Source organism: Niabella pedocola (genome assembly GCF_021044425.1).
Classification (GTDB): domain Bacteria; phylum Bacteroidota; class Bacteroidia; order Chitinophagales; family Chitinophagaceae; genus Niabella; species Niabella pedocola.
The window spans coordinates 115,344-173,014 of the sequence record NZ_JAJNEC010000006.1 but is presented as its reverse complement, the minus strand read 5'-3'; the positions used below and the strand labels follow the sequence as shown (position 1 = coordinate 173,014).

The 57,671-nt window shown below is 48.5% G+C and carries 31 protein-coding genes (1 of these 31 only partly in view); 8 read left to right on the top strand and 23 right to left on the bottom strand.

Going from position 1 to position 57,671, the window contains the following annotated elements; genetic code table 11:
* Positions 1-199 precede the first annotated feature (199 nt).
* On the bottom strand, positions 200-1,372 hold the full coding sequence (locus LQ567_RS20075) for a hypothetical protein (RefSeq protein ID WP_231007511.1): 1,173 nt from the start codon (positions 1,370-1,372) through the stop codon (positions 200-202).
* Between the two features lie 347 nt (positions 1,373-1,719).
* Here LQ567_RS20075 and LQ567_RS20070 point away from each other — a divergent pair, with 347 nt between their 5' ends.
* Positions 1,720-2,631, top strand: coding sequence for an AraC family transcriptional regulator (locus LQ567_RS20070; protein ID WP_231007509.1), 912 nt, complete (start codon positions 1,720-1,722; stop codon positions 2,629-2,631).
* Positions 2,632-3,066: 435 nt separating this feature from the next.
* On the opposite strand, the gene LQ567_RS20065 is transcribed toward LQ567_RS20070, so the two are convergent.
* The 9 genes from LQ567_RS20065 to LQ567_RS20025 form a co-directional block, all read right to left on the bottom strand.
* On the bottom strand, positions 3,067-5,508 hold the full coding sequence (locus LQ567_RS20065) for a glycoside hydrolase family 95 protein (protein WP_231007507.1): 2,442 nt from the start codon (positions 5,506-5,508) through the stop codon (positions 3,067-3,069).
* Between the two features lie 131 nt (positions 5,509-5,639).
* Entirely contained in the window at positions 5,640-7,994 is a 2,355-nt protein-coding gene (locus LQ567_RS20060; RefSeq protein WP_231007506.1) for a galactose-binding domain-containing protein, read from the bottom strand.
* A gap of 34 nt (positions 7,995-8,028) precedes the next feature.
* The gene (locus LQ567_RS20055) at positions 8,029-9,675 is read right to left on the bottom strand and encodes a RagB/SusD family nutrient uptake outer membrane protein (protein WP_231007505.1); all 1,647 of its coding nucleotides are present in this window, start codon (positions 9,673-9,675) and stop codon (positions 8,029-8,031) included.
* 67 nt (positions 9,676-9,742) lie between these two features.
* Complete coding sequence (locus tag LQ567_RS20050) at positions 9,743-12,907, bottom strand: SusC/RagA family TonB-linked outer membrane protein (RefSeq protein ID WP_231007504.1); 3,165 nt, start codon at positions 12,905-12,907, stop codon at positions 9,743-9,745.
* Positions 12,908-13,511: 604 nt separating this feature from the next.
* Complete coding sequence (locus LQ567_RS20045) at positions 13,512-14,237, bottom strand: basic secretory family protein (protein ID WP_231007503.1); 726 nt, start codon at positions 14,235-14,237, stop codon at positions 13,512-13,514.
* A 209-nt stretch (positions 14,238-14,446) separates the two neighbouring features.
* Positions 14,447-15,655, bottom strand: a complete 1,209-nt coding sequence (locus tag LQ567_RS20040) for a DUF4998 domain-containing protein (RefSeq protein WP_231007502.1) — start codon at positions 15,653-15,655, stop codon at positions 14,447-14,449.
* 29 nt (positions 15,656-15,684) lie between these two features.
* Positions 15,685-16,854, bottom strand: coding sequence for a DUF5000 domain-containing lipoprotein (locus LQ567_RS20035; RefSeq protein ID WP_231007501.1), 1,170 nt, complete (start codon positions 16,852-16,854; stop codon positions 15,685-15,687).
* 45 nt (positions 16,855-16,899) lie between these two features.
* Positions 16,900-18,801 carry a RagB/SusD family nutrient uptake outer membrane protein gene (locus tag LQ567_RS20030; protein ID WP_231007500.1) on the bottom strand — a complete coding sequence of 634 codons (1,902 nt, stop codon included), beginning with the start codon at positions 18,799-18,801 and terminating at the stop codon, positions 16,900-16,902.
* A 58-nt stretch (positions 18,802-18,859) separates the two neighbouring features.
* Complete coding sequence (locus LQ567_RS20025; RefSeq protein WP_231007498.1) at positions 18,860-21,973, bottom strand: SusC/RagA family TonB-linked outer membrane protein; 3,114 nt, start codon at positions 21,971-21,973, stop codon at positions 18,860-18,862.
* A gap of 388 nt (positions 21,974-22,361) precedes the next feature.
* Here LQ567_RS20025 and LQ567_RS20020 point away from each other — a divergent pair, with 388 nt between their 5' ends.
* Both LQ567_RS20020 and LQ567_RS20015 read left to right on the top strand, forming a co-directional pair.
* Positions 22,362-26,420 (top strand): hybrid sensor histidine kinase/response regulator transcription factor, encoded by a 4,059-nt coding sequence (locus LQ567_RS20020; protein WP_231007496.1) that lies wholly within the window; start codon positions 22,362-22,364, stop codon positions 26,418-26,420.
* Between the two features lie 176 nt (positions 26,421-26,596).
* Positions 26,597-27,532 carry an ROK family protein gene (locus LQ567_RS20015; RefSeq protein WP_231007495.1) on the top strand — a complete coding sequence of 312 codons (936 nt, stop codon included), beginning with the start codon at positions 26,597-26,599 and terminating at the stop codon, positions 27,530-27,532.
* A gap of 172 nt (positions 27,533-27,704) precedes the next feature.
* Here LQ567_RS20015 and LQ567_RS20010 read toward each other — a convergent pair whose 3' ends face one another.
* From LQ567_RS20010 to LQ567_RS19970, 9 genes are all read right to left on the bottom strand, one after another.
* Positions 27,705-29,048: a sulfatase family protein gene (locus LQ567_RS20010; protein WP_231007494.1), complete on the bottom strand. Its 1,344-nt coding sequence runs from the start codon at positions 29,046-29,048 to the stop codon at positions 27,705-27,707.
* 100 nt (positions 29,049-29,148) lie between these two features.
* Positions 29,149-32,337 carry a chondroitinase family polysaccharide lyase gene (locus LQ567_RS20005; protein ID WP_231007493.1) on the bottom strand — a complete coding sequence of 1,063 codons (3,189 nt, stop codon included), beginning with the start codon at positions 32,335-32,337 and terminating at the stop codon, positions 29,149-29,151.
* Positions 32,338-32,526: 189 nt separating this feature from the next.
* Positions 32,527-34,071, bottom strand: a complete 1,545-nt coding sequence (locus LQ567_RS20000) for a sulfatase family protein (RefSeq protein ID WP_231007492.1) — start codon at positions 34,069-34,071, stop codon at positions 32,527-32,529.
* 339 nt (positions 34,072-34,410) lie between these two features.
* Positions 34,411-35,559, bottom strand: coding sequence for a heparin lyase I family protein (locus LQ567_RS19995; RefSeq protein ID WP_231007491.1), 1,149 nt, complete (start codon positions 35,557-35,559; stop codon positions 34,411-34,413).
* Between the two features lie 123 nt (positions 35,560-35,682).
* Positions 35,683-36,945, bottom strand: coding sequence for an MFS transporter (locus tag LQ567_RS19990; protein ID WP_231007490.1), 1,263 nt, complete (start codon positions 36,943-36,945; stop codon positions 35,683-35,685).
* A gap of 3 nt (positions 36,946-36,948) precedes the next feature.
* Complete coding sequence (locus tag LQ567_RS19985) at positions 36,949-37,917, bottom strand: ROK family protein (protein ID WP_231007489.1); 969 nt, start codon at positions 37,915-37,917, stop codon at positions 36,949-36,951.
* Positions 37,918-38,069: 152 nt separating this feature from the next.
* On the bottom strand, positions 38,070-39,581 hold the full coding sequence (locus tag LQ567_RS19980; RefSeq protein WP_231007488.1) for a sulfatase family protein: 1,512 nt from the start codon (positions 39,579-39,581) through the stop codon (positions 38,070-38,072).
* Positions 39,582-39,620: 39 nt separating this feature from the next.
* A complete protein-coding gene (locus LQ567_RS19975) occupies positions 39,621-41,498 on the bottom strand; it encodes a RagB/SusD family nutrient uptake outer membrane protein (RefSeq protein ID WP_231007487.1) in 1,878 nt (625 codons plus the stop codon).
* A gap of 21 nt (positions 41,499-41,519) precedes the next feature.
* The gene (locus LQ567_RS19970; RefSeq protein WP_231007486.1) at positions 41,520-44,696 is read right to left on the bottom strand and encodes a SusC/RagA family TonB-linked outer membrane protein; all 3,177 of its coding nucleotides are present in this window, start codon (positions 44,694-44,696) and stop codon (positions 41,520-41,522) included.
* A gap of 631 nt (positions 44,697-45,327) precedes the next feature.
* Here LQ567_RS19970 and LQ567_RS19965 point away from each other — a divergent pair.
* From LQ567_RS19965 to hepC, 3 genes are all read left to right on the top strand, one after another.
* Positions 45,328-46,530 (top strand): glycoside hydrolase family 88 protein, encoded by a 1,203-nt coding sequence (locus LQ567_RS19965; RefSeq protein WP_231007485.1) that lies wholly within the window; start codon positions 45,328-45,330, stop codon positions 46,528-46,530.
* Positions 46,531-46,642: 112 nt separating this feature from the next.
* Positions 46,643-48,610 carry a heparin lyase I family protein gene (locus LQ567_RS19960; RefSeq protein ID WP_231007484.1) on the top strand — a complete coding sequence of 656 codons (1,968 nt, stop codon included), beginning with the start codon at positions 46,643-46,645 and terminating at the stop codon, positions 48,608-48,610.
* An 87-nt stretch (positions 48,611-48,697) separates the two neighbouring features.
* Complete coding sequence (hepC, locus tag LQ567_RS19955) at positions 48,698-50,662, top strand: heparin-sulfate lyase HepC (RefSeq protein ID WP_231007483.1); 1,965 nt, start codon at positions 48,698-48,700, stop codon at positions 50,660-50,662.
* Between the two features lie 339 nt (positions 50,663-51,001).
* On the opposite strand, the gene LQ567_RS19950 is transcribed toward hepC, so the two are convergent.
* Positions 51,002-51,715: a pirin family protein gene (locus LQ567_RS19950; RefSeq protein WP_231007482.1), complete on the bottom strand. Its 714-nt coding sequence runs from the start codon at positions 51,713-51,715 to the stop codon at positions 51,002-51,004.
* A 524-nt stretch (positions 51,716-52,239) separates the two neighbouring features.
* On the opposite strand from LQ567_RS19950, the gene LQ567_RS19945 reads away from it, so the two are divergent.
* Together LQ567_RS19945 and LQ567_RS19940 are read left to right on the top strand one after the other, a co-directional pair.
* Positions 52,240-53,169 (top strand): ring-cleaving dioxygenase, encoded by a 930-nt coding sequence (locus tag LQ567_RS19945; RefSeq protein ID WP_231007481.1) that lies wholly within the window; start codon positions 52,240-52,242, stop codon positions 53,167-53,169.
* A 204-nt stretch (positions 53,170-53,373) separates the two neighbouring features.
* Complete coding sequence (locus tag LQ567_RS19940) at positions 53,374-53,994, top strand: alpha/beta hydrolase (protein ID WP_231007479.1); 621 nt, start codon at positions 53,374-53,376, stop codon at positions 53,992-53,994.
* A 126-nt stretch (positions 53,995-54,120) separates the two neighbouring features.
* Here the strand turns inward: LQ567_RS19940 and LQ567_RS19935 are convergent, their stop codons facing one another.
* The 3 genes from LQ567_RS19935 to LQ567_RS19925 form a co-directional block, all read right to left on the bottom strand.
* Entirely contained in the window at positions 54,121-55,932 is a 1,812-nt protein-coding gene (locus LQ567_RS19935; RefSeq protein ID WP_231007477.1) for a glycoside hydrolase family 71/99 protein, read from the bottom strand.
* A 30-nt stretch (positions 55,933-55,962) separates the two neighbouring features.
* Entirely contained in the window at positions 55,963-57,156 is a 1,194-nt protein-coding gene (locus LQ567_RS19930) for a glycosyltransferase WbsX family protein (RefSeq protein WP_231007476.1), read from the bottom strand.
* A 115-nt stretch (positions 57,157-57,271) separates the two neighbouring features.
* Positions 57,272-57,671, bottom strand: the 3' end of a protein-coding gene (locus tag LQ567_RS19925; protein WP_231007475.1) for a RagB/SusD family nutrient uptake outer membrane protein. It continues 1,373 nt past the right edge of the window; the window shows 400 of its 1,773 coding nt (coding positions 1,374-1,773); the start codon falls outside the window, past its right edge; it ends in the stop codon at positions 57,272-57,274.

The window sequence follows — 57,671 nt, the reverse complement described above, 5'->3', positions numbered from 1 at the left end:
ATGAAAAGAAGTGCCCGACACAAATGCGAAGGCACTTATTAGCAGTATGCGGATGCAGACATGCCTTATACGAGATCACCACAGGCGATCGCCTGTGGTGATTGTATTTTTAAAATTTTCCCGGTAACCGGAGAAAACACCTATCCGGACGGAATGGACGTTGAATAAATATATTTTTGCTACGAAGATCCGGAGGCGATTACTCGCCATTTTCCCGGTCTACCATCACCACCTTACTATATGCTTTGGTACCGTCTTTATCAACCTCCGCAATACGTACGTATACTTTTTCCGAAGAGTGGTCGATGGTGCCGGAGCCGGTTTTGGTACAGCCATAGATCACCAGTCCTGAAAGGATCGCGAAAACAATAGCTCCGCCTTTTCTTTTCCTGAACGACATTCCAAAAAACAGCAGCGTACAGCAGCTCAATCCAAGCAGGGCGGCCGCTTTATCCAGGCCGATTGAAATATGATAGTCCAAGGACGCAGGAGCAATACCCGCTGCTGCCTTCGATTGCACGGAAGACACCGTTACAAAATCTTTTCCATCTGCAGAAAGCTGTATTTCAAAATGATCGGTATTGGCTTCCGAAACCGCGCTCCAATCAATATCCATCCGGTCTGCAGCAGCCGTAGCCCGTACTGCTCCAAAAGTTACCGGCAAACTAAGATCGCCGAACGAGATCCGGAAATTATCAATGGCGAATTCTTCGGTTGCGGAGCCATTTGAAAAAGCTTTAAACTGAAGGTCCAGGGTAGTACCGGTGCCTGCAATACCCTTTGCGAATTCTGTCATTACATAAGACGACAGTGGTGTACCATCACCCGTGGAATCCCCGGTGGTTTCCGGCGCCATTTTACCTACATTATTTCCCATCAAACGCACGGCATCTTTCCAGGGGCCGCCATCAATGCGATAAGATACGACCATATAATCGGTAGGGCTCGCTCCCGCTGGCCCGGGTTCCCATATCTGGTCATTATTATTGTTATTACATCCAAAAAGACCTCTGAAGCTCAGCGCCGTTTTCCCTGAAATATTGATCCCGCTCCAGGTAATGGTTTGTGCCGCACTCTGACCAAAGTTGGTGCCTGTTAAGGCGCCATCAATATCTTCAGCTGCCCAGATCTTTGATCCCTGGATATTTGTATAACTCCCGTTCTGCAGGTTCAGATCGGTAACTGCCGCCCTGCAAAAATACCGGGTATAAAGAGGGGATGCCGGCCAGTGATTTTCAACCGAAGGAACACGGGCACCGGAACTCGGAGCACCGGCATCTTCAAAAGTATCACTCCATATTACGGTTTGAGAAAAGACCGCAGTTGTAAGGAACAGGGAAATGAGCGCAAAGCAGGATTTACAAAACGACATAGTTTTGGATTTAGAGGGTTGTAGAATACCTCAAAGATATAACATAGTCCGTTACTGCTGCCTTGAAAATTCGGACAGCATGTGCTCCTGCAATTTTTCAGGTTTATTACTGGGTGGTTCGTTCTTTGAACAAGTACGTAAATTACTAAAAGTCAACCATCTATTGGGCAGCACCCGGAAAAAAATCACATAAAATAAATGTTCAAACATATCCACTCATGTATATACATGTTTTAAAAACTTTATGTATCTTTATAACAGAACGGATCCGGCATTTTGCCGGGCGATGAAATAAGCATCCGATTGCTTTCCGTGCGCTATGAAACTGTTGTCTAAAACGCTTTTGTATGTTAGAAGAGCATGTACAACCAACGAAAAAGAAAGACGGCTTTAATGGTCAAAAATCCATTGTATTGCCCAGGAATGTATTAAATCTTTGCCGCTCGAAACAGCTATTATCAAACCTGTATCTTACTGATATTGGCTTTTATCCTAATGCCCAATACCATTACCGGCGGCGGGAACAGGGCTGCGCCCAACATATTCTGATTTACTGTACAGAGGGCCAGGGATGGGTAAGCTTCGATCATATTACCAAAGTGATCAGAGGGGGCGAATACCTCATCATCCCTGCTAACAAACGGCACCGGTACGGCGCTGATCCCAATATTCCCTGGTCGATCTATTGGGCGCATTTTACCGGCGAAACTTCTTCTGAGTTTGTAAACCTGCTGACTAAAGACAATGAAAACCTGATTGGACCGGCGGCTGATAATGAAAAACGTACAGCCCTTTTTGGCGATATTTACAGCACCCTCGAAACCGGGCACAGCATTCCTCATTTGTGTTATATCAATATGCTCTTTTCGAGTTACCTGGGTACCTTTTGTTTTCCACAATTCCTGAGCGCGCCCTTGCATGAAGAACGGAGCAAAATGGACGAGGTCATCGCTTACATGCAGGAGCATATCCATTCGGTATGCACGTTAACGGAGCTGGCCGCACTGGTTCATATCTCACCCTCCCACTTTTCATCCCTGTTCAAAAAGAAAACCGGCTACCCGCCGCTGGAATACTTTAATCACCTGAAGATACAACGGGCCTGTCAGTACCTGGAGTTTACCGATATCCCGGTAAAAGAGATCTGTTATAAACTGGGCATGACCGATCCTTTTTATTTTTCAAGGGTGTTTAGCAAATACCTGGGAGAAGCACCGGTTGCTTTCAGAAAAAGAAAGCGGTTCAACCAATTGTCCTGAGACCCCGCTTAAAAATTTCCCAAAATGAAGAATGAAAAAGCAGCCATTGCCTGCGTTCACACGAGGAGGCGATACTACTTTTTTTAAGGGTACCGGATAAATCATAAAAGCTGTCTGCAGCGGGCCTGCTGCCAACAACAAAGAAGCCGAAACATCTCATCAACTTAGAGATCCTCCGGCTTCTTCAAGGGCGTTCCCTTTGCTGTTGCGCCTGGAATGACGGTGGGGTGGTTGTCATTGCCCGGATGATTTTGTAGCGTTAACAGGAAAGTCCGGGGAAGACACGGTTCAGAGCATGCTAAGAGTGATTGCCATCGCCACCTTATCCCTATTGTGCAAATGGAAAACTCGATATGCCCAGTGAAACTTTTTATGCCGGTGCTGCATCCACCATTGCGCTGATGCAACCAGCGCTGTTTATCATCAACAGTCAGGTTACCGAATATAAAAACGCTGGTTTTTCACTGTAGCAAGTTTTGCAATCCGGTCTGCTCCTTTTTCATAACGTAATTCTTTTCCCTGCTGATCATATATTTTTTTACCCTCCGGAATCAGCAACTGACAAGGCCCCCCGGTTTTTGAAACAATGGAAGCCTCCTGCACCTGGTGTTGCGTCCATTTAAAATCAACCACAAAATTGCCCCTGGCCACCAATCCTTTCACGGATCCGTTCGCCCAGGCCGCATCGGCCGGTAATGCCGGCAACAAACGGATCACATTACCGCTGCCATGGCTCTGCAGCAGCATTTCAGCAATTCCGGAGGTAGCGCCAAAGTTGCCATCGATCTGAAAGGGAGGATGTGCATCAAACAAATTGGGATACGATCCGCCACCGGTTGTATAGGAAATACCCTTACCGGGCTTTACCGGCAGCAGCAATCCTTTTAATATTTTTAACGCATGATCGCCATCACCCGTGCGTGCCCAAAAATTCAGCTTCCAGGCCTTGGACCATCCCGTGCCGTAATCTCCGCGCATTTCCAGGGTTTTTATAGCTCCCTTTAGTAATTCCGGTGTATCCCAGGGATTGATTTCATCATAAGGGTACAACCCAAACAGGTGCGATACATGCCGGTGATAAGGATCCACTGCCGGCCAGTCGTTCAGCCATTCCTGGATACCGCCATTTGAAGGACTTACCTGTGTGGGTGCCAGCCGGCTTCTTGCTTTTGCAAGTTCCGTGGCAAAAGCATGATCTACGGCCAGCACATCGGCAGCTGTAATGGCCGCCTCAAAAATATTCCGGCAGATCTGCATGTCCATCGTTGGTCCCATGCAGGTAGCTCCTCTGAAACCATCGGGCATCTGGTAATTATTTTCCGGTGAATTGGAGGGAGCCGTTACCAGCCAGCCATGACTTTTTTCTTCAATTAAAATAGATTTTAAAAACTCTGCCGCACCTTTAATCACCGGATAATATTGACGCAAAAAATTTTTATCCTGTGTAAACCGGTAGTGTTCCCATATATGGGTTGCCAGCCAGGCACCGCCCGTAAGTACCGATCCCCAATCGGCGCTTTCCCCGGGAGCTGTAAAAAACCAGGGATTGGTGATCACATGTGCCACCCATCCTTTTGCCTGGTAATACTTCCATGCGGTTTTTGTTCCATTGGGTACCAGGTTCCTTGTAAACTGAAACAGCGGTTGTGTAAGATCCGAAAGATTGGTGAGCTCCGCAGGCCAGTAATTCATCTGCACATTAATATCCAGGTGGTAATCGCCATTCCAGGGCGTTTGATACTCTTCGGCCCACAGGCCCTGCAGGTTCGCCGGCAGCAGCCCCGGCCGCGAGGAGGCGATCAGCAGGTAGCGGCCAAAGTTAAAGCTCAATACCGGCAGTTGTGCATCGGGGTTTCCCTCGGCCATATGTACCAGGCGTTCCTGTGTACTCATGGTGTCAATGGCCTTATTACCGGCAGGCATATAAAGCCGGCAGCGGTTAAAGTACGACTGATAGGTTGCCACAGAGCGTTGCCGGGCCGGTGTATACAGGTTGCCGGCACAACGTTGCAGATTTGCGATCGCTGCTTTCTTTACATCCTTCCCGGATAGTGTTCCGTTCTCATACGCATAGTTTGTCTGCATGGCAATACCGATCACGCAGTTGGTAGCACCCGCTATTTCCAGTGCTCCTTCGCCGGCGGCTATACTGCCGTCACATTTTAAAACCCGGGCCGCCACCGCATATTGCATGCCCTTGTCTTTTCCCGAAGGAAGTTGTCCATACAAAACCAGGTCCCGCCCGGCTGCCGTACGCTGCAATACATTTTCCTTCCGGTCCAGGGAAAGTGCAAACTGTAGTCCGCCCTGCTTCTTACTTTGCAGCCGCACCCAGATGATATCATTGTGGTAATCGGCAAATGCTTCCTCGATGATCTCATTATCACCCCGTTTATAAGAAATGCGCGCCACTCCCGTTTCCAAATCCAGGCTTCGCTGATAGGCGGTAATATTGCCCTCCGCATGCTTCCAGTTGATCCGGAGATCACCGGCTGTTTGATAACACCCGAATTTTACATTCGCCCCATTTCCATGACCGGAGCCGTCACCTTTGGCTACAAAATGTTTCATCAGCAACTCCTGTGCCTTCTTATTTTCGCCATTCAGCAGATAATTCTGGATCGGCTTCAAATATAGATGCGCGTCCTCCAGGTCTGCGTCATCAGCGCCTCCGGACCATAAGGAAATTTCATTCAGCACGATCCGCTCCGTTTCATGTCCGCCAAATAACATGGCCCCAACACGCCCGTTTCCGATGGGCAGGGATTCTGTAAAATCAACCGCCGGTTGTTTGAAAGCGATCTTTACATCATTTTGCTGCGCGCCCACAGGCAGCCGGCAAACCAACAACAGCAAGGGCAGGAATCTAAGTGTCATTTTCATTTTTTCACTTCTATCTTATTCGTTTATGATCGGGCAAACCAACGGTGCCCACCCTGAACGGCCGTTTGCGATAAACAGGCGTTCAATCCATTGCTCTAAAAATAATTAAAAGCATCCTGTTTTAATCATTTACTGTAAATGTACCATTCATGGATACCTACCTGGTGCTCCTTTTGCGTACCGGGATCTATTTCAACCCGCAGGTACCGCGCCCTGCCCCCATTCTCCAGCACGGTGCAATTTTCGCCACGGGAAAACTGTTTCCCTGAAGCGGCCGGAGTCCACCGTACCTTATCTGAAGATACGCTGACGGAACTGTTCAATGCACTGTTTAACCCGGAGAAATAAATCACCGAACGGGAGATATCATACACTTTTCCGAGATCCACCATCAGCCAATGTTTATCGCCATTTTTTTGAGAAAACCAGGGTGTGTAGGAGTTTCCGTCCACCACATAAAAATCATAGGACCCGGAAGAGGATTCTACCGTTTTTAGTTCCGATACCAACCGGCCCGTTAATGGCTGGTAATTTACCTCCAGGTTATCAAACCTGGACCGGTTCCAACCGGATACAAAACCGGCCGCGCCCAGTATATAGCGCTGATCCGAAACCGCGGTTACCATTTTACCATCAATAAAAGCGGTGATCTTACTGCCTTCTGCCTGCAGTTTTAACCGGTGCCATCCTTTTGTATCCGTTGTACCGGAAGCCAATACAGCGTCTTTTGTTTGTAAGCGCCAGTAGCCGTTTTTATAGATATTTAGCCGGTACCCATGAGGGATCACTGCCTGCGATGCTTTATCATAGGCGCCCCGTATCATGACCCCCGCATAGCCCGGACCGTTGAATGCATCTTCTTCTACATTTACATCTGCAGTAATTGCCCCGTCGGACCAATCCTGCCCCTGCGATACAAAAGAAAACGCACAGGAATCGGGGATCCAGTGAACAATATCCCTGTTCACAACCTGCCGGAGACAGGTGCTCTCTCCCGGTGCCTGATATACTTCAAACGCCCCGGAATTATCATAGAAATATTTGGCCGCCATGGGCGCCCGGTTCAAGGCGTAGCTATTAAAGTCATCTTTATACCGTACCGGGAACTGTTTCTCCGGCGCCATCGCATAGTTTCCTTTTACCTGTCCGGTGGTGGTGGTTAATGTATAAATGCTGCGGGGCTCCAGTTCCAGGGAAAGGATACCGTTCTTAACTGCAATACTTTTTTGCTTGATGAACTGCTGCACACTATCCGACTTCCACACATGAATAACCCCGTTGGTAAGCTGATCGAATTTTAAATCGACTTTTTGTTTACTGTTTCCACTCACCATTACTACGGAATAATCCCTGTTCTTTCCGGGTGCTTTATAGGTTGCATACACACCATCATCCGGCAATGTGCCGCAGGCATCATCCAGGTACTTCCAGCCGGGTTTTACAAACTGGTTAAAATGCCCCACCGCCCAGATTGTTGGCCACACTTCGTAATACCCGGACCAGGGGGTATTGGCCTTCATGATCCCTGTATTGGAATAGCAAACATTATCCGGCATGGATGCAATAGGGCACCAAAGATTTACCTTAACGATCTTATGCCCGATATAACACCGGATGATATTCTTTGCGAGATAAAGAACATTGTTCCAGGATTTACCTCCCAATGAAAAATCTTCCCCGGACCAAAGCGGAAGGCCGGAGTTCAACGCGTTGGGCGTGGCCTTTGTAGTACCGGGGCGGTGCATGTAGGAATCCGGGTAATGATAGCTGATCGCTGCCAGGGTATTGCGGAACACCGAGTCCGTCACCAGCTGGTCGGCAATGGCCCATGCATGACCGGCACCTTCCGGCGCATTGATCTTTATGTTTTCATAACCGTTTTTATCAAGCAGCGGGCGCAGCGAATCAACGATCCAGTTGCGGTTATAGTCGCGCTCATTCCAGCAGCCCGAAATATACTTCAGGTTCAGGCCCCATGATTTGGCACCTTCAATAAATTTCAGCAGGTAGTTGGCGTTGTCCATGGACCATACGCCCTTAAACCATCCCGGCATACACCATTCCAGTGCATCCAGTTCAATATGGGCATTGCGGTTTACAGCCTCCCGCATCAGCCAGTATTCGTAGCCGCGCTGGTAATTGGGGTTTTCCATCTCCTCCCGTGTACGTGCAAAGCTGGGCTCCGATCCGCAGGTGGTGTTGCCGTCGCCGCCGATTTCTGTTTTCAGATAAGTAAACCCCGCACCAAAATTGGGTTTGAATAAATAATCCAGGATCGCATTCCGTTGCGGCTCTGCGTAATCAATCAGCAGTTTGGACGAACCGCCTGCGCTTACGGCACCGATACCGTCAAAAATGCGCCCGGTACTTTTTTCATTGATACGGATTTGCGTTTGTGCATGTACGCCGCTGCCGGTGAAGGTCATTGGATACAGGAATAAGCCAGCCAGCAGGAGTTTTACAGATCGATATAGTTTCATTTTACAATTATACATTTAATACGGTGAATCAATTTTACCAGCTGGGGTTTTGCTTGAGGTTTCCTTTGGACAATGCAATTTCCTTGGTAGGCAAGGGCCGCAGGTAATGTTTGGCAGGGTCGAACTTCCTGGCGGTTGCCGCCTGAACAACCAAAAAACCGTTCCCGTCTACACGGCTCTGATAGCTTGCCTGGCTATACGGTGCAATGGTATTCCATTCTGTATTTTTGATCTTGATACCTGTAACTGCTCCGGGCATTTCTGTTTCGGCGGTCTTCCAACGGCGGATATCATCATATCGGAATCCCTCCAATGCCAGTTCCAGTGTACGCTCCCTCCGGATTTCAGTTAACATATTCAGCCCGTTCTGGCTCACGAATGCATTGGTTAGCCGCGGCATATTTACCCGGTCGCGGAGCAGGTTGATCGATTTATCCAAGTCGGCGTCACTGATGCCCCCGTTCTTTTCATATATCGCCTCCGCATAGATCAACAATATTTCCGCATAGCGGATCAGGTGACGGTAAAAACCGAAGTTGACCCCATTGTTACCATTGCCATATGCATTCTCCGAAATGTATTTATAGGTGATGTAACCAGTATTGCCGTTGCGTTGCGGCGAGGTGGGCCAGTTTTGAATCGGCGTTACCGGATGAAAAGGCCGTACGGTATAAGTACCGGGGATAATGAAGGTCATTGTCATCCGGGGATCCCGGTTCTCAAATTCGGAACCAATAGTTGCGTAGCCTTTAAATGATTCCGACTTTGAAATCGGCAGCCCATCCTTACAGAGGTACATATCCGCCAGTTTTTTTGTGGGCAGATATCCCGGGTCTCCTACAGAATACGGATATCCCTGCCCGGAAACGTTTACGGCATAACGCCGGTCCAATATATTTTCTTTGGCACCATTGCCCTCTTCAATAAACAGGTAACGATAACTCTGCGCGGCTTTATCTTTAAACAGCGCGTACTCCTGGCCGGCAATAATGTTACCTGCAGCTTCTATAGCCATTCCCAGGTAATCGGCGGCAGCAGTTTGCTGATGGTATTTTTGCCAGGTGCCTTCAAACAGGGTAACCCGGGCCAGCAATCCGCTTGCTGCGCCCCTGGTAATACGCCCCTGGTCTGCGGCTGAAAGATCATTTTGTTTGGGCAGATCGGCAACAGCTTCTTTCAGATCCTGTATGATCAGGCCTACCGTTTCCTGCCGGCTGGCGCGGGGCCCGTACAGGCGCTCGTCCGTTTCCGTAAGCACATCTGTTACCAGGGGCACACCACCAAAGAGCCGGAAGATATTCCAGTAACTGAGTGCCCGGAAAAATTTTGCTTCGGCTACATAACGTTTTGTTTCCGCATCGGCAAAAGCAGTGCCCTTGGTAATCATTATGTTTGCATTCCGGATATAGTAATAGGCATTCGTCCAGTTTGCATCATTCTCCGGCGGCAGGTAATCTCCGTCACTGACCGCGTTGGCCTGGTTAAATGCGATGTCCGATTCTACATCGGCAAAATCAAAACCTGGCAGCGAATTGTACAACGCATTTGCCGCTAATTTAAAATCGGCCGGTGTTTTGTAAAATGTTTTCTCCGACATATTGTCGCGGGGCTTCAGATCTAATAATTTATTACAGCTACAAAGCAGGAATACCAGCAACAGCTGAAGGCATCTATTTTTCATGTTTATCTTTTTATCATGATGCATGGTCTGGCAAATCAGGTATATACGTTTCATTCTTTAAAGAGGATCAGAACCCGATATTCAGGCCAAACGAAATATTTTTTGTAAACGGATAGGTCTTTTCATCGGACCGGGAATAACCTTCCTCCGGGTCAAAGGAACGCATCCAGGTTCCTTTGGAAACTGTAAAAAGATTTTCACCGCTCAGATATACCCGTGCATTGGAAAGTTTTACTCTTTTACAGAAAGCCACTGGCAGGTTATATCCCAGGGTAATAACCTTCACCCGCAGGTAGGCCAGGTCGTTCACCCGCATTTGCGAATACTGCCAGTTATAGTTCAGCAGGTTGTCGAAACCCACAGCCCCCGGTACGATCCGCGGAAATGCCGCATCCGTATGTTCCGGCGTCCAGGATTTGCCGTACCAGTATTCCAGCGGCTGAAAATATACAGCACTCATGGGTATTGAAAACGATCCGTCCCGGATGTTCATCCGCTTTCCTACGCCCTGCAAAAACACCATCAGGTCGAATCCGCCATATCCCAGCTCCAGGCGGGAGGAATAGGTATACCGGGGCTGCAAGCTACCCAGATATACCAGGTCGCCCTTCGATCCTTTGGCCGGATCGCCGTGTACCGACAAGATCCCGTCACCATCCACATCTTTATACATCACATCGCCCACACCGATATTGGAAGGAATGCCGCTCAGTTTTTTATAGTCCTGTAACTGGGCTTCATTTTGGATAATGCCGTTAAACTGGTATCCAAAATAACTGTTGATGGGGTACCCCTGGTGTGCATAATTTAAACCCGAAGACAATATATCATTCCCTTTCAGCTCTACCAGTTTGTTTTTGCTGTCGCTGAGCATGGCCGTGATCCCATATTTCCATTTCCCGGCCTGATCATGCCATCCGATGGAGAAATCAAAACCCTTTGTGGTTAAATGACCCAGGTTCTGGCTCGGAGGTGTGCCTCCCAGCAATACCGGCACCTGAACATCTACCAGCATATTTTTATTGTCCTTTTTGTACACATCCAGGCTTCCGGACAAGCGGTTATTCAACAATCCGAAATCCAGCCCCAGGTTGGCCGTTTCTATGGTTTCCCATGTGCGCTGATCCGATGCTATACTTAACACGGCACCGGGCGTACCGGCATTGGAACTGCCCAATGGATAGGATCCTGAAACCGAAATAAGCGGAATGTATCCATAGTTTCCAAAAGCACTGATCTCCTGGTTACCCATCCGGCCAAACGAAGCCCTGATCTTCAGGTTATCGATCACCTCCAGTTTTTGTATAAAAGCTTCCCGTGCGATATTGTAGGCCACCAGTACGGAAGGGAAAACCGCACTCCAGCGTTTGTCCGGTGAAAACTTGGAGCTGCCATCCATCCGGATCGTAGCGTCCAGGAACAACTTATTCATAAAGCCGTAACTAAAACGGCCGAAATAAGAATTCAATGCCCAGTCCGTATCAAAACCATCCAGCCGGGAATATTCTGCCTTTGTCTGATCGGCCAGGTTGAGCGTAAAGATGGAGTTTCCCGGGAAATTGGAACCGCTGACATTGGTTCCCAGATCGCGATTTTGTTCCAGCGAAGATCCGGCCATTAAACCGAAGTGATGATTCTCCGCTATGGTACGGTCGTACTCCGCATAGGCCGTATAGGATTTATACACGTTCCGGCTATTGGAGTAATACGCGGAGTTCAACGGGTTGCGGTAACTCTGGGCTACCCCGGCCCAGTTGTATTTAGGAAAGGTGCGGTAAAAACCATTGTCATTGTTGGCATTATTCTTTACACCAAATTGCGCAGTCAGCCGCAGCCCTTTTGCAATTTCCATATTGGCCTTTACATTAAAAGCAAACTCCATGTAGTTGGTGGTACGGTCGCCGCCTTCCTCCAACTGCTGCGCGGGGTTGATATAATCCTGGTAGGTATAATACTGACCTGAAGGATTATACATCGGCACAAAATTGAATAAGCGGGGGGTATTGTGCAATACATCATCCAGCGAAGAGGGTTCGCGGATAATTTCATTCATAAAAGTAGAACGCGTTTGAATATTGAGCTTATCGAATAGCCGGAAGTCATAATTCATACGCAGGTTGTACCGCTTTACATCATTCGTGCCAAATTTAAATACACCATTATCGTTGGCATAGCCGGCAGAAAATACGTATTCACTGGATTCGCCGCCACCGGTAACGCTCAGGTTATGCATTTGCTGAAGGGCCTTCCCGTACACAGCATCCATCCAGTTGTTATCTGTATAAAAGCCCGGATAATCCTGCAGATAGGTAACCCATCCCTTATCCGGATCGGGCGCAGCCTTTTGCCGGATCTTTTGAAGCACCTCATCCGGCACACCAGGCAGTCCCACATTTTTAAACCCTTCATCCGTCATTTCCGCGAACTGCAATGTGGATACCATTTTTTTAAGATAGTCAGGAATTTTCATTCCCAGGTTTGCCGCATAGTTCACCTGCGGCTTTCCTCTTTTGCCTTTTTTTGTGCGAACCAATATCACCCCATCCGCTGCCCGGGCGCCATAGATCGATGCCGCGGCATCCTTCAATACCGTAACGCTTGCAATATCGTTCGGGTTTAAACTGTTGATGTCACCGGCTACATCATCGATCAGCACCAACGGGCTGCCGCCGTTTACAGAAGACAATCCCCGCACCTGGAAATCAAACCCTTCCCGTCCGGGGCGGCCGCTGCTGCGCTGTATTGTGAGTCCCGGCAACGCTCCCTGCAATGCATTGGACACATTCGTTAATGCACGCGATTCAAAAACGGTTTGGTCTACCTGGGCAATAGCACCGGTAACCATTTCTTTTTTCCGGGTTCCATATCCAACCACTACTACCCCGCTCAATGATACGCTGTCTTCCAGCAGTACTACATGCAAAGGGCCCGGACCGGTAATCGCGATTTCGCGGGACTGGTACCCCACCATTGTAAACACAAGGGTGCCCTCCAGGGCGGGTATCTGTATACTAAAGCCCCCGTTCTGATCTGTTGTAGTACCGGTATTGCGGCCTTTATAGGACACGGAGCAACCTGCAAGCGCAAGGCCCTCACTATTTTTAACCTGTCCTTTCACCGTTGCTGCAGCCGATGGAACCGGTTGCACCAGCCCCGGTGTACCGGCAGCCAGCGCGGCGCGTGGAAAACCCGGCAGCAGCAGCCAGAGCAATAGCATACAGCTGCTGTGCATGAAAATTGCTTTTCGAAAGTACGATACAAGTCTCATCGTTATTAATCATTTAATCTTTACTAAATCGTTCTGTTTACCTGCCGGATAACCGGTCGTCAAGTGTATTGATACAGCAATACAATTCCACGCCATTGAACTATTCAAGTGCGCGCCGGCCCGGCTATATCCTGTATAAACGGCCCTGTTTAATGAAACGCCTTATTTAAGAATCTGCTATCAACAACATAATCGTTGCAATCATTAGCTGTATACCCCGGATGAAACGACGGCTGGGAACATAGCTGTATCGCCTTTTTTCACATACGGGTTTCTGCTTTTCATTCTACTGTAAAATTGGCTGAAAATAGCTGCTGATACAATGGATTTTCTTGGGAAAACCATGGATATTATTCGCCCTTCATGTAACAAGCAGGTTATGAAAAACGGTATCAGCCCGTTATGCCCGCAAGGGCAGATCTATTTTTATTGACCAGGACATACCTCCTTGAATGCCGGTAAAATCCCGGCACGGCATACCCGTTCCCCGCAGGAACTTTACGATGGCTTTTTTGCAATGAAGCCATGCTGTTATACTCCGGCTTTTTATTTTTTTCGGACGGTGTATTTACTTAAGCATGGGGTGCTGCAGGTAATCGGCCCAAAGCTGGTCTACATTTTTACCCGTTTCCTTTATCCAGAAATGGTCGGTATAGGCACCGGCATGCATCGTCGCATTTAGTTTTTTTACAAGTCCTTTTTTATAAAACCGCTCTATCCATACAAAGAACCGTGCTGCAGTACCATAGCCGTTTGTATAAGAAGCTGCTGGTTTTGGCGGCTGCAATGCCCAGTTGATGGCGGCATTATCAATGCCATAGGTATGGCGTACATAATCGGCAATACCCTCGGTTACCCAGCCCGGACCGGATGGATAATGTTGTACAATATGCATTACTTCATGCGTTACCACATCCACATCCTGAGGATGCTTTTTCATATACGCGGCACCATATGAAACGTGTCCCGCTGCCGCATCTGCCGCTGCTACGCCTTCGTAATCCGGATCGATGGTAAAGCGAACGATCCGGGTGCCTTTTGGATTAAATGCCTTTATCAGCTTCGGGTAATTGGTGAAGAATGCATCTACCAGGCTTTTTTTCTGCGCGGGATCCATGTCCACTGTTTTATCAGTAAAAATCAAGGTAAATCCTTTCTTCCGGATGGTATCTGTATCTGAAATGGATGTGATTGTATGCTTCGGTTCCGCACTATTGATCCCATGTGCAAAGCCGGTACTTAAAAAGGCAAGCAAAAAAAACGCTGTTGTTTTTCTTAAAGCTGTTTTCATCATTTGTATAAAAAATTTTAAAATGGTGTATCCAAAAAGCGATCTTTTCCATGCCGTTCCGATAACTATCGGAATGCACCCGGCATGTATGTAATATTTATACGACCGCCGGAGCAGGAGTGGCCCCGGAACAAGCCGGATAACATTTTCAGGATGCCATCGGCATGTTCCCGACACTCCATGGACTTTTTTGTTCAAACAGTTGATGCACCCTACCGGTCGTGCGTATAAAATGTTACTTCCCCTATCGTCATATAATTTTTATTTTCCCAGTTGGTTAACAATTTAAACCGGTAGTACCGGAACGCCGGTGTTCCGCCTGGTACTATAAATGCTTCTCCTTCCAATGCAAATGCAATATCCGTTTCTGAAGTCTGGCCCAGTGGAAGCCCGGATGGCTTCACGGATTCATACGCACCGATCTTTGTCCAGCTTGCCCAGCTTCCGTCCCCCGCGGGGTTATTACTTCCATATAGTTCAAAGGTTCTTACGTTTGCATCCTTGTATAACCGGTCGGAGGCCTGCCACATTTTAAACCGGCTGAGTGCCGCTGTGGTTCCGCAGTCGATGGTGAACCAGGACGGCACCACTTCCTGTGTAGCAAAACCGGGTGTACCATAGTTATTATCCCACAGGTAAGGCAGCAGCCAGCCCCAGTTGTCTTTAATATCCGTTGGCAATGCATATATTTTAAAGTTTGCCTTTGGCAGTTGCCGCTCAAAAACCGGCAGCATTGCGGAAGCAGTTGCCTCCGGATAAAAGTATTCAAATGCCGTGGAATCTGGTTTGTAACGGGAGCGGTATGTAAATGTGCTGCCCTCTTTATAGGCTGAAAGGGTGGTTTGTGTTTCCTTATCCATTGCTGTTATGTGTTGTGGCGTGCCATCGACCCCGGTATACGTAATATCAATACCGGCTTCCCCGGAAGCGGCTGTTCCCCAGTTTAACAATACCTGCGTGCCATCTTCAGATGGTACCACAGACCGGAGCCTGCGATTGGTTAATGCACCGATATAATGGGGTCCATACACCATTCCAAATGCATTTACCGGAACAGAGCGGTGCCCTGTTTTATCATAGGTGTACACGGTAAAATTATAGTTCCCCTCGGTTAAACCGGGAATCAGCAATTTAATAGTGTCTTTGCCCGTTAGCTGTGTTACCGGTGCTTCCAGCGAGTCCTGGTCGTTGCTCCAATAAACAACCACGCGGCTTACCGAAGGATCGTTGCCCAGTGCTATGGAAAGTTTCAGCCGGTTTTGTCCGGGCTGCACTATTACGCTATCCGGTCTGCCGGGATATATGATCTCTCCGTCTTTCATATATTTCTTATAGGCGTGGCCATCTGTTTTGGAGCAGGACACCACCACCGAAGCCAGTATGAGCACCAGCGAACATGCAAAAAAATGTAACCGCATCATGTATGAATATTTCCTGTGAAAAGATTTATTTAACGGGTATCGCCCCACATCTTGATTTCATAAAAATTAACGTAGCTGCCTCCGGACCAGTTCTGCAGTGTTTTGAACCGGATATAACGGACCCTGGGTGAGTTCAACGGGAATTTTACCGTAAACCCGGCAAGTGCTGCCTCTGTATCCGCCTGTGATAACTGTCCTTCGGGTAAACCGGAGGGTTTTGTTTGGGTAGCTTTGGCGAGCAGGATCCAGCTAGCATCAAAACTTCCGTTCGGGTTCGGATTGGCCGATCCCCATATTTCAACCACCTTGGGATTATGTAATGTATAATAGTAGCCCGGGCGCATAAACCATACCAGGCGGCTGATCTGTGCCGTTACCCCCATATCATAAGTAAACCATTGAGGCATTCTTGCCGTTTCCGTAGAATGATAGGCCCCGCTGGTAGTGCTTCCGTCGAAGAGCCGTTCAATTTCATTACCCGCATAAAAAGGTTCATCGGTCGGCAGGATCACGCCCTTCATTTTTGTGCGATCCAGCAAGGCCTCAAATAATGGCGTTAGCTGTACGATCATGGTGTCTGAACGGTTATTCCACCGGTCGCGCACATACACCCCAAACCGGGTAGGTATTGCGGGCATGTTCCTGGCGGAAAAATCGCCGGTCTTCAGGTTGGTATAGCTGGTTTCGATGGGAGAAAACTCGCCTAAAGAATCATTTGCCAGCACCACGATGGCAAGATTGGCCTCTCCGGTGTTGGTGTACTTTACATTGATGCCTCCAAAATCCGGTGCCACCTCAATACTGTTACGAACCTGCCAGGCCGGCGGGCTGAGGGGACGTACCTGCACATCGGTTGAAGACGATAAATTCTCACTCTGATCCACTACGGAGAGGGTTACCGTATAGGTACTTGTATCACCGAATCCTTCTACTACCAGGCTGCGGTTATACCGGCTCACCTTGGTTTCCCGTACTTCTCCTTCCGGGGTTGTATAACGGGCCTTTACATACAAAAGATCCTGATCGGCGGGTAAGGTATACCCAATTCTTGCGGCCCCGTGAAGATTTTCAACAGTGATACCACTGAGCGGTCCGGGGGGTGTATTATCCTTCGCTACAGGTCCCGACGTATCTCTTTCACAGGCACACAGTGCCAGCAACATGATACACAGGATATAGTTACGGGTTTGTTGTCTCATTTTAATACATTTAATTCAGAGTAATCGTTCATATCCCAGTTTACACTACCAGCCGGTGTTTTGGACCAGGTTGGGATTTACCTGTATATTGTTTTCCTGTATCGGCCAGAAATAATCCCGGGGCGCTATAAACTGGGGATTGTATAGCAGCACTTTCCGGTTATAGTCTTCATAGGTCGATTGCAGGATATCCCATCCGAAAATCGGTTTGCTCAACTCCTGTGGTGCTGTTTTCCACCGGCGCAGATCCCAGAAGCGGCTGCCCTCAAAGGCCATTTCAACGCTTCGTTCCTGCCGGATGATTTCACGCAGGCCATCCGCCGACAAATACTTTGTGGGATTGTTGGAATACGCCGACCAGGAAGTTTCCACGGATTTCAAACCGGCCCGTTCCCGGATCTGGTTGAGGTACGGTAAGGCCGCGGTTGTATTACCCGATTCATTTAACGCTTCCGCATACAGGAGATACAGATCACTCAGCCGCATCACCGGCCAGGGATATGATTCCACGGTTAATGAAATTTGCGAAACCACCAGGTTCCAGTTAACGAGCTTCTTTGTATAATAGCCGGTAACGGAGTAGATACGGCTTTGCTTCTTGCCGGAGTACTGCCCCGATTTACTTTGAATTTCATACTTCCCGTTCCGCATAAACCATTTGGAGCCGTCAAAACCCAGGTCCGCATAAAAACGGGGTTCCCTTTCAAAATGCAGTCCAACGGTTTTGTACCCTTCCTGGATACCGGTGTCTTTAGCCGTTGCCGTACGTAGTTCAAAACGGTTATCATAGTCCCATGTTTTATCCTCGCTGATGGGTACGCCGTTCTTTGTATAGAACATTTCGGCGATCTTTAACGGGGGCGCCAGCTTTGCCTTCAGATCAATATTAAAATTATTCGGATCAAACTGCGGACAGGCATAGGTTTGCAGCCACCAGGTAGGGGCGCCCTCATGTGTGAGTCCCCAGATCAGTTCGCTGTTCCATTTTTCGCATACCGCATTCCGGATATTCATTTCAATCTGTGTGGCATGATCCACATTGATAATGGCCGGGTTGAAATGATACAACTTTAAACCTGCCGCGTCTGCCTTGTCAATGGCAGCCTTACAGGCCTCCCGCGCCCGTACCCATTTCTGCGGATCATACTGCGCATTGAACAATACCTGCCCGTTATTATTTTTTAAACCGGCAAAATCATTATTCCCGTTAAACAGCGGACTTGCTGCCGTAACCAGTAACCGTGCCTTTATTCCCAGCGCCGCCACTTTGGTAATCCTCCCGGATTCCTTTGTTACACTGTTGATCCGTAAGGGAAGCCCTGCCTGGTCATTTCCCGCGGCGGCTTCATCAATCAGGTTGGAAATATAGTTTACGACAGAGTCTACCGGCTGCCGGTATACTTTTACTTCCTCCGGAGATGCAGATATCGGAAGGTTCTTATCCATGATGGGTATGGGACCGTACATGCGGAATAAGTACCAGTGAAAATAGGCTTTTAAAAATTTGGCTTCTGCAACCCAGCGTTCTTTTTCGTAAGGCTGCAGGTCGGGAACGCGGTCTACATTTTCGAGGAATATATTACAGACCCGGATGCCCTGCCAGAGCGACTTTCCGTCGTATCCGTCCCAATAATTCATATACGGGTTCGCCCTGTTTTGCGCTCCTCTTGCAATCTGGTATGGGTCCAGGAAGAAATAGTCCTGCAACATCGGCCAGTAGGTCCAGGCTTCATCGCCGCCGCTAAACCCCGGATTCCTGTCGGGATGCCCGTCATACGGTATAAACGAATAGCAGGTGTATAAGTATTTTTCCGCTTCAAGACGATTGGAAAATGCATGATCCAGGGTAGGAACATTGTCCGGTACAAGATCCAGGTATTTTTTACAGGATGTTGCAGCAGTCGCAATCACACAAAGCAGTCCCAACACCTGAATCCCTTTTTTCATCAATGGAAATGGTTTAAAATAACGATATAATAAATGCATACAATTAGATTTGACGGTACTATAATTGAACATTGATCCCAACATTAAATACCCGCTGCACCGGGTAGGCCAGTCCGTTACCCCCCTGCTCCGGATCCCAAAGCTTAAAGGCACTGATCACAAACAGGTTGCTGCCATTGGCATACACCCTCAGTCCGGATATATGATATTTCTTCAGGGTCTTTTCCTGTATGTTGTACCCGATCTCTGCGCTCTTCATACGCAGGAAGGCGCCATTCCGTATCCACCAGCTGGAAGGCTGCTCGTTATTACTATTTCCGTTCGGACTTAACCTGGGCCAAAAGGCATAGAGGTCGCGGTTGTCTTCTGACCAATGATCATCCGCGATTACTTTGAGCAGACCGTTCTGCCATGGACCGTTTAGCACGAAAGGCGATATCGAATGCGGGTTGATGGCAATGGATGACCGTGCTGAACCCTGGAAAAAGGTACTGATATCAAAATTTTTATACCCGAAAGAAAAACCAAAACCATAGATCACTTCCGGTGTTGAGGGAAAAGCCAGTCCGGTGGCCATATCCAGCGTTGTGATCTGTCCGTCACCATTCAGATCACGGTATTTTATATCGCCGCCCCTCACCTCACCAAAGTTCTGCCGTGGCGAATTTTTTACATCTTCATCATCCACAAACAGCCGCTCGGCAACCAACCCGGCGTATTGCCCTAAAGGATGTCCTACACGCGACAGGTATTGCATATACTCCGGGTACGCCGGTTCCTCATTCACCAGCAGTTTACTGGTGGCATAGGTAAACGTGCCGCGCGCCTGTAACCATGCTGCCCCAAAGTTGCGGTTGTAATCCAGTGCCAGGTCCAATCCGCTGCCCTCGGCCACACCCACATTGGCACTGATATCGGCTGTTAACCCCATCGTTGAAGGAATAAAAGCCCGGCGCATCAGGATATTGCTGCGGCGTTCTTTATAGGCATCCACCGTTATATTTAAGGTATTCCATAATCCCAGGTCCATTCCCAGGTTCACCTTTTTTGATTTTTCCCAGGTGATGCCTTCATTCGGATACCTCGAAATCAGCACCCCGGATTTTGTTTCCCCGTAGTTATCTCCAAAAAAGTATTTATAGCCTCCGTCATTCAGTTTTACGTTGGCCAGGTAAAAGAAGCGGTCGTTGGCATTCCCGATCTGGTCGTTACCCACCAGCCCGTATGTGGCGCGCAACTTCAATTTAGATACAAGGGTTGTGAGGTTTTGAAAAAAACGTTCATTGTTCACATTCCAGGCTACCCCCACGGAAGGGAAAAATCCAAAGCGGTTATTTTTTGCAAAGCGTTCTGAACCGTTATAACCAAAATTACCTTCAAATAAATAGCGGTTATCATATCCATAGGTGACCCGTCCGGATACCCCTAAGTTCCTGAACGGAAGCGCCGATTGCAGATCGCCTGCATTACCGGTTAAATAATTCCGCCGGATACCGATCAGCAGGCCACTGACATTATGCACCTGGTTGAAGGTACGGTTATAATTAAGGGCCGCTTCTGCATAGGTGGTGGTATTTACCACTTTATCACCCGGTGTATAATTCAGGTATTCCGTAGCGTCCTTTTCGTTTAAGAGGGATAGTGTATATGAATCGGGCTGATCTACCACCGGGTTAGCGGCATAGAAGAACGGAACATACTGACGGCTGAGGCTAAAGAAAGAATAACGTTTGGTATACACCATCAACCGCGCAGAAAGACCCGGGGTAATAAACCGGAAATCCTGTTTTACCTCCAGCTGCACGTTCAGTGTAGAGGTATTGTATTGCTGAAAGCCGGATACCATGTCTGCATATGGGTTGATATACACCTCTCCGTTGGCACCCCGCGCCGCGTTTCCAAACAAGGGGTGTTTGGCAGTAGGCAGGTCAGACGCCGGGTAACTAGCAGGGAATAACACCGGGTTGGCACTAATGGCCTTGGCAAAAATCAGCGCCCCTCCACCGATGGGTCCGTTATAATCGTCGAAATTACCGGTGGTGCGGATAATGGCTTCAGTAGTACCGGTAAGATGCAGGTTCACATTGGAGCGTACCTCATAACTCCGCAGCCGGATATTATTATTTACATTGCTGTGCTTCTGGGTTTTTAACACCCCGTTATCCTGGTTGGCCGTAATGCCCACATAATACTGCGCTCGCTGGCTGCCGCCTGTAAGATTGATATTGAGCCGCTGGTTATTGGTATACTTTTTTATCAGGGTGCCCAGCCAGTCGATATTCGGGTACAGGTACGGATTATCCCCGGCGATGGTATGACTGATCTTATTCGGGCTGTACGGAGGCGCTGCCAGCGGATTGCGGGTAAGCGCCGCTTCGTTTGCCAGCTGCATATACGTAATATTATCCGCCAGGCGGTAATTACGGGTATTGGAGGAGGTTGAATTTTCAAACCGGATATTCATTTTAGTAGCCCCGGTCTTTCCCGTTTTGGTGGTTACCAGAATCACTCCGTTTGCCCCGCGGGCGCCATAAAGAGAGGCCGCCGCCGCATCTTTCAGTACAGAAAAGCCTGCGATATCATCCGGCTGCAACCTTGCCAGCTCCGTTGCGTTAGATTCCATTCCATCGATCAGTATGAGAGGATCCAGTTTACCGGAACCAAAGGAGGTAATACCCCTTATAAAAAAAGATGCATTATCTGCCCCCGGCTCCCCGCTTCGCTGATAAGAGATCAGCCCCGCAATACGGCCGGCCAGCATGGTGGTAAGATTACTCGTAGGCCCTTTGATCTCTTTAGGATTAATGGACGTAATGGAGCTGACCATACTTTCCTTTTTCTGCTGGCCATAGGCCACCACGACCACATCTTTCAGATCATTTTTGTCATCGAGCAACACCACATTGATGGTATGCCGGCTATTGACCGCTATTTCCTGCGGCTGGTATGCCACATAAGAAAACACCAGCGTATCATTCCCGTTCAACAGGTCGATGGAGTAATCTCCATCCTGGTTAGTGGTGGTTCCCAACTGGGTATTCTTTACAGAAACACTGACACCCGACATTGCCTGTCCCTTGGTATCAAGTATCTTACCTTTAACTTTCAGAGCCGTCTGGGCCATTGCCAGGTTTCCCACCAGGAGTAATAAAAAGCAATATGTCAGTTTCATCGTTAATGTACTCAGTAAGTTTTTGCGTATATGTTTAGCCATCGTTCAGGGTGTAAAATTGATGGATAAGCGTTGTACACAAAATGGATTTTATCCGGAAATCCATGGACATTATTATCCGCGGCTGTAAAAAAATCCAGTCCCCGTACCAGGTTACCCGGTAACCACTGCAAGCGGAAATAAGTACGATCCGCTGCAGGCAACTAACCCGGTACCAGGAAACCGTAGCTATTTTTATTTGCTGTAACGTTTAAAACAGATCCATGTAAACCGTACAGCAGCACACGGCACTCATACATATGTTAAAAAAGGGGGCTTTTTGACAACTCCGGCGAATTCGCGGCCTCCGGACAAGGGCCGAAGCGCTATTTTTATTAAATTGCCGGCAATGAAAGGAAAGGGTTTTTGGATACTATTCTATTGCTTACAGATATACCACTTCACCTCAGGACAACCCCTAAAATCTATTGCTGAAAACAGGTACTTCAGAACCATTTCTGTTGACCAGGGATTGTCGCAAAGCACGGTATTTGTGGTGCAGCAGGACCACCAGGGCTTCATTTGGGTAGGCACACAGGATGGGCTGAACCGGTACGACGGGAAGACCTTTACCGTGTTCCGGCCCAATAAAAAAGACAGCAATAGTCTTTTTTCCAACTATATCAGAAGCCTGTACACCGACCAGCAGGACCTGTTGTGGATCGGGGGCAATAAAGGGGTAAGCTGTTACAACTATAAAAAAGAACGGTTTGACAATTACCCATTACCGGTAAAACCGGGTGAATGGTTTATTACCAGTATTACAGCGGATCCGCAGCACCGGATGTGGATCGCCGCCAACTCGGGTGAACTTTATTACCGGGATGCCGGGAGCAACCGCTTTGTATCCTTTCCATACAAAGTAAATGGAATGCCGATCAGCACCATTCAGCAGCTGCTTTTTATCGACGGGCATTTATTCCTGGCCACAGACAAGGGAGTATACGAGCTGGATCCTGCTACAAAAACCGCAAAGGCACGGCAGCCGGCGCAGGTGAATGTTCGCATTAATGCACTGCTGCGTCAGGGACAATTGCTGTGGATGGGATCCGAAAACGGCGGCCTGTTTTGCCTGGATCTTAAAAATGACCAGGTGACCAATTATAGTCATCAATCGCAGACCGCAAACAGTCTTATCGATGATGATATCCGCAGCCTCGCATGGGACCAGGCCGGAAACCTGTGGATCGGCACATTCAGAGGGCTGTCGATCCTGGACACCCGTACGGCAACATTCAGCAATTTTGAACACCAATCCAACCGGCATCTTACACTGAGCCAAAATTCCGTACGCTGCATTTTCAGAGACCGGCAGAACGGAATGTGGCTCGGTACTTTTTTTGGCGGACTGAACTACTATCACAAAGATGATATCCGCTTTAATATTCTTAGTCAAACAACCGGCAACGTATTGCTGAATGACCAGGTGGTGAATGTGATCAAGGAAGACCCCGCCCAGAATATCTGGATCGGCACCAATGATAAAGGGATCAATATCTGGAACCGGAAAACCAATCAGCTCACCTATGTGTCGCATGCAGAAACCAATGCCAACAGCATCAGCTCCAACAATATCAAAGCCATTGCATTTGACCGGGAAGGCCATGCATTGATCGGCACCTTTAATGCCGGTCTTAATGTAATCGACAAACGAACAGGCATTGTAAAAAAATACAAGCATGATCCGTCAAATCCCTTTTCCGTTAACAGCGACATGGTACATGCGCTGCTCCGGGATCAGCAGGACCGGATATGGGTGGGCACCCGCGCCGGGCTCAGCCGCTTTGACCAGGCACAACAGCAATTTATCCATTTCGACAGGGATCCATCGGGCAAACAGTTAAGCGCTGAAGGCATTACTTCTTTACTGCAGGATCGGAAAGGACGGATCTGGATCGGCACCATCAATGGAATGAACGCCCTTAGTCCCGATCTTAGCCGCCTTACCGTATTTGCCGGTACTACACTTTCCAATGAGCTGGTAAACTGCATTGCAGAAGACCAACAGGGCCGCATTTGGGCCGGCACCCGTGACGGGCTGAATCTTTTTGATGAACGGCAGCAGCGGTTTGTACCATATACGGGCACCGATAATGCCATTGAAGGTGCCATCTTCGGCATTCAGCCGGACGACCAGGACGGTATCTGGATCTCTACCAGTAAGGGACTGATCAAATTATACGACCATTTCAACAAACTACAGATCTTTAACAACCAGACCGGCATGGGCAATATGCAGTTCAGTCTGCCTGCTTTTTGCAAAACCAGCGACGGGCTGGTGCTCTTCGGAGGATTGAACGGCCTGATTTATTTCTATCCCCAGTCGATCCAGCTCAAGCCCTTTGACCTTCAGGTTACCTTTACCGGGCTCGACATTTTTAATACACATGTAGCTCCCGGAAGCAGCTACAAAGTACTCAGCAACTCCATCAGTGAAACCAGCAGCTTACGCCTGTCTCACGAGTACAAACAGTTTACGGTTTATTTCAGCACCTTCAATTATATCGCTCCCGGAAGCATTCAATATCATTACCGGCTAAAAGGCTTCGACAATGGCTGGCAGGTATGCGATAATATTCCCAAAGCCGTTTATACCAATCTGAAACCCGGCGATTATACACTTGAAGTGCAGGCTACCGGCCCTGTTGGCGAAAAAAGTCCCATCCGTACGCTGCAGATCCGCGTGCTGCCGCCCTGGTGGCGGAGCAACGGCTTCTATTTATTCCTTATCGCCGCACTGGCGGCCATTGCCTATATCGCCTATCGCGTGATTAACGAACGCATTAAGGCAAAAACAGCGTTAAAAAAGGAACGCGGCGACCGGGAGAAAGCCGAATACCTGAGCCAGATGAAGATGGACTTTTTCACCAACATCTCCCACGAATTTAAAACGCCGCTTACGCTCATTATTGCGCCGCTGGAAGAGATGCTCACCAAACCGGTTCCCGAAAAGAAACTCCGGAAATACCACGAGCGCATGCTGGGAAATGCCAAGCGGCTTTACCACCTGGTAGACCAGCTGATGGATTTCCGCAAAACAGAAAACGGGCTGAAGAAACTGGAACTAACGGAAGGCGATATCGTTTCTTTTATGCGGGAGATCTATTCCTCCTTCCTGGAACTCTCGCATCAAAAAAATATCAAGTACTATTTCAAGGCAAACCGGTCGGCATTTTCCTGTTATTTCGACAGGGATGCGGTGGAAAAGATATGCAACAACCTCCTGTCAAATGCATTCAAATATACTCACCCGGGAGATACGGTGGAACTGAGCTTTGAACACCGGAACGACCAGATGGTGATTACCGTAAGCGATACCGGCGTGGGCATTGCATCCACCGATCATGAACGCGTTTTCCAGCGGTTTTACCAGGTGAATCATTCCGATGCCAACTGGGGTTCCGGCGTGGGGCTGGCTTTTGCAAAAAGCCTGGCAGAACTGCACCATGGTACCATCTCCATCGAAAGTGTACCGGACAAGGGCACGGTATTTACCGTGCAACTGCCGGTAAGCCGCGACCAGTATCAGACCGGGGAATTTGATGCAAATAATCATTACACCCTGTTGCTGGACAATCTTACTGCGGCTGCACAGGCCCCGGCGGAACATAAAGAAGACACAGACCCCGAACCGGCAACGCATGAACAGCAATTGCTGATCGTGGATGATAATGAGCAAATTGTGGATTACCTGTCCGGTTATTTTGAAAATTCTTTTACCGTTGTAAAAGCGTATAACGGGCAGGAGGCCTTGCTGCAGGTAGCAGCGCAGGCTCCGGATATTATCATTTGTGATGTAATGATGCCCGAAACAGATGGCATCCAATTTTGTAAAAAGATCAAGCAAAACATCATTACCTGTCATATTCCCGTAATATTGCTCACCGCCAAAAGCGAACCCACCAACCAGGTAAAAGGATTGGAAGCCGGGGCTGATGATTATGTAACCAAGCCCTTTTCGCTTCCGGTACTGGAGGCCAAAGTGCAAAATATCATCCGGTCCAGAAGGCGGTTAAAAGAGTACTATTCCGCTGCAACGGAAATTGTTCCCGAAAATATTGCGCTCAATACCCTCGACGAAGATTTTCTGCGCAAGGCCATCACCATCATCGAGGAAAGCCTCAGCGATCCGGAGTTCTCTGTACTGAAGTTCAGCCGGAGCATTGGCATGAGCCGTTCGAGCCTTTATCTGAAACTGAAGGCGATAACGGGCGAATCTACCACCGATTTTATTAAACGTATCAAGTTCAAAAAGGCCGCAGCGCTTTTAGAAAGCAAGGAACATTCGGTTACGGAAGTGGCCTATATGTCGGGCTTCAGTTCCCTGTCGTATTTCTCCACATCGTTTAAGCAATATTATGGTTGTTTGCCTACGGAATATGTATCAAATAAACATGTCGAGCCGTAACAGGAGAAGCGTCTGGTGTTGCAAAACCCCGCATCCGCGCTTTTCCCTGGTAAAAATCATCCATTTCTAAATAAATAAACGCATTTTTGAAACCGTCTTTTTACTGCATGCTGTTATTTTGAGAAAAGAAAAGACCGGTTTCCGGATATTTAATTAAACACAAAAGCTGACAAAAAATGTATGCAATCGCCATTGATGTGGGCAGCACTTATGTAAGATGCGGCCTTATCAACCTGAAGGGTGAGATCCTTTATTCGTTTAAAATGCCGTCGCGGGATGTACTGACGGAAGGCGAGATCATTGCGCTCATCAATGCCGGGGTGCGCAAATGTGCCGGCGTTGCCGAGGGCCGGATCCTGGGCGTGGGTGTAGGCTTTCCGGGAATTGTAGAAAACAATGTGATCCTGGGAGGCGCCGATAACCTGCCGGGGTTTCATCATGTGGACCTGGGTGCCTTGATTGCTGCATCAACCGGTATGAATGTGGTGGTAGACAATGATGCCAATATGATGGCCTGGGGAGAGATCCAGTTCGGGGCAGGGAAAAACTGCTCCGATGCCGTATTTCTCACCGTTGGTGCAGGAATCGGCGGCAGTGCCGTCATCAATAACAAACTGTATGGCGGCTACCGGAATAAAGGAATGGAATTCGGACATATCATTATCAATTTTGACGGGCCGCTGTGCTCCTGTGGCAGCCGGGGCTGTTTCGAAGCCTATGCTTCTATAAAGGCCCTGATCCGTGATTATGCACTGCTTACGGGTATACCACCCGCAGATTTAAACGGAAAGATGATTACCCGTCATTTTCTTTCCGGCGAAGCCGCAGCTGTGGAAGTAATGGAACAACACCTGCATTATATGTCCATCGGTATCACCAGCCTGATCAATATTTTCAGTCCTCAGAAACTGATCATCGGCGGAGGTGTTTCCGACGCAGACAGTTTTTATGTACAGGAAATCAGCCGGCGGGTGGCGGAACGTGCAATGCCCGATACCTTCAGTCATTCGATGATCGTTCATTCACAAATGGGCAACGAGGCCTGCCTGCTGGGCTGCGCCAGCCGGGTTTTTTCTACACCGATGCTGTTACAATCGAACGGAAACGACTGACACCCCTGACCGTTTATGGGCGGTCAATCATTTTAGGAATCCGCTGCAGAGGGACAATTAGTACCTGGGCGATGAAAAGCAAACTTGATACATTAACTTCCCATTGATATTTGGATAGATTGTCCTGTATCCCAGGTTCGACGATATAAAATATCCTTTGCGGAACGGGGAATTACAAAAGTTCTTTCTCAAACACATCTCCATTCATCTTACACCAGGTTTTCAGGTAGCGGTTCATTTGCTGCAATTGCTTTTTGTATTGCGGTTTTACGGCCAGGTTATCCATTTCTCCCGGGTCTTTACCAAGGTTAAACAATTGTTCCCGGATCTGTCCTTTGTTGTATACAATATATTTGAAGTCCTTTGTGATCACGGCCCGTCCGCTGATGCCCAGCAATACTTCATTGTCTGCAAAATCCGTTTCAATCACCAATGTATCCCGCAGGGAAACGGAAGGATTGCTCAGCCGCCTGCTGATGTCGGCACCTTTCAGACCGGCCGGCAGCGGTACACCGGTAAGTCCGCAGATCGTTGGAATGATATCCGTGCCATTACATACCAGGGAAGCATCCGTTTTGGGTTGCCAGCTTCCGAGTTTTGAAATGATAAACGGTACCTGAGCCGATTCTTCATACAATATCTGTTTCTGGCTCCAGGAATGCGCGGCATAACCATCTCCATGATCTGCCGTAAAAATGATAATGGTATTCTTTTCCACGCCATATTTTTTTAGCGAAGCCAGCAGCATCTCAATATATTTATCTACCTTTTCCACCAGCCGGTTATAAGCCCAGCGGTACTGCCGCCACTGATCTTTTGTCCAGTTTACGGTAGGATACGTGCGTACATTTGATGATTGCTGTTCTCTTACTATTTTGGGTTCATTGTCCGGAATGGCCCAGTTGGCGGGCAACTGCGGGCATTCGGCAGGCGGCGGTGCTGCTGCCAGCACATCCATTTTCAGGGCCTCTTTGCGCGCCCATTCATTGATATCGTGCGGATTTAAAAAAGAGGCCACCAATAAAAAAGGCTGATCTTTATTTTCTTTTATAAACCGGGCACAGAAAGAAGGTGTAGCCGCGTCATTAAAATCCTGGAACCTGGTGTTTTCAATAAACTCAAATCCATGCTGGCTGATCTTTCCTGCGGGTACCGGCAAATGCCATTTCCCAACATACCCCGTTTTGTATCCGCCGTTTTTAAAAATCTTTCCCATCATAAGCAGGCTATCCGGCCATTGTCCGTCTTTTTCAGGTGCATTGCCGATAAAGCCGGTTTCAAAAGGCATCTTCCCGCTGAAAATAGAACTGCGTGAAGGCGTACATAAGGGTTGTGCGCAGTAGGCTCGTGTAAACCGCACTCCATTGGCCGCCAGCCGGTCCATCGCCGGAGTATGGAGGTCTTTATTCCCCGCATTACTCATGGCATCTGCCGTTTGCTGATCCGTCATAATGATGAGGATATTGGGGCGCGCTGCCTCTTGTGCCCGAACAGCCAGGCTTATGCAAAGGATCAAGATGCTAAATAGGAATTGTTTATACATGACGATTACATTATTTGTTATTTACTATTTGTTGCTTGTGTATGTTAACACCATTGACGAAACCTTCAGCAGATCAGTCTTCTTCCCCCGTACCTGCGCCCCGGTGCTGTAAGGGCAGATCGATGCTTGCACCATCTTTACAGTAAACCGAAATAAGGGTATTGCCATTTTTAACCGTTGCGGAAACCAATGCCGTTACCTGTTTCGTAGCATACCACTCGCCCTTCAGGGTTAACGTAATCACGCGTCCCTTTGCCCAGGCGTTGGTGATGCTGTCCGGCATATGCGACATGTTATGATTCCACCTGGCCTGGCCGATATCCGGCCCTGCAACGGTAAGCAATAGCCGGCCATTTGCTTCCCTGATCTGCGCCAACAACGGGGCATCTGTTTTTAACAGCAGGTTGCCCTTCAACAGTCCATTTGGTTCAAACACCGCATAGGCCGTAATACCGGAAGCTTTATGCCGGATGCTGTGCGCCGCATGATCTTTCTGTAGCACGGTATAGGTCCTGGATTGCAGGTACGGTTCCGGCTGCTGACCATTGAGCAGGATCTCGTATTCATATCCGCTACCGGCGGGTTGCGTACCATGATCCAGCCAGGCTTTCAGGTAAGAACCTTCCATGCGACTATAACTGGCATTCTTCCATTGATAGGATTGCTGTGTTCCCTGTTCCCAACGGAGCTGCTGTCCTTTGGGTATGATGTATTGTAAACCGTTCTGATCTGTAAAATAACCTCCGCCGGCTTTTTGCACCGGCTGTGCTGTAATGATGTTGCCGTTGAAATAATTGGGCTTTTTTCCGTCCGCACGATACTGGAACAAGGTGGTTACCGTTGCATACCGGTGATCGTTGTTGCGGATATCCGAACCCAGGCAAATAATTTCATCACCGATAAAAAAATAAGTTTTCTTGGCGCGGAAGCTGTTATCAAACAAGGACCGGTCCGCATCGGGAAATACATCATCTCTCAGATCCAGCGCAAAAAGGCCGTTGTTCCCCTGTTTGAGACCACTGGCAACTACGCTCTCTGAAAAATTCCGGTGCTTGCCTTCCACATATTTCTGATCGGCCTGCGGGTAGTACAATACTTTATCTGCCGGCAGCTTTTTAGTGGTAGCACCCGGCAGCATCGACCAGTCGAAACCATCATTGAGCGCCATACCCATACCGTCGAAGCCCTCTTTTTCATCACCCTGCGCAGTTACCAGCATCCCGTGGCTCAGATAACGGCCCATGTTGTTTTCGCCTTTTCCACCTTCGTAATCCCATACGTACTTATTATATCCTTTTACAGTGGCAAAGGCCTTCCCCCGCCGGTAAGCCAGTAAACCGGAATACGGCATCACCGTTACACCGGCTGCAGGTGGCTGTTGAACGCCGCCCATTTTCCGGTGCAAGCGTACCATCAGGTCAAGCGTGCCGTAGGTACCGGAATAGGTGAGCGCCGGAAGCAACATCTTATTGAGTTCATCTGGTTTTGCAATGGCATAAATATAATTGTACAGTGCTGCCAGCTCCGGGTCGCGGATGCTGTCGCCGGTCATGCTCATATAGGCAAAGGCCGGCATACTGTTTCCATCGATGGAACTGTTGTTCAACGGAAAGCGGCCACTCACCCCGTAATGGATCTGCACCCCGTAGGCAATTGCCGCCTGTTGTTTTAAGGCTGCGGTAAGGTTACAGGTAGATGCATTATCCATGGCATAGGAGGTACCATCCAGCAGCCAGTGGATCAATGCCATGGTATTTACAGCATTGGTACCATAAGCATTCAGGTAGGTACCGCGGTGATGATAAATCGAATAATCCGGTTTAAAGGTATCGCTGTATCCCGGTGCAAAGCCCGCCACATAATCCATATATTCTTTAAACTGCTGCAATAATTGCTGTTTGCGTGCACCATCCTCCATCAGTAAAATAGTGATCAGTTTTACCATGGCACCGCCGCGTACCTTGTCGGAGTTTTCGCCCCGGGTAGCATCCAGTTCCAGCAAGCCGCCCATGCGGGTATGCCAGATCAGCATATCGACCTGCGGTTTCAATTTATTTTGTGCTTTCAGTTCATCCCGCATCAGGAAGATGGCTGTAGCAATGGGGGTCAGCCGGATCACATGATCCACCGTACCAATAGCACTTCCGGCGGCCCAGCCCTGGTCCAGGAAATAATCCAGCGCATTCAGCAGCTGCTCTTTCGATTTTTCCGTTCCGTTTAATCGGTAGTCGGCCACCAGCGGAAACAACAGGTTTTGTGCTACGTTGTCAAACACCTGCCCTTCCGGTGCCGGGTGCTCATCCCGTATGGCAAACAGCGGAACGCCGTTTACCGTACCATTCACCCGTTTTATCCGGAGCTGCTCATACAGATTTCTGGCAGCTTTTAATTTCCCCTGCATCAGTTTTTCAATACCCGTATTCCGTTCCTTCCAGTCGGTGGTCTGATCGCCGAGGATCAGGAACTCCAGGCGGGCCGCAATTTTCTGACCCGTTTCTGCCAGGGCAGCCTTATCCGTTTCCTGATGGAAGGCCGCACCCTGGAATGCCTGGAAGGGTTTCAGGATCTCATACCCGTCTGCAGAACGCAGGTTGCGTTTTTTATTTTCAAACTGAAGATCGGAGCTTCGCTTATTGGATACAAAGTTGAGCAGGGTCAGATGATCGATAAACAATTTGTTTTCCTGTTGCGGTACATTTTTGGGAATCACTACCAGGGCCTGCAGGTCATCACTGCCTTTATATCCCGGTACTTTGGCGTCTTCCTCAAAGCAAACCCATACCGTTCGCCAACCGGTAAAATCCAGGTTCACTGCAAACCGGTATTTAGGTGCCTGGCGCGCTGCCGCAACACTGCTGCCCGCCTGAAAAACAAGCTGGCCGGCAACCGGCTTCTCCTGGTATAGCCAGATCTTCATGCCGCCAAACCGGTTCCTGGAATAAAACGAAGGCTCGTAAATTTCCGGGATGCCTCCCGGATAAAAAGCCCCGGCTTCCTTCAGGCCTTTAAGACCGGTAATCTCCAGCGACGCCTCTTTGCCCCAGTTCCAGCACAGTGAACGCTGCCCTTCTTTATAGTGGGCTGTTGAAAAAGATAAACGGCTGTTTTGAGCCTTCCATCCTTCCTGTTCATCGCCGGTTTCAAAACCATATTGACCGGTGATAATTTTGGTGGCGGCGGTCTCCTTTGATTGTGCACCTAACTGCCCGCCAGCAGATACCGCCATCAGTAAAGCAAAAAACGTTTTTATAGTTTTATTCATATAACCCCGATTGAGAAAATTCTGGTTCCTGCCACAGCCGGCAGGCACCTTTGCCATCCTGGTTTTTCATGGTACGTGCGATGTAAATGAGGTAATGATCTTTTTGAGGAACCATCCTGAGCCCTGTTACCCTGCTCCGATGTATCAGCATATTTCAGGGATCATTCCTTTTCAGACTCCGCCTTCATCTTACTGATTAAAAATAGCCTCCGCTTCCACATCTTTATATTGCCGGATCTGTTCCAGCAATTCCTTCTTAAGCGCGGTTACCACGGGCGCCATCGCCGGAGCGTCATATATATTCTTTAACTCATGCGGGTCCTGCAGCAGATCGAACAGCTCCCAGCTGTTTACCTTATTATAAAAACGGATCAGTTTATAACGCTTTGTTTTAACACCAAAATGTGGCGACACGGAATGTTCGCCATTCTCGTAATAGTGATAGTACAAAGCCTTACGGGAAACATATTTTTTGTTCTCCAGCAACGGCAAAAATGAGCGTCCCTGCATACGTTCCGGGATACGTGTACCGGCCATTTCAATAAACGTAGGGGCCAGATCAATATTCATTACATAGTCATTGATCACGCGGCCCGGCTTAATTACACCGGGATACCGCATTACCATGGGTGTACGGAAAGATTCTTCATACATGAACCGCTTATCAAACCATCCATGCTCTCCCATATAAAATCCCTGGTCCGACATATAGATCACCAGGGTATTTTTAGAAAGACCATGCTGATCCAGAAAATCCAGGGTCTTGCTGATATTGCGGTCGAGCGATGCCGCTGTTGCAAGATAGTCTTTCATATAGCGCTGGAACTTCCACTCGGTAAGTGCCTTTCCCTTCGGTGCCCTGGCGTCCAGGTCTGCTTTTACCTTTGCGTAATAGGCAACCCATTTTTGTTTTTGAGCGGGTGTCATGCGCTTTACGCTGGCCTCAATGGCCAGAGAATCGCCGGTTTCATATATTTTCAGATCATGTGCCATACGCATGGTTTTTGCGATGGTCATATCCTGTACCGCAGCGGCCTTCCGGGTGCTGTAGTCGTCATAAAAATCTTCCGGCAGGGGAAAGTTAATATTATCATACCGCCCCAGATCCTCCGGTGCCGGCATCCAGGTACGGTGTGTGGCTTTATGGCCGATGACCAGGCAAAAGGGCCTGGAGGCATCACGGTGCTCCAGCCAGTCTTCCGCTACATCGGTTATCACATCGGTAACATAGCCATTGTATCGCCGGGTTTTATTACCGGTTTGAATAAAGTCCGGGTTATAATACTGCCCCTGTCCCGGCAGGATGCTGTAATAATCCAATCCCTGGGGAATACTGTCGCCCAGGTGCATTTTACCGATCCAGGCGGTTTGATACCCGGCCCCTTGTAATACCTTGGCAAAACTGCCCTGGTTGAAATTAAAATTAAAATTCACATTGTCCTTAAAACCGTTTACATGACTATAAGTACCGGTAAGGATACTGGCCCGGCTGGGTCCGCAAAGGGAATTGGTTACATACGCATTGTTGAACAGTGCACCTTCCTTTGCCAGCCGGTCGATACCCGGTGTCCGTATCTGTTTATTGCCATAAGCACTGATCGCCTGAAAAGCGTGATCATCGGAAATGATCAATACAATGTTCGGGCGCTGTGCGTTTGTAGCAACTGTAAGCAGGATCAGTAATGCCAACAGCATCTTTTCCTTCAGGCGGATCAAAGTTCTTAGTCGTTCCATCTTTTCTTTAAATATAAGGTCGTTTCAATTGAATAATATAGCATTAAACATCACAAACGATGCCTGAACCAAAAAACCATCATTACATCATTCACACGCATCCTGAAACAGGAATGGCCGCTGAAATAAATGGCCAATGACAGATGTAATGATACATTGGGACGTAACTATTTTTTCGTCGGTTCGGCATGACTACAGGCGTAATTGGCATTGCCTCATCGACGGTCCCGATACATGAGCCCGGCCGGTGCCGATATAAAATAGCCCATCTTTTAAATGATCTTGCAACACAAACAAAAATTCACGGAGACATCCAGGCGATAGCTCCTGTTTTAGGCGCTACCGCTGCACCTGGCTGTATCCCGCAAGGTTGTATACCACCGGTACCGTACTGCTGCCAACACGGTATATACCAAATTTAAAATAATAGCCGCTCTCATCATTTCTTCCAATAGCAATGGGCTGATTGTTTACGATGTGCTCGTTCATATTCTTTTTACCCCTTTGATACTGCATACGCACATCCAGCTTGCCGGGTTGTTCCATTTTATTGCTGGCCCCGCCGTATACAGACCAGTCGATGGCTACCGTAAACGTAACCCAGGTATCCTTGGGAAATGCGTCAAAAGCGCCTTTGTATGCAATTGTCGAAATCTTATACCTGGACTGCACGGGTACCATCGTGGCATCCTTTTCCGGGTTGGCCAGCGTACGGTCCGTTTTATCCGTCATCCATTTACTATCGGAATTGGCCTTTATATAAAACATGTTATTGGAAAAACCAAAGGCCAGCGGCGGATAGCCGCCCTGCTCGATCTTCCAGCCATTTTTCTTACCGGCTTTAAAACTTTCTTTTCCTTTTTTATCAACCGTTTTTATTTTCTCAAACCCCTGGTCTTTATTAAACAACACACTGTCGCTCAGTTGCACAAACTGTTGCGGGGTCAGCTGCATAATTTTCCCCGAGGGATCCTGCACCAGGGTTCGGGAAGGCATCCCATGCCATTGTGCAAAGATCGTATTCACCTCCGCGGGCAACGCAGCGGGAACATATACCGAAAAAGTATAGGTCCATTTAGAGCCCTGTTTGCACTGACCCTTCCCCCTGTCGTATACCATTTTCAATACCTGCTCTGTTGGATAGGCATCCGGCGGCAATCCTTTAAAATCATCTGCGGTGGCATAGCAGTAAGATAGCTCGGCACGCCCCTTGGTACTGCCCTCTTCATAGCCCTCCAGCGAATTGTCTTCTCCCTTCAGCTCAAACCGGTACGACGGTGTTCCATTAAAAGACCGCGTGGCATCTTTTTGGATGGAATACGGCCGGTTGATACCTACGGCTACCCATTCCCCATCTACAATATCTGCTTTACGGGCCGTATCCGCCTGTACATTCACCCTGCTGCTAACGGGCTCCAGGCCCGGTTTCTGAGCTGCTGCACTTAATGTAAACAATACCGGCAACAAGCCGATGCTTATTTTTTTCATTCGTATTCTTTTTATCGCCCGTGGCCGGACGGTTTTTTATCGATCCTTTGACGACGTAAATGTTTATTTGTTTATTACCAGTTTGAAAATAAAAAATTTATCCCTGCCGGTGTTACCTGCTTTTTAGTGCTTACGTGAAAAGAGCTCCTTTAAGGTCACCGTTTTATTATTGACCAGGGGCTTTGCATAAGCGGCCACAAAGAACAGGTATCCCAGGGTAATATAAAGGAATAACAAGGCATAACGTAACCCCGCCAGGTCGCCCAGGGCACCCACAATAAAAGGCACCAGCGCCCCTCCAAAAATCCCCGAGCACAAAATCCCTGAAAAAGAGCCATGATGCTTACTGATGGAATTCAGCGCCAGTGAAAATACCACGGAAAACATCACCGAAATGGTGAACCCCGCAGCCGGAAAGGCCCACAGGGAAACTTCTTTACTACCAAACAACGCCCCGCTTAATACGATCGCGGACAGGATACAGGCTGCCTTCAGTACCCATTTTGAATCCCAGAGCTTCAGCACCACCAATCCCAGTAAACAACCGATGGTCATCAATCCCCAAAACCATGCAACAGCATTGGCGCCTCCGGCAGCGGGATCTACCTGGTGATAGCGTTTCAAAAATTCCGACATCCAGTTGGCGAGCGACTGCTCGGTACCCACATAGGCTACGATACCCAGGAAGAACAGCCATACATCGCGTTTTCCGAGCAGCTCCACGTACGCCGAAGCGGCCCCGGCTTTTTCGTCTTCCTTCAATTCCACGGCCGGCATCTTTATCAGCGCCAGTACTACCAGCATCACTAAAAAGATAAAGCTGAACAGCCAGTAGAGCGCCGTCCAGTGCAACCCGTTCCGCACCAATCCTCCCAATGCATGCACCAACGGATTGCTTACCGGCTGCATCGCTAGCGCCTTCATCAGGTACGTAAATACAAACGGACTTACAAAGGAGGCCAGTCCAAATACCAACTGCCCCATCACGGAAAAGAAAGCAAAGTTCTCTTCTCCACCGGCAGTACGCATCAGCGGGTTGATGATCACCTGGAGCATGGCCATACCAATTCCAATAATAAAGAGCGAGGCCAATGCCATACTATACTGCGGGTTGAAAGCAAAGATCAGTGCACCCGAAAAATTCAATGCAAATGCAATCAGCATGGATCTTTTTTCCCCCAGTCGCTCAATCATCATGCCTGCCGGAACCGACATGACGCCGTAGGCGAGAAAAAAAGAAAAGGGCAGGAATGCGGCCATGGTTAAACTGAGGCCGTATGTTTCGATAATAATGGGCATTAAGGGACCCAGTATGTTGGTTACAAAGGAGATCACAAACCAGATCAGCAAGATTACCCCTACTAAAAAGTTATTCCGTTGTTGCATCCGTTAATTTGTTGAATGGTTGTACATCGCTGCCGGTGTTGATCCGGCAGCCGTTTGAAAAACCTTTGCCGCACAGCCCTGTAATCCGGCTTTATTTCCCAATGCAGCCGGCACCAGTGTGGTTTGCTGGCTCGCTGCGGGCATGGCCAGCCGGGATACTCTTGCCGCTATTTCCCGGATGTAAAAATCACCCGCCTCGCTGATGCCCCCGCCAATCACTACTTTTTGCGGGCTGAATATATTGATGTATCCGGCAATACCGGTAGCCATATAATCAAAATGATAGGCCATTGCCGCAACCGCTGCATCCTCCTGCTGGAAATAGCCTTCCACAATATGCCGGCCGTCTACAATATCCGGTATATCCTGCTTCAGCAGCCGGTAATGCCCGATTAATGCAGCTACCGATGCATAGGCCTCAAAACACCCCCGGGCTCCGCAGGAACAGGCGATGCCTCCCTGCCGGATAATGACATGCCCCAGCTCTGTACCCCGGTTCCGGTACCCGCCATACAACTGGTTATTGATGATGAGCGCGCCGCCGATACCGGTACCAACGGTTAAAAAAACGATATCACTGCAACCCTTTGCCGCCCCGTAAATCCATTCGCCCATGCCCATCATATTGGCATCATTATCGACCAGGGTCCTGTAACCGGTTCGTTCCATCAGCAGGCGTCCAAGGGGAAGCTGTTCAAATCCCGGCAGGTTGTCCGCACCACCAATCACCACATCGTTTTCAACAATACCCGGAAAACCGATGCCGGTACCACATACAACACCTCCTTTCTCCTGTACCACAACGGCTGCCTGTGCAATGCATGCCGCAATCTGTTCAATGATACCGGCCTCTCCGTCTTCCTTGTTGATTGCCTCCGTAAAGCAATACATCAGGCTTCCGTTTTCCGCCACCACACCGCATTTCAGCGCAGAGCCTCCCACGTCTATTCCTATTGCAAATTGTTCTTTCAATGATGGTACTTTTTTATATCAGAACTACTTATAAGTCTATTCACCGTAAATTTTCTTCTGAGATGCCGCTTTGAACCTGTTTCTGCGTCTACGGTTTCCGATACGTCGGAGCCACATCACAGCAACCACGTTTTAATCAGGCCCAACACCCTTTATTTTAAATAATCATACACGGAATCCAGCCTGAACTGCCGGATGGCTTCCGGGCTCGGATGTGCACGCTTATCAATATCACTAAAATAAGGCGCCTTATCCCAAACGCTTACATCTCCTCCTGTAGCACGGGGATCTTTTGTTTTTACCAGGTAATCCTGCATTTGTGCCGCCAGCTTTTCTTTTACATTTTTGTAAGCAGGGTCGGCAGCCAGGTTATGCAGTTCGTACGGATCACTGGTAATATCAAATAATTCCTCCGCCGGCCGTTTGCCCATTCCCAGTTCAAACAGGTTTTTTACAGCGGGGTTATCCTTATTCGCAATCATATAGAATTTAGCCGGTCCCGGATAGTTGAGCATATAAGGGTCAATATCACCGTACAGCGGGGGATCGCCGGCCGCCCATCGATCGGGTTCATAGTTGCGGATGTACAGATATTGCTTGGTACGGATCGCCCTTCCGGGATAACCCATTCCATGCTGCCGTACAAAGGCATGCCGCTCGCGACCCAATACCACAAATTCCCGTTCGGGGGCCGCCTCACTATACTTATTATCCAATACCGGCAGTAAGCTCTTCGCCGTCATTTCCGCAGGAACGGGTACACCGGCCAGTTGCAGGAATGTAGGCGCCAGATCATTCAGCGTAACCAATCCGCCGGTAACCGTAGCTTTTTTAAATTTGCCCGGCCAGGAAATGATCAGGGGAACATGAGTACCAAAGTCATAAAGATTGGCCAGTCCGCGGGGCATCTGCCAGCCGTTGTCACTGCAAACCACTACAATGGTATTGTCCAGCTCTCCGCTTTGTTTCAACAATGCCAATGCGTCCCCAAGTTCTTTATCAAAAACCTCCACAGAATGATAATAATCGGCGATATCCGTACGCACATCCGGTGCATCCGGAAGATAGCCCGGCACTTTTACTTTCTGTGGATCGATGCCCGATTTAGCACCGATGCCTACTTCATAAGGACGGTGGGGTTCATGACTGCTGATCCAATAGGTCCAGGGAGCTCCTTGTTTTTTCTGTTTTAAGAACTGGCCAAAGCTTTCATAAGGATTTCCACCCGGGTTCCGCTTGCGGCCGTTGGCTTCGAAGCTTCCCGGTCCCCATCCCTTGCCCTGGAAACCGATTTCGTAACCCGAAGCTTCCAGCAGATCGGTATACAGCGGGTATTGTGTGGGCAGTATGCTCCACAGATCGGCGCCCTCTCCCAGTCGCCAAATATCCTGACCGGTCAGGAACCCGGCCCGCGATGGTGTACAGGACGGGGAGCTGCAAAATGCATTTGTAAAACGTACGCCTTCACCTGCCACTTTATCCATATTGGGGGTTCGCACGGTTGAGTCGCCATAAACGCCCACATGACCGGCCGACTGGTTGTCCGACATTACGATCAGGATATTGGGACGGGATGCCGGTTGCTCTTTTTGCGTCGATTTACAACTATTGGTAAATGCCAGCAAACAAGCGAAATAAAAGAGGGAACTCCATTGTTTTAACATGATCAATCAATTTTATTTTTTCCTGTTTTAATACCCTGCTTACCATCCGGGGTTTTGACGCGTGATAGAGCTGTTTACATCTCTTTCATTTTGCGGATAAGGAAACAGCTCATGCTTCCCGGTTTTAAAGTTTGTATAGGCCGGGTAAGGATAGGTGGTTCTAATGGCCTGTGTTCTGGCATAGGTGTCTGCGATCTTTGCACCCAACAAATTCCAGCGGATCAGGTCGGAACGGCGCATGCCTTCAAAACACAATTCCTTGGCACGTTCTGAAACCAGCGTGTCTAAAAACTGCTGCTTCGCCAATCCGCCAGGTATATAAACCTGGGCTGTTGTAGGTTTTGGAACCAGGGATGCTGTAATCACTGCTCCGGTGCCGTTACCGCCGGTTACCGTAACCGTTGGCGCGGAGGTATACCCATAACCCGGATTCGACAGCGTTAACGCAGTAATTTTATTACCGGTACGCGTTGCCACTACTGCGGCCGCATAGTTACCGCCGCCACCGGTTATCTGCAGGGTTGGATTGGCGGTATAGCCCGTGCCGCCGTCAGTAATTGTAAGAGTCACCGCATTCCCCGGCATATCGAGCCCATAGGCTCTTCTCCGTACCTGGTTGATGGCGTCGAGTGCAAGATCATTGGGACCCTCGTTCAACTCATTTTCCACCTCTGCACGCATCAGCAGCAGGTCCGAATAACGCATCACCACACAGTTGATATCGGTACTGGTCTGTTCGGTTATCGAATTCGTCTGATACTCGCGGCTCCATTTGCCCGGCGCCCAGTTTTGGTCGGCGGTACTGGTTGTAGGGTACGTCCGGCTTCCATCGGCAGCCACTGTAAAGCGGGCCACTGCAAAGTCTTTCCGCACATCGCCCGACTGGAAGCTTTCATAAAACGGCCGCACGGTGGCTTGTCTTAAATTGGTGGAACCATAGATCCCCTTTGCGGTCTGAGGCGCATTCCAGAATCCAAAACGGGAAGAGTTGGGCTGATCACCTGCCGGATCTGCAACGGTATAAAGCGCTATCTGAAAAATACTTTCTGTAGGCTCCAGATTATGTTTACACTGATTGATAAATACCTGCGGATAGCTGGGATTGAGCTTATATGGATTGGCCGTCATGATTTCATTGATCTGCGTTTGAGCCATCTTGTAATAATCCTTGTAATTGGCCGGCCGCTTCATGGTTCCGTCGTTGGCCAGTGCGTAGCCGCCCGCAAAAAGGCAAACCCTTGCCAGCATTGCTTTTGCACCCCATTTGTTGATCCGCTCATCGGTAGGCGCGGCTGCCGGAAGCACATCGGCCGCTTCCTGCATATCCTTAATTGCCTGGGTGTAGATCACATACCGGTCTGTTAATGTTCCTTTCAGGTTATCACCGGCTTTGGAAGACGCCGTTTTAAACGGCACATCCCCCCATAACCGTACCAGTTCCGAATAATAAAATCCGCGCAAAAACTTTGCTTCACCCAGCATCCGGTTCAGCTGTGCTTTCTGATCGTCGGTACCGGAAGTAAAAAGCGCCATTTGCGGGATCTTTTCAATAACCACATTGGCCCGGTCGATCCCCTGGTACAGTACGCTCCAGGTGCTGTAATAAATATCGGTTTCCGGGATACCCTGGTAGTGTGGGATCACGCGCCAGCTATCCACGCTGTTTCCGGAGATCTGGCTGATATCATTATCATTATCCAGCACCATCGGCACATACCAGCCATAACCCGAAAAATTTGATACGGCCCCATATACACCCAGGGTAGCCATATACGCTTCGTCTGCATTACTGAAAAAATTATCGCTGGTAAAGTACGAATACGCTTTTACCTCTAATGCTTTTTTGCAGGAACTTAAAGCAAGCAGGGAGCCTGCTGTAAGCGCCATCCATATAAAACGTTTTGATATAAGTTTCATTGTATAAAATCTTTAAATAAATTATAAGGATAAATTAACACCCGCCACAAATGATCTTGCCCGTGGATAAGCGCTGAAATCCACGCCCGGCGTAAGTGCATTGTTTACCACGCTTACTTCAGGGTCATAACCGGAGTACTTCGTAAATACATGCAGGTTATATGCGGTAATATAGATACGTGCGTTGGCAATTTTTGCTCTTTTTAAAAGCAACTTCGGCAGGGTATAACCGAGACTGACATTATTGATCCTCAAAAACGATCCGTCTTCTACCAGGGTGCTGTAAGGCCTGTCAGATACCATACCAATATAAGAAGGCACGGTTTTTCCTTTATTCAATGCTTCCAGCGCCGCAGGATCCGTTACCCGCTGACCACTGGCATCAATCGTCATCCACCGGTCTGAAAAGCGGGCCAGGGTATTTTTATAATCCTGGCTTAAGGCAGCATTGTTCAGTACATTGGCATTGTAAATCTCATTACCTACTGTAAAATTCACAAACGCACTCAGATCAAAGTTTTTGTAGGTAACCGTGTTGTTAAAGCCGCCGGTATATTTCGGATTGGAATTACCGATGATGGTACGGTCAAGATCGGTTATTTTACCATCCGGTACCCCATCCGGCCCGCTGATATCTTTAAATTTCTGATATCCCGGCTGCACCGTACGGTTGTCCTGAACCACTCCTGACTTTAAGGTGTAGGTATTGTTGGTGCTGTTGAAATCAAAATCGCTTACCTGGTACAAACCATCGGCCACATACCCATACATCATCCCTACCGGCTGACCTACCTGCAGGATATAATCATTGATGCTGGGGTTGCTGTTATAGCCGGTATAACTGGGCAGTACCATGGAATTTTCGCCCTGGCTCAGTTCCAGCACTTTTGTTTTCGGGAACGAAATATTGAGACTGGAGCTCCAGCTGAAATCTGTTTTTTTAATATTCACGGTATTCAGCGTAAACTCCAAACCTTTACTGGATGTACTTCCAATATTTTGAAACTGGGTGATAAAGCCAGAGCTGGAAGGAATACGGGTATTGAACAGCAGGTTCCGGGAACGGTTATCGTAAACCTCTGCCGTTAACGTGATCCGCTGCCTTAAAAAGCCCATATCCAAACCGATGTTGCGGCCTTCCGTTGCTTCCCATTTCAAATTGGGATTGGGGAGGTTGTTCTCATACGCCGAAATCACCACCGTATTGTTGAGGTTGTAGGAACCGGTACCATAAATGCCCAATGCGGCGTAGTTGGCAATACGGTTATTACCGGTAAGACCATACCCCAAACGCAGCTTAAGATCGGAGAACAGGTCGTTATTTTTCATAAAGTTTTCGTTGATGATCCGCCATGCAAATGCCGCAGAAGGGAAATAACCCCAGCGGTTATTGGCGCCGAATTTTGAAGAGCCATCAGCCCGCACGGTGGCAGTAAGCAGGTACCGGTCTTTATAACCGTAATTCACCCGGGTAAAATACGAAAGCAGCTTATCTTCTTCTGCATACGATGAGGGTGTACCCAGTACCGTACCCAGCGACAGGTTATCCCAGCCGCTGTTGACCAGCGGAAACGCACTGGAACTGGCGCTGAAATCTTCGTGATATGTGTATTGATATTCCTGTCCGGCCATTACATCCAGCTTATGTGCCAGTGCAAAGGTCTTACTATAGGTAAGCGTGTTGCTGTACGTAAAACGCGGATCCTTTGCCTGGCCAATGCTGCCGAACGGCCCGCCGCTACGGATAGCCGTAATTGACTCTTCCGTATTGAATTGCTTATCCTTGGTATCCCTAATGGTATACCCGATCACACCGCGGTAAATAAGATCTTTGGTGAGTTTATATTGTGCGGTCACATTGGCGTTCATCGTGTTGATCACCCGTTGTCTTAACCTTGAGCGGGTACTCACAACCGGACTTTGAAACGTAGGGGTACTGCCCGGGTTGTCTACCGGGTCCGTTTCATAATCGATCAGGTCATCATCGGAGCCATTGCGGCCCGACACCGGGCGATATTGCAACAGCAGCTGCAATACGGCCAACCGGGCATTGCCGCCTTCAGCGGGCGACAGTCCTTCCACTTTCTGATTGGTATAGCTTACCGTAGCGTTCACGTCGAGTTTCTCACCTACTTTTTGATTTACGGAAAGTTTACCGATATTTTTAGTGGATGCGCTGTGAATCATAATACCATTGTCCTTGTTCCGGGAAAAGAACATGTTGATCTTGGTATCCTTACTACCCCCGCTTACACTTACCTTATGATATTGATTGTATACGGTGTTGCCAAAGGTTTCCTTTTGCCAGTCGATACCAGGGCGGTTACCATATAACAGCTTTAATGAATCGAACGAACCATATTGATTGGTAAAGGATAACATCCGTGTGGCATCGCCCAGCGAGCGTTCATAGCTCAGCAGCAGATAGTCGTAGCCATTCATTACCGGTATTTCTTTTGTAATGTGTTTGGCGCCTACATAGCCATCGTAATTCACCGATACTTTACCGGGCTTGGTTTGTTTGGTGGTGATCAATACCACCCCGTTACCACCACGGGCCCCGTAAATCGCAATTGCAGAAGCGTCTTTTAATACATCTACGGATTCAATATCTGTGGGGTCGAGAAAGCCGATGCCATCGGTTTGTGGCACCCCGTCAATTACATATAACGGCTGGTTGCTTTGTGAAATGGAGGTTCCTCCACGTATTTTTATAGTGGGATCGGCACCGGGTGAGCCATCGTTCATCGTTACCTGAACACCGGCCAGCCTGCCCTGCAGCGCCTGCCCTACGTTTTGTACCGGCACTTTGGCCAGTTCCGCACCGCTTACCGAGCTCACGGCACCGGTAAGGTCCTTTCTTTTCTGGGTTCCGTAACCTACTACCACCACCTGTTCCAGGCTTTTATCCTGTTCCAGCAGGCTTATATCGATCTGTTCCCTGCTGTTTACATTGATTTCCTTGGCGTCGTAACCAACATAGGAAACGATCAGTACCGCATTGGCCCCGGCCTGAATCGAATACTGACCGTTCTTTTGGGTGAGCGCCGTACGGGCCGTGCCTTTTTCCTGAACGGTGGCACCGGTCAGCGGCTCTCCCGACGCATTGCTGACAATTCCTGTTACTTGGATGGTTTGCGCAGTCAGCGTGCCGGAAACACCCATCATTAATAATAATAGAAGAAACGTTGATCTCATTTTAAGCTTGAATTTTAAACCAGGTGAAATGATTTTTTTTATGAGTGGTTCATGGGACGTTCGGGTACCGGCTTGCTGTTTCCCGTTCCGGAAACCGCAGTTTACTTGGCTGCTGCCTGTAATTACAAATGGCATAATCTGTACATTTTAGACGTTAAGGTCAATGGCTAAAAACAGCGTTATCTCAATCATCTTTCTTATCGTTTCAATGGCAACAATCAAAGCAATTACGTGTATCCCATTTTAAAACCCGACAAAATGTCGCAAAGAAAAAATCCTCTTTACTGCTCCCGGTCCATCCGCTGACCAGGTAAGCGGAAAACCCTGTTTTTAACTCCCCTAAATATAGAACGCCCGGGGGCCGGAGGTTTTAAAAATGGGTTTTTCTTTTTTCAATTTTGGTTATTTTTCTGATCGTTTTAGATCTCATCTATTCAAAACAAAAAAATACAATTGATTATCAGCAATATAATACATAACACAAAATAGCATTCCGTCTTTCCTCTAAAAACCACTTTTTCTTTTATTTTCAAAATTTCATCCAGTTTTAAAATATTAAAATCAATATTGAAACCTTTTACCGGCAGTGGAATCTATTTTTATTGGAAACTTTTAAGAAAAGAAAAAGCTCATGAAAAGACGATTCCATGCCATTATTTCAGGCATCCTTTTTTTAGTTACCATACAGGTTCAGGCGCAATCCGGAGATTGGTTCCGGCATTCCGTTACCGTTATCGGAGAACAACTCACCCGCGCCGCCGGGACCTATACGCCGGGATTCAATCCCCGCTCTGTAAACCCCAACGGAAATGTACGAACGGCACCCTATACCGATTGGACCACCGGTTTTTTTCCCGGTTCGCTCTGGTACGGTTATGAGCTAACGGGTAATAAAGCGCTGGCCACATCCGCCCGCAGGTTTACGCTTGCCCTGGACTCGATCCGCTACGTAACCAAAACCCATGATCTCGGATTTATGCTCTATTGTTCTTATGGCAATGCCTGGCGCATTACAAACGACAACACCTATCTGCCGGTACTGGAAGAGGGGGCACAACACCTTTATGACCGTTTTAGTCCAAAAACCGGCGTGATCCGTTCCTGGGATTTTGGCGACCACTGGAAGTTTCCGGTAATTATAGATAATATGATGAACCTGGAGTACCTGTACTGGGCGGGCCAACAATTTAAAAAACCCGTTTACAGCCAGGCGGCCAGCACCCATGCGCTTACTACAATGAAGCATCATTTCCGGAAAGATTATAGTTCCTACCATGTGGTGGATTATGACCCGGTTACCGGCAACGTGCGGAGCAAGGAAACCCACCAGGGCCTTACCGATGAATCGGCCTGGGCCCGGGGACAGGCCTGGGGTCTTTACGGGTACATTATGTGCTATAACAACAGCGGCAATCCGCAGTTCTTACAACAGGCACAGCATATTGCCCGGTTTATTATGACGCACCCCCGGATGCCTAAAAATAAAATCCCGGTATGGGATTTCGATGTGCACAATGCGCTGGACTCTGACGGGCGGGCACCCCGCGACGCCTCTGCCGCTGCCGTTATCGCCTGCGGACTGCTGGACCTGAGTACCAAAGTAAAGGATGGCAAAAAATATGCGGATTATGCAGAAGATATATTAAAGACCCTGTCTTCTCCCGATTTTCTGGCAGCACCCGGAGACAATCACTTTTTTATCCTCAAACACAGTGTAGGCGCCTTCCTGTACAATTCAGAAATAGATACGCCACTGAATTATGCAGATTATTATTACCTGGAGGCATTGAAAAAATATGCAGCGCTGAAAAAGATCGCGCTGCCTTTGAAATAAAGGTTTTACAGTAGTTCAAATATTTCAGTTTACTGAAGGCAGCTACCGGGTTTAGCCACCGGCTTAACCTTTGCCTTCCCGCCACCTGCGGTTACTTTAAATACGATGTATCATGAACAAACGATTTGCAGCCATTGCCGCCCGTATCAGCTTCATTACAGCGATGTTGTTTTTTGCAATAACGGGTTCCGTTTTTGCCCAGGTTGTGGGAAAAACAATTTTAAACTTAGACTATGAAAACGGCACCCTCAATTCCGGCAATACGGACATTGAGGCAACCAGCGCAACGGGCGCCGACGCCGCATATATGATAAGCCCCGGCGCCACCGGTAATTACGCCATCGCGCATAAGGTAGTGTACGGCGACAGCGCATATTATTCGGATGCAAACTGGCGGAGTGAAAGTGCTGCGCTCCAGTATCTGCCGGCCCGTTTTTCACCGGGAATGGAACGCCGTTATGAATTCAGCGTGTTATTAAAGGACTGGACTCCCTGGAATACGGGTGATCCGATCAATGAAACCAATTTTTTCCAGCTCAAGGTATCGAACGGACAGGAAGTACCGCTGCAGGTACGTACACAGCGGAATGTGATCCGGCTTCGTTACAATGATGCGGCCAGCGGTGTTAGCACCAAAGATATACTGAGCGATCTGCGTCCTTATGTAAACCAGTGGATACAGTTCAGAATCGATGTGAAATGGTCGCTGGATGCCACGGGTTACATAAGAACTTATATGAAACTGCCCGGCCAGCCCGATTATCTGCTGGCAGATGAAAAAACAGATTACATCACCTTTCCGGGCAGCGGAAGCAACATCGGGTATATTAAATGGGGGGTATATGTGGTTCCCCCGGATATCACCCGTATTGTTTACCACGATGATATACGCATCATTGAACTCAATCCATCGCCCGCAACGGGCCGCCGGGGCCTTATCTGGGGAAACAGCATACCGGATGCCAACCCTGCCTATTTAGACGGCCCTTATACGAAAGCCGCCAATATTACCGACCCCGCGGCTTACAGCAGTACCGGCAATACCATTTATATAGACCCCAATATACAATACACCCCATCGCAAAACATCGTGTATTTTAACAGCAGCTCCCCTGTGCCCGGAGCCGGCGACAATGTGGAAGGAAGCCCGTCTTCTGATTTCTCAAGAGCCTCCTTAACCGCTTCGGGATCTTCAGGCACGCCCTTAGCGCCCGGCCCGGGTGGCCGGTACCTGGTTAATGCATTCAATACCGGAACAACCGGCAATCCCACGCTGATGGACCCCGCCGAGTATTACGAGTTTAAATTAAGCCCGGTTACAGGCTATACCCTTCATTTCGACTCTGTTGTTTTTTCCTGGCGGCGCGGCACCACAACAGCGCCCAACACTTTTGTACTACGTTCCAGTATGGATGGCTTTGGCTCCGACATTTCGGCACCCATCACCGTTAACAATGCGGCGGGTGTATCAACCATCAGCAAGTATGATCTGTCTGCGCTTAGCAGTGTAACACAGCCCGTTACCTTAAGAATGTACTGGTATGGCTCCACGGCCGGCGGAAGCGGCAATAGCGTGGGACTGGAAGAGTTCCGGTTTTATGGTGAAACCGTGCCCAATATCGCGTTGCCGGTTGCCTTTGGCCCAATAGCAGCGCATTTAAAAGAAGCAGGACTGGTGGTAAACTGGCAAAGCCTCCGCGAAACCAACAACAGCCATTTTGAAATACAGGCTTCAAAAGACGGACAGCATTTTACAACCATCAAAACCATCCGTTCAAAAAATGGCAACGCCTCCGTAACACAAAGCTATGAAGCTACTATTGCCGCCACCGATATGACGGCGCTGATAAGCCTGCCGCTGTTTCTAGGATTTTTAGGGTTGGGGGCGCAAAACCGGTCGCGCAATAAGCGGATCTTATTTTTGCTCATGGTAGCCCTTGCCGTAGCGATCGCATCCTGCAACAAGTATCACGATGCGATACGCACCGGCACGGATCAATGGTTTGTAAGAATTAAGCAGGTAGACCAGAACGGCAAGGCAACCTACTCAAAAGTAGTTACCGTAATAAAAAGCAATTAATTCAATGGCCGCCCAGGAACAATATCGGGCAAAAACTGTTTTTATACCCGCACACCGGGTGCATCTTCAACCACTAAAATCATTCTGATGATCATAAAAAAAATCATACCGGTTCTGTTACTGACCATCATCTTTTTAACTGGCAGCGCACAGCAACAGCCCATCGGAAAATCCGGGTTCGACATACTGAACCTGGATTATCCCGGGCTGGAAAAGGTTAAAGCCCAGGTACAGGCGCAAAATTACCCGGCCGCTGCTGCTGCCTTGCTCAGCTATTATAAAAAGAAAAGCAAGGACCCCGATTTCAGTGCCGCGGAAGAAGAGATCGAGCTGAACCAGCCCATCGATAAAGCAACCCAGGCTGCGGCAGACAGTGCGCTGCAGCACAAGTTCAAGCCCCATAAGGGTTATGGCTTTTTTGATTATGGAAAGGATATCAACTGGCAATACTGGCCGGTGAAAGACAATGAAGTGCGCTGGCAGCTGCACCGGGTAAAATGGTGGCAGTCCATGGCACTGGTATACCGGGCTACAAAAGACGAGCGCTATGCCCGCGAATGGATGCTCCAGTTTACAGACTGGGCCCGGAAAAACCCGCTGGGGTTGTCCAAAGACAACGACAAATATGCCTGGCGCCCGCTGGAAATTTCAGACAGGATCTTAAACCTGGCACCCTCCTTTAACATCTTTGTACATTCTTCCAATTTTACACCGGCTTTCCTTATGGCGTTTTTAAACAATTACCACCAGCAAGCCGACTACCTGTCGAACAACTATGCCGACCGCGGTAACCATCGTCTTTTTGAAGCACAGCGGGTGTTGTTTGCAGGTGTATCCTTCCCCGAATTTAAAAGAGCGGCCGCCTGGAGAAACGGGGGTGCAACGATTCTTAATGATGAAATAAAAAAACAGGTGTACGCGGACGGGGTGCAGTGGGAGTTATCACCCAACTATCATGTGGCCATGATTAATACCTTCCTGAGCGCGCTCCGCTCCGCCCAGCAGGCCGGTATGGAGGGTGTATTTCCAACCAGCTATAAAGAAACGGTTGAAAAAATGATCCTGGCCACCATCAATTTCTCTTTCCCCGATTATACCTACCCCGTATTCAGCGATGCAAAGCTGGTAGATAAATCCTCGATGCTGAAATCCTATGCCAGCTGGGCTAAAGCCTTTCCGCATAATGAAGTCATTCAATATTACGCTACCGATGGCAAAAAGGGCAAACAGCCTCCATTCCTTTCACATGGATTGACCACTTCTGGCTTTTATACGTTCCGGAATGGATGGAGCCAGGCTTCAACGGTGATGGTGTTAAAGGCCAGCCCTCCCGGCGCCTTCCACGCTCAGCCGGACAATGGCACTTTTGAGCTCTGGATCAAAGGCCGCAATTTTACACCGGATGCTGGTTGCTATGTATACGCCGGCGATTCCACCATTATGAAGCTCCGGGATTGGTACCGGCAAACCCGGGTACATAGTACGCTTACATTAAACAATGAAAACATGGTCATTACCAAGGCGGCACTGCAGCAATGGAAAACGGGTAAGAACCTGGATATACTTACATACACCAATCCCAGCTACGCGGAGCTGGATCACCAGCGGACGGTACTGTTCATCAATCAGCAATATTTCCTCATCATCGACCGGGCTGCTGGAAAAGCCACCGGTAGTATCGGCACTCATTTTCAGCTTAAAGAAAACAGTAATCCTGTTTTTGATCAGCAGCGCCACGCTGTATACACTACTTATACCGATGGCAACAACCTGCTGATCCAGAACCTGAACCAGGACGCCGTTACATTAAAAGAAGAAGAGGGTAAGGTTTCCTATTCCTACCGCCAGGAACTGAAACGGCCGGCCTTTGTATTTGAAAAATCAAAAACAGGCGGTGCCACCCAAACCTTTGTAACGGTACTCTATCCCTTCAGCAGTAAAAAAGCGCCGGTTATCACGTTGAAAGAAAATGCCGGCAACAATTATGAAACCGGTGCCCTCCGGCTTACGTTAACGGTTGATGGGAAGACGAAGGATATTACCGTGCAGTAACGATTGGGGTTGAGATTCCGGATTTGAGCAGACAGATTCCAGCCTTGAGCGATGAGATGATCCTGGAGCGGGCTACCTGTCGTGCTTTCAGCCGTCAGCGGGATCAATTCCCAGGGTGAATCCAGACCTGGGCATCCGCATCCGGGTGCCCAGGTCTGGATTCACAAATCAATGTCGTTTTCCTTTATAATTGCCACAGATACACTGATTGTGTCTTCGGAGCCTTTTCTGCGATATTATTTGAGTGCGATTAAAGCGGGTGCTAAATCTGCGAATCTGCGGCCTTAAAGAAACGACATTGAATCTGGAATTTCAGATCTGGCTTCTTGCATCCGAATCTCACTTCTGATTCACCACCGTTTCAATCACCAGGTACTCGCTCTCCTCGTTACACAGGATCGCAACCGTATCCGTATCCCACACACCCAGGGCATCGCGTTGGGGAACAGCCACACCGTTTACGGTAACAGACCCGGTGATCACAAATACAAACAGGCATTTATTCTCCGGGTTAAAGGAACACGTAGTGCTGTGATCCTTTTCAAAATACCCCAGGCTTAGCCGGGCGTTCTGATTGATCCAGCAATGCGCCTGTCCCTCTTCACCGGATATAATGGTTACCAGTTTGTTTTTCCGTGTTTCTTTTGGAAAACTGCGGTATTGGTACCGAGGCGTAATATTTTGTTGCTTTGGGTAGACCCAGATCTGCAAAAAATTCACTTCGTCTTCGCCAATATTGTATTCCTCATGCCGCAGGCCACTGCCCGCGCTCATGATCTGTACGCCTCCTTCTTCAAACTCCGTATTATAGCCAAGGGTATCTTTATGGTTCATGCGGCCTTTCAGTAAAATGGAAATGATCTCCATATTCACATGCGGATGAATACCAAATCCCTTGCCCGGTGCCAGGTAATCGTCGTTGAACGCCATCAACGTGCCAAATGCGCTTTTAACCGGGTTATAATAATTGCTGAAACTGAACACAAAATTGCTCTTCAGCCAGCCGGCATCTTTGACGCCTCGTTCCGAAGCTTTAAAATGTTGTACCTGCATATTTTTATTTTTAGATGATGATACAATATCACAACTGCGCCGATCCAATAAAAAAATCTGCGAATCTGCGGCCATCGATGCGCTCAATACCAACAAACAGCTGTAACCATCTCTGTTGTTCTCCGCATCTTTACAAAACCGGCGTTTAATGCCGCAGATGCGCTGATTCAATAACACGATCCGCGAATCAGCGGCTACCGATGCTCTCAATACTAACAAACAATTCCAACGATCTTTACAAAACCGGCGTTTAGTGCCGCAGATGCACTGATTCAATAATACGATCTGCGAATCAGCGGCTACCCAAATCCTCAATACAAACAATGCAACTGCACCGATCTAATAGCAAAATCTGTGAATCAGCGGCCATCGATGCTCTCAATACCAACAAACAACTGCAACGATCTTTGTGCCTTCAATATCTTACAAAGTAACAAAACCAACATTTATTGCCACTTAATCTACTTCAAGTGGTTCCGTATTACGGCGTAGTAACTTTGTGTTTCAATAAAAAAATCACGATTATGGAAAATAAAGTTTTAGGATTACATCATATCACCGCCATCGCGGACAATGCCAAACGCAACCATGGATTTTATACCAATGTGTTAGGTCTAAGGCTGGTAAAGAAAACCGTAAACTTCGACGACCCGGGCACCTACCATTTCTACTATGGAAATGAAAGCGGCACACCGGGCACAATCCTTACCTTCTTTCCCTGGGAAGGCATCGGAAAGGGAACCACCGGCGCCGGTATGGCCACCCATATCGGCTATTCCGTTCCGGAAGGAAGTTTTGATTTCTGGAAAAAACGCTTTGAAGAAAACAAGATCGGGTATCAGGAAGCCGAAATATTCGGAGAACCGCAACTGGCATTCAGCGATCCCGACGGCTTACAGCTTTCGCTGGTTATTCCTGCTGCTGCCGACAGCCGCGCTCCCTGGGTTACCGATGCGGTTTCTGCCGATGCAGCCACCAGGGGCTTTCATCATGCAACGCTTACGCTTAACCAGGCAGATCCAACGGCGAAAGTGCTGACCGACCTGCTGGGGTACCGGCAACTGGCACAGGAGGGCAACCGCTACCGTTTTGTAAATGAAAATATAGATACCGCCAATTATATCGATATCATTGAAGACCCCAGGGCCGGTTATGGACGCAATGCGGCCGGTACCAATCATCATATCGCCTTCCGGGTAAAAGACGATACGGATCAGATGGAACTGCGGGAAAAAATAGCAGCCGCCGGACTGAATATTACACAAAAGATCGACCGGGATTATTTTTATTCGCTTTATTTCCGGGAACCAGGTGGTGTATTATTTGAAATTGCTACCGACAACCCGGGCTTCACAAGAGATGAACCATTGGAGCAATTGGGCACCGCGCTTAAACTGCCCAAACAATATGAACCGGCCCGCACAAAGATTGAAGCCGTTCTGCCTGGATTATAAAACGGCCGCCATCCTGCCGGTGAAACAGATGGCACAGATCTTCATTTCGTTTTTCTATAAGCAATCTGCACAGCTGCGGCTGGTACCCGGCGCCACACATATTGGACGCACATGTCACTGATGCTGCGCAGATGTATCTTTTCATTCTAAAGCATGGCTGACAAAATGCAGTCGTGTACATTCATAAAACAACACAACAACCCCATGCATACCTTAAATATTATAACCGGCGGAAAGGAATTAAGCAAGGCCTCCCGTGCACTCATTATGCTGCACGGACGGGGCGCGAGCGCTGAGGATATCCTTTCTCTTGCCCCTTACCTGGATGTTACAGACATGGCATTACTGGCGCCGCAGGCTACTAACCATACCTGGTACCCCTATTCGTTTATGGCACCTGTACAGGAGAATGAGCCCTGGCTTTCTTCGGCCATTGATATGGTGCATCAAACCGTAAAAACGGCATCGGATGCAGGCATTGCTTCCGAAAATATGTATTTTCTGGGCTTTTCACAAGGCGCCTGTTTAACCCTTGAATACATTGCAAGACAGGCGCAGCGTTATGGCGGTGCGGTGGCATTTACCGGCGGACTGATCGGTGAACAACTGGATACCGGTAACTATAAGGGTGATTTTAAACAAACCCCGGTGTTTATAGGTACCAGCAATCCGGATTTTCACGTACCGGTAGAGCGGGTGCATGCCAGCACAGAATTATTAAAACAGATGAACGCCGATGTTACGGAAAAAGTATATCCCAACATGGGGCATACCATCAGTGCCGATGAGATCAGCCTGGCCAACCAGCTTGTTTTTAACCGGTAACCGTAAGCACCGCATTCACATTCCTGTTGCTGTTTTGAAAGCGGTTTAATAGATCTGTGGCAATGCTGCTTTCGCAAACCGGCAGGCGCCTTGCTTCAACAACAGAAAGCAGCACAGACACCACGGCTAAGGTGCTGTAAAATGAAAGTTAAATCTTCCCAGGGGCGCCACATCTCCGTTAATGATAAAATCGGTGATCACTCCCTCCTCTTGCATATTATCGCTCCATTTAAAACCGAGATCAGCCTTTCCGGGTATGCCCAGCAATGATCTCGGTATTTTAATTTCCATTTTATTACCGGCCACTGCATATTCCACTTCACCCGTCTTTTGCCAGTACCAGCCCGCGGTTGATTTTTCAAGGATCGCTTTCTGTCCCGGGTTCAGCCGGTTCACCACAAAATCATAACCCTCCCACCCGGTATTTTTATCGTTATCACTGTCAATAAAAAGACGCATCCAGCCCGGGTCCGTTCTGGCGCTTAGCACCGTTGCGGTTTCCACATAAAAATAAAAATGCGCGTTATCTCTTGCAACCCTGGCCAGCACAATATCATTACGCCCCGTTTGATTCCGGTAATACAGACTACCCCAGCCCGGACTGTTCCGGTGCTGCGTATTGCCTTTATAGCTATGGAAAACCGGGGTTACCTTATTCCACTCGTCAAATTTCCCATCTATCTGGATGGAACCTGGTGCGGAAGCGGGTTGCGGCGCGGGTAAGCCCTTAAACCGGCGGATATTGGCCACCATCTGGTAATAGTAATTATCGCCATGCCCGCCCTTCATCGGCTCTACATCGCGGCTTCCCTCCTGATCGCATTCATCCGGAAATGCATTGGTTTGCTGCTGCCATACTTTATAGCGGCCGGCGATCCATTCGTTCCAGCCGGTGATAAAAATAAACTCCGGATCCAGCTCCAGTGCCCGCTCCCACTGCTCCTGGAAATTATATCCATAGTTCACCGCACCTGGTGTTGTTATGGAGCCCTTTGCATGGGTATAACTCCGGCCAAATGCGCCGGGCGCATTCATAGCGGTTAATCCTCTTTCCTTACTCCAGTTTTGCGCCACGCCCACCGTTACCTGTTCAAAGCCGCCGTTCTTATTTTTTACAAACCCGTGCTGGGGATATATTTCCAGCCAGCCCCAGTGATCCGGCCGCTCGGGCCCCTTGTTATACACGGGCTGCCCGGGTCGAAACGTGAAAAAGTTCTTCATGGCCATACGTAGTGCAGGATCATTTTCCTTACCGGCAATATCATCTGCAAATTCCGGCAATCCCATAATCAGCGGCTTTCCTTTCCAGGTAAACCAAAGATCTTTATACAGTCCCGGCCGGTACAGGTCATGGTACAGCTCCCGCAGGATCTCCTTACCTCCATCGCTGGGCCAGAACGGAAGCATAAAAGCGATGCGGGGCGTTGCAACACCATCCTTCCTGGCTTTGGTAAATACCTCGCAAAGCTTCATATAGGATTCTTTCCAGGTGATGTTCCCATTGGTACAATCAAAAATAATCACATCCACACCGGCATCGGCAAGCATCTCCGCATGTTTACGCAATACCCATTCATCAGTATCCAGGTAATAGCCCAGCAAGGGCTCGCCCCAGAACCAGGGACTGTTGCGCTTTGGCCAGATGGGATGGTCGTAATTATCGATGGCCTTCGGATCGCGGGCGAGGTATTCGGTTACATTGAAGGGGGGATTGTCCTTGCCCTGTCTTGTATGCCAGGTCCAGTAAAACAATCCCACAAACTTATCTTTCCGTGATGCGCCGGTGGTTTCATAGCCGGGCACGCGCCGCCCCAGCGCATCCGTGGCCGTTTGCAGGGAATGGTAGGCCGTTAATGTTTGGGTAGCCCCATTCAGTGGCAATAATAACAGGCAGCCGGCCAAACAAAATAAACGATGTGTTGTAAAAATAAATTTCATTGATAAACGTTATGGTTGAATATATTTTCTTTATTGTTTTACCCCCGGTGCAGGGTGTGCAGGAAAAACACGCTTTAACACTTGCAGGTATCCCAGCTTATGTGTTGTATCGGGTTCGAGGTAACTGCCCTCCGACCATTCATTCCAGGCATTAATGGTTACCAGTTGTGGTTGCCGCGGGTGTGCATCCAGATAATCCTTTGCCTTTTCAAGGTATTTCGCAAATTTTTCAGGAGCCGGGTTGGTAATGTATCCCGCTTTGAAGGGATAACGGGGATTGGGATCCCAACCAATGGTTACGTTCGGGAAATAGGGAATCGAAAAATCACGGTCAAACCCGGGCCACATTGCCGTGGATGCATCCGCCCATTTTTCATAGTCGCCTGAAGGCCGTTGCAGGTGCGCCCAGCAATAATTGGTGATACTGCTGAAACCAAAATAGGTAAGCACGTTATCCTGTGTTTGTATCTTATCTCCCGGAACACCATTGATAGAAGCCGGCAGGGCCGACCATAAAATACCCTGAAGATGCAGCCCCGGGAAGCCCGCAGCTTTTGTCTTTTTCCTGAAATCATCCAGCGCCGCTTTTGTGGACACCGGACCGCCCAACCCGTTAATAAGCGTTTGCAATTCATAAATACAAAATACCGGCTCCCCGTTGATCTTATAATACGATGGGTTTTTGAAGTAACGGCGAATCACCCGGTCGGTGATCTTATCAAACTCAGCCCGGTTCACGCCGCCTTTCCAGATCACCGAGTCCTTGCGCGGATTGCGAACGTCCCAATAGCTGGTAGCATCATGATTGGCCCACATCAGGTAAAATTTCATCCGTCCCTTATTGGCCTTCAAAAACCCGTTATTGATACAGCTTTCCAGGAACGGCTGTCCCTCATACCAGTACCAATCGAATATGAATGTGTTTACGCCGTGTGCTACCGCCGTTTTTATTTTCCGGTCCATCACCTGTGGATCGGCTTCGTTTTCATATCCCCACAGCGGTACTTTTGGTTGTGCATGTCCTTCCTCTTTGGGTTTTGCCTTATAGATGATTTCCCACTCCCCTTTCTTATCCGGGAAAAGAAAGCCGATCCTGGGCTCATAATGATACGCCGGCCAGTAAAAAGCCGCTACATCATAGCGCTGTGCCAATGCACTGCCTGAACCTGCTACCACAGCAAGGCAGCAAAATAATACAGAACGGATCATTTTTTTTGCTATCATTTTTGCAGTCATTTTATAAATCAGAAACCGGTTACGTTTTCCTTCTTTTTCATCCGGGTTCCGGTGATACCGGTAGCACATACAGCCGGGCCTGCTGTTATACATCATTCAGTTGCTACCACCCGGGGTTCTGCCAGTTCACACCCGAAAGCCCCAGAATTTTATCCACTTCGTTTTTGTCAATAGGATATATCAGGAAACGGTCTGCCACACTTCCCCTGTCGTTAAACCGGAACCGCGTATAAACCAGCTCCGGCCCGCTTACCCTGATCCGCATGCCGGTTACAAATTTATCTGTTTGATTCAGGATTTTCCAGCGGCGCACATCAAAGAACCGGTGTTCCTCAAAAGCCAGCTCAATACGCCGTTCATTACGGTACTTTTTTTCAAAAGCGTCCTTGTCCATCCCCGCCGGGAAATCGGGCATACCGGCTCTTTTCCGGATCGCATTCACCGCCTGCCTTGCACTCATAGAGGTTTCATTCACCGTAACCGGTACGTCGGGTCCCACGGCC

Excerpts from the sequence above, each read along its gene's own strand:
- LQ567_RS20075 (WP_231007511.1), bottom strand. The coding sequence starts at position 1,372 with ATGTCGTTTTGTAAATCCTGCTTTGCGCTCATTTCCCTGTTCCTTACA.
- LQ567_RS20070 (WP_231007509.1), top strand. The coding sequence starts at position 1,720 with ATGTTAGAAGAGCATGTACAACCAACGAAAAAGAAAGACGGCTTTAAT.
- LQ567_RS20065 (WP_231007507.1), bottom strand. The coding sequence starts at position 5,508 with ATGACACTTAGATTCCTGCCCTTGCTGTTGTTGGTTTGCCGGCTGCCT.
- LQ567_RS20060 (WP_231007506.1), bottom strand. The coding sequence starts at position 7,994 with ATGAAACTATATCGATCTGTAAAACTCCTGCTGGCTGGCTTATTCCTG.
- LQ567_RS20055 (WP_231007505.1), bottom strand. The coding sequence starts at position 9,675 with ATGAAAAATAGATGCCTTCAGCTGTTGCTGGTATTCCTGCTTTGTAGC.
- LQ567_RS20050 (WP_231007504.1), bottom strand. The coding sequence starts at position 12,907 with ATGCACAGCAGCTGTATGCTATTGCTCTGGCTGCTGCTGCCGGGTTTT.
- LQ567_RS20045 (WP_231007503.1), bottom strand. The coding sequence starts at position 14,237 with ATGATGAAAACAGCTTTAAGAAAAACAACAGCGTTTTTTTTGCTTGCC.
- LQ567_RS20040 (WP_231007502.1), bottom strand. The coding sequence starts at position 15,655 with ATGATGCGGTTACATTTTTTTGCATGTTCGCTGGTGCTCATACTGGCT.
- LQ567_RS20035 (WP_231007501.1), bottom strand. The coding sequence starts at position 16,854 with ATGAGACAACAAACCCGTAACTATATCCTGTGTATCATGTTGCTGGCA.
- LQ567_RS20030 (WP_231007500.1), bottom strand. The coding sequence starts at position 18,801 with ATGAAAAAAGGGATTCAGGTGTTGGGACTGCTTTGTGTGATTGCGACT.
- LQ567_RS20025 (WP_231007498.1), bottom strand. The coding sequence starts at position 21,973 with ATGAAACTGACATATTGCTTTTTATTACTCCTGGTGGGAAACCTGGCA.
- LQ567_RS20020 (WP_231007496.1), top strand. The coding sequence starts at position 22,362 with ATGAAAGGAAAGGGTTTTTGGATACTATTCTATTGCTTACAGATATAC.
- LQ567_RS20015 (WP_231007495.1), top strand. The coding sequence starts at position 26,597 with ATGTATGCAATCGCCATTGATGTGGGCAGCACTTATGTAAGATGCGGC.
- LQ567_RS20005 (WP_231007493.1), bottom strand. The coding sequence starts at position 32,337 with ATGAATAAAACTATAAAAACGTTTTTTGCTTTACTGATGGCGGTATCT.
- LQ567_RS20000 (WP_231007492.1), bottom strand. The coding sequence starts at position 34,071 with ATGGAACGACTAAGAACTTTGATCCGCCTGAAGGAAAAGATGCTGTTG.
- LQ567_RS19995 (WP_231007491.1), bottom strand. The coding sequence starts at position 35,559 with ATGAAAAAAATAAGCATCGGCTTGTTGCCGGTATTGTTTACATTAAGT.
- LQ567_RS19990 (WP_231007490.1), bottom strand. The coding sequence starts at position 36,945 with ATGCAACAACGGAATAACTTTTTAGTAGGGGTAATCTTGCTGATCTGG.
- LQ567_RS19980 (WP_231007488.1), bottom strand. The coding sequence starts at position 39,581 with ATGTTAAAACAATGGAGTTCCCTCTTTTATTTCGCTTGTTTGCTGGCA.
- LQ567_RS19975 (WP_231007487.1), bottom strand. The coding sequence starts at position 41,498 with ATGAAACTTATATCAAAACGTTTTATATGGATGGCGCTTACAGCAGGC.
- LQ567_RS19970 (WP_231007486.1), bottom strand. The coding sequence starts at position 44,696 with ATGAGATCAACGTTTCTTCTATTATTATTAATGATGGGTGTTTCCGGC.
- LQ567_RS19965 (WP_231007485.1), top strand. The coding sequence starts at position 45,328 with ATGAAAAGACGATTCCATGCCATTATTTCAGGCATCCTTTTTTTAGTT.
- LQ567_RS19960 (WP_231007484.1), top strand. The coding sequence starts at position 46,643 with ATGAACAAACGATTTGCAGCCATTGCCGCCCGTATCAGCTTCATTACA.
- hepC (WP_231007483.1), top strand. The coding sequence starts at position 48,698 with ATGATCATAAAAAAAATCATACCGGTTCTGTTACTGACCATCATCTTT.
- LQ567_RS19950 (WP_231007482.1), bottom strand. The coding sequence starts at position 51,715 with ATGCAGGTACAACATTTTAAAGCTTCGGAACGAGGCGTCAAAGATGCC.
- LQ567_RS19945 (WP_231007481.1), top strand. The coding sequence starts at position 52,240 with ATGGAAAATAAAGTTTTAGGATTACATCATATCACCGCCATCGCGGAC.
- LQ567_RS19940 (WP_231007479.1), top strand. The coding sequence starts at position 53,374 with ATGCATACCTTAAATATTATAACCGGCGGAAAGGAATTAAGCAAGGCC.
- LQ567_RS19935 (WP_231007477.1), bottom strand. The coding sequence starts at position 55,932 with ATGAAATTTATTTTTACAACACATCGTTTATTTTGTTTGGCCGGCTGC.
- LQ567_RS19930 (WP_231007476.1), bottom strand. The coding sequence starts at position 57,156 with ATGATAGCAAAAAAAATGATCCGTTCTGTATTATTTTGCTGCCTTGCT.